This is a genomic window from Streptomyces sp. NPDC057854 (assembly GCF_042797055.1).
GTDB lineage: Bacteria > Actinomycetota > Actinomycetes > Streptomycetales > Streptomycetaceae > Streptomyces.
Genome location: NZ_JBHVMF010000008.1, coordinates 57,672 through 115,342, shown reverse-complemented (window position 1 = coordinate 115,342; position 57,671 = coordinate 57,672). Strand labels below are relative to the sequence as shown.

43 protein-coding genes and 1 pseudogene (2 of these 44 cut by a window edge) are annotated in these 57,671 nt (G+C 75.2%); 20 read left to right on the top strand and 24 right to left on the bottom strand.

Going from position 1 to position 57,671, the window contains the following annotated elements; all coding sequences use genetic code 11:
* The 6 genes from ACFVQZ_RS13960 to ACFVQZ_RS13935 form a co-directional block, all read left to right on the top strand.
* Window positions 1-1,239, top strand: the 3' portion of a protein-coding gene (locus ACFVQZ_RS13960) for a GTPase (RefSeq protein WP_383621937.1). Its footprint begins 591 nt before the window's first position; only the last 1,239 of its 1,830 coding nucleotides appear in the window; its start codon lies beyond the left edge, outside the window; its stop codon occupies window positions 1,237-1,239.
* Window positions 1,240-1,444: 205 nt separating this feature from the next.
* Complete coding sequence (locus ACFVQZ_RS13955; protein WP_036414339.1) at window positions 1,445-1,945, top strand: single-stranded DNA-binding protein; 501 nt, start codon at window positions 1,445-1,447, stop codon at window positions 1,943-1,945.
* A gap of 224 nt (window positions 1,946-2,169) precedes the next feature.
* On the top strand, window positions 2,170-3,645 hold the full coding sequence (locus tag ACFVQZ_RS13950; protein ID WP_030494011.1) for an LAETG motif-containing sortase-dependent surface protein: 1,476 nt from the start codon (window positions 2,170-2,172) through the stop codon (window positions 3,643-3,645).
* Window positions 3,646-3,838: 193 nt separating this feature from the next.
* Window positions 3,839-5,503 (top strand): energy-dependent translational throttle protein EttA, encoded by a 1,665-nt coding sequence (ettA, locus tag ACFVQZ_RS13945; RefSeq protein ID WP_030494012.1) that lies wholly within the window; start codon window positions 3,839-3,841, stop codon window positions 5,501-5,503.
* Window positions 5,504-5,510: 7 nt separating this feature from the next.
* Window positions 5,511-5,936, top strand: coding sequence for a thioesterase family protein (locus ACFVQZ_RS13940; RefSeq protein WP_362104401.1), 426 nt, complete (start codon window positions 5,511-5,513; stop codon window positions 5,934-5,936).
* Window positions 5,933-6,595, top strand: a complete 663-nt coding sequence (locus tag ACFVQZ_RS13935; RefSeq protein WP_383621932.1) for a hypothetical protein — start codon at window positions 5,933-5,935, stop codon at window positions 6,593-6,595. The genes ACFVQZ_RS13940 and ACFVQZ_RS13935 overlap by 4 nt, the downstream gene beginning before the upstream one ends.
* Before the next feature lie 19 nt (window positions 6,596-6,614).
* On the opposite strand, the gene ACFVQZ_RS13930 is transcribed toward ACFVQZ_RS13935, so the two are convergent.
* The 18 genes from ACFVQZ_RS13930 to ACFVQZ_RS13845 form a co-directional block, all read right to left on the bottom strand.
* Window positions 6,615-7,562 (bottom strand): ABC transporter ATP-binding protein, encoded by a 948-nt coding sequence (locus tag ACFVQZ_RS13930; protein ID WP_383621929.1) that lies wholly within the window; start codon window positions 7,560-7,562, stop codon window positions 6,615-6,617.
* Entirely contained in the window at window positions 7,559-10,420 is a 2,862-nt protein-coding gene (locus ACFVQZ_RS13925; protein WP_383621926.1) for an FtsX-like permease family protein, read from the bottom strand. The genes ACFVQZ_RS13930 and ACFVQZ_RS13925 overlap by 4 nt, the downstream gene beginning before the upstream one ends.
* The gene (locus ACFVQZ_RS13920) at window positions 10,420-13,182 is read right to left on the bottom strand and encodes an FtsX-like permease family protein (protein WP_383621923.1); all 2,763 of its coding nucleotides are present in this window, start codon (window positions 13,180-13,182) and stop codon (window positions 10,420-10,422) included. Before ACFVQZ_RS13920 ends, ACFVQZ_RS13925 begins: the two co-directional genes overlap by 1 nt.
* 238 nt (window positions 13,183-13,420) lie before the next feature.
* Window positions 13,421-13,828 carry a globin gene (locus ACFVQZ_RS13915; protein ID WP_030494018.1) on the bottom strand — a complete coding sequence of 136 codons (408 nt, stop codon included), beginning with the start codon at window positions 13,826-13,828 and terminating at the stop codon, window positions 13,421-13,423.
* 86 nt (window positions 13,829-13,914) lie between these two features.
* Window positions 13,915-14,682, bottom strand: coding sequence for an FHA domain-containing protein (locus tag ACFVQZ_RS13910; RefSeq protein WP_383621920.1), 768 nt, complete (start codon window positions 14,680-14,682; stop codon window positions 13,915-13,917).
* Window positions 14,683-15,981: 1,299 nt separating this feature from the next.
* The gene (locus ACFVQZ_RS13905) at window positions 15,982-17,307 is read right to left on the bottom strand and encodes a VWA domain-containing protein (RefSeq protein WP_383621917.1); all 1,326 of its coding nucleotides are present in this window, start codon (window positions 17,305-17,307) and stop codon (window positions 15,982-15,984) included.
* 50 nt (window positions 17,308-17,357) lie between these two features.
* The gene (locus tag ACFVQZ_RS13900) at window positions 17,358-18,842 is read right to left on the bottom strand and encodes a protein phosphatase 2C domain-containing protein (RefSeq protein ID WP_383621914.1); all 1,485 of its coding nucleotides are present in this window, start codon (window positions 18,840-18,842) and stop codon (window positions 17,358-17,360) included.
* 2 nt (window positions 18,843-18,844) lie between these two features.
* A complete protein-coding gene (locus ACFVQZ_RS13895; protein ID WP_383621911.1) occupies window positions 18,845-21,394 on the bottom strand; it encodes a tetratricopeptide repeat protein in 2,550 nt (849 codons plus the stop codon).
* The gene (locus ACFVQZ_RS13890) at window positions 21,391-22,668 is read right to left on the bottom strand and encodes a hypothetical protein (RefSeq protein ID WP_030494022.1); all 1,278 of its coding nucleotides are present in this window, start codon (window positions 22,666-22,668) and stop codon (window positions 21,391-21,393) included. Before ACFVQZ_RS13890 ends, ACFVQZ_RS13895 begins: the two co-directional genes overlap by 4 nt.
* 18 nt (window positions 22,669-22,686) lie before the next feature.
* On the bottom strand, window positions 22,687-23,712 hold the full coding sequence (locus tag ACFVQZ_RS13885; RefSeq protein ID WP_051787678.1) for a glutamate ABC transporter substrate-binding protein: 1,026 nt from the start codon (window positions 23,710-23,712) through the stop codon (window positions 22,687-22,689).
* 11 nt (window positions 23,713-23,723) lie between these two features.
* A complete protein-coding gene (locus ACFVQZ_RS13880) occupies window positions 23,724-25,175 on the bottom strand; it encodes a hypothetical protein (RefSeq protein WP_383621907.1) in 1,452 nt (483 codons plus the stop codon).
* 302 nt (window positions 25,176-25,477) lie between these two features.
* On the bottom strand, window positions 25,478-26,452 hold the full coding sequence (locus tag ACFVQZ_RS13875) for an N-acetylglucosamine kinase (protein ID WP_383621904.1): 975 nt from the start codon (window positions 26,450-26,452) through the stop codon (window positions 25,478-25,480).
* Window positions 26,443-27,708 carry a 6-phospho-beta-glucosidase gene (locus ACFVQZ_RS13870; RefSeq protein ID WP_383621901.1) on the bottom strand — a complete coding sequence of 422 codons (1,266 nt, stop codon included), beginning with the start codon at window positions 27,706-27,708 and terminating at the stop codon, window positions 26,443-26,445. The genes ACFVQZ_RS13875 and ACFVQZ_RS13870 overlap by 10 nt, the downstream gene beginning before the upstream one ends.
* A 7-nt stretch (window positions 27,709-27,715) precedes the next feature.
* Complete coding sequence (locus tag ACFVQZ_RS13865) at window positions 27,716-28,582, bottom strand: carbohydrate ABC transporter permease (RefSeq protein WP_383621898.1); 867 nt, start codon at window positions 28,580-28,582, stop codon at window positions 27,716-27,718.
* A gap of 3 nt (window positions 28,583-28,585) precedes the next feature.
* A complete protein-coding gene (locus ACFVQZ_RS13860; RefSeq protein ID WP_036414346.1) occupies window positions 28,586-29,584 on the bottom strand; it encodes a carbohydrate ABC transporter permease in 999 nt (332 codons plus the stop codon).
* 16 nt (window positions 29,585-29,600) lie between these two features.
* The gene (locus ACFVQZ_RS13855; protein ID WP_030494029.1) at window positions 29,601-30,947 is read right to left on the bottom strand and encodes an ABC transporter substrate-binding protein; all 1,347 of its coding nucleotides are present in this window, start codon (window positions 30,945-30,947) and stop codon (window positions 29,601-29,603) included.
* A 68-nt stretch (window positions 30,948-31,015) separates the two neighbouring features.
* A complete protein-coding gene (locus ACFVQZ_RS13850) occupies window positions 31,016-32,224 on the bottom strand; it encodes an ROK family protein (RefSeq protein WP_383621893.1) in 1,209 nt (402 codons plus the stop codon).
* A gap of 177 nt (window positions 32,225-32,401) precedes the next feature.
* Window positions 32,402-33,487 carry a mechanosensitive ion channel family protein gene (locus tag ACFVQZ_RS13845; RefSeq protein ID WP_030494031.1) on the bottom strand — a complete coding sequence of 362 codons (1,086 nt, stop codon included), beginning with the start codon at window positions 33,485-33,487 and terminating at the stop codon, window positions 32,402-32,404.
* A 240-nt stretch (window positions 33,488-33,727) separates the two neighbouring features.
* Between ACFVQZ_RS13845 and ACFVQZ_RS13840 the strand changes: the two genes are divergently transcribed.
* The gene (locus ACFVQZ_RS13840) at window positions 33,728-34,291 is read left to right on the top strand and encodes an HNH endonuclease (protein WP_319008399.1); all 564 of its coding nucleotides are present in this window, start codon (window positions 33,728-33,730) and stop codon (window positions 34,289-34,291) included.
* Between the two features lie 61 nt (window positions 34,292-34,352).
* On the opposite strand, the gene ACFVQZ_RS13835 is transcribed toward ACFVQZ_RS13840, so the two are convergent.
* Window positions 34,353-37,598, bottom strand: coding sequence for a beta-N-acetylglucosaminidase domain-containing protein (locus tag ACFVQZ_RS13835; RefSeq protein ID WP_383622241.1), 3,246 nt, complete (start codon window positions 37,596-37,598; stop codon window positions 34,353-34,355).
* A 343-nt stretch (window positions 37,599-37,941) separates the two neighbouring features.
* Here ACFVQZ_RS13835 and ACFVQZ_RS13830 point away from each other — a divergent pair, with 343 nt between their 5' ends.
* Genes ACFVQZ_RS13830 through ACFVQZ_RS13820 form a run of 3 tightly spaced genes read left to right on the top strand, consistent with a single transcriptional unit; the run spans window position 37,942 to window position 40,518 of the window.
* Window positions 37,942-38,178: a hypothetical protein gene (locus ACFVQZ_RS13830; protein ID WP_383622238.1), complete on the top strand. Its 237-nt coding sequence runs from the start codon at window positions 37,942-37,944 to the stop codon at window positions 38,176-38,178.
* A gap of 1 nt (window position 38,179) precedes the next feature.
* Complete coding sequence (gene malQ / locus ACFVQZ_RS13825) at window positions 38,180-40,267, top strand: 4-alpha-glucanotransferase (protein WP_030494035.1); 2,088 nt, start codon at window positions 38,180-38,182, stop codon at window positions 40,265-40,267.
* 20 nt (window positions 40,268-40,287) lie between these two features.
* Complete coding sequence (locus ACFVQZ_RS13820; protein WP_030494036.1) at window positions 40,288-40,518, top strand: hypothetical protein; 231 nt, start codon at window positions 40,288-40,290, stop codon at window positions 40,516-40,518.
* A gap of 144 nt (window positions 40,519-40,662) precedes the next feature.
* Here ACFVQZ_RS13820 and ACFVQZ_RS13815 read toward each other — a convergent pair whose 3' ends face one another.
* A complete protein-coding gene (locus ACFVQZ_RS13815) occupies window positions 40,663-41,205 on the bottom strand; it encodes a MarR family transcriptional regulator (RefSeq protein WP_321192640.1) in 543 nt (180 codons plus the stop codon).
* 136 nt (window positions 41,206-41,341) lie between these two features.
* On the opposite strand from ACFVQZ_RS13815, the gene ACFVQZ_RS13810 reads away from it, so the two are divergent.
* Genes ACFVQZ_RS13810 through alc form a run of 4 tightly spaced genes read left to right on the top strand, consistent with a single transcriptional unit; the run spans window position 41,342 to window position 45,413 of the window.
* Entirely contained in the window at window positions 41,342-42,319 is a 978-nt protein-coding gene (locus ACFVQZ_RS13810; protein WP_383621887.1) for an EamA family transporter, read from the top strand.
* Between the two features lie 5 nt (window positions 42,320-42,324).
* A complete protein-coding gene (locus tag ACFVQZ_RS13805) occupies window positions 42,325-43,293 on the top strand; it encodes a DMT family transporter (RefSeq protein WP_383621884.1) in 969 nt (322 codons plus the stop codon).
* Window positions 43,294-43,303: 10 nt separating this feature from the next.
* Window positions 43,304-44,230 (top strand): LysR family transcriptional regulator, encoded by a 927-nt coding sequence (locus ACFVQZ_RS13800; protein WP_383621881.1) that lies wholly within the window; start codon window positions 43,304-43,306, stop codon window positions 44,228-44,230.
* Window positions 44,231-44,288: 58 nt separating this feature from the next.
* On the top strand, window positions 44,289-45,413 hold the full coding sequence (gene alc / locus ACFVQZ_RS13795) for an allantoicase (RefSeq protein ID WP_383621878.1): 1,125 nt from the start codon (window positions 44,289-44,291) through the stop codon (window positions 45,411-45,413).
* Between the two features lie 70 nt (window positions 45,414-45,483).
* Here the strand turns inward: alc and pepN are convergent, their stop codons facing one another.
* Together pepN and ACFVQZ_RS13785 are read right to left on the bottom strand one after the other, a co-directional pair.
* The gene (pepN, locus tag ACFVQZ_RS13790) at window positions 45,484-48,063 is read right to left on the bottom strand and encodes an aminopeptidase N (protein ID WP_383621875.1); all 2,580 of its coding nucleotides are present in this window, start codon (window positions 48,061-48,063) and stop codon (window positions 45,484-45,486) included.
* A gap of 141 nt (window positions 48,064-48,204) precedes the next feature.
* The gene (locus ACFVQZ_RS13785; RefSeq protein ID WP_030494043.1) at window positions 48,205-49,221 is read right to left on the bottom strand and encodes an aspartate-semialdehyde dehydrogenase; all 1,017 of its coding nucleotides are present in this window, start codon (window positions 49,219-49,221) and stop codon (window positions 48,205-48,207) included.
* A gap of 174 nt (window positions 49,222-49,395) precedes the next feature.
* On the opposite strand from ACFVQZ_RS13785, the gene ACFVQZ_RS13780 reads away from it, so the two are divergent.
* Window positions 49,396-49,869: a sigma-70 family RNA polymerase sigma factor gene (locus tag ACFVQZ_RS13780; RefSeq protein WP_051787710.1), complete on the top strand. Its 474-nt coding sequence runs from the start codon at window positions 49,396-49,398 to the stop codon at window positions 49,867-49,869.
* A 778-nt stretch (window positions 49,870-50,647) separates the two neighbouring features.
* Here the strand turns inward: ACFVQZ_RS13780 and ACFVQZ_RS13775 are convergent.
* Both ACFVQZ_RS13775 and ACFVQZ_RS13770 read right to left on the bottom strand, forming a co-directional pair.
* Window positions 50,648-53,959, bottom strand: a pseudogene (locus tag ACFVQZ_RS13775) (S8 family serine peptidase); the annotation flags it as partial.
* A 221-nt stretch (window positions 53,960-54,180) separates the two neighbouring features.
* Window positions 54,181-54,723 carry a CGNR zinc finger domain-containing protein gene (locus ACFVQZ_RS13770; protein WP_030494047.1) on the bottom strand — a complete coding sequence of 181 codons (543 nt, stop codon included), beginning with the start codon at window positions 54,721-54,723 and terminating at the stop codon, window positions 54,181-54,183.
* 137 nt (window positions 54,724-54,860) lie between these two features.
* Between ACFVQZ_RS13770 and ACFVQZ_RS13765 the strand changes: the two genes are divergently transcribed.
* From ACFVQZ_RS13765 to ACFVQZ_RS13745, 5 genes are all read left to right on the top strand, one after another.
* Window positions 54,861-55,316, top strand: coding sequence for a VOC family protein (locus ACFVQZ_RS13765; RefSeq protein WP_030494048.1), 456 nt, complete (start codon window positions 54,861-54,863; stop codon window positions 55,314-55,316).
* A gap of 44 nt (window positions 55,317-55,360) precedes the next feature.
* Window positions 55,361-56,242, top strand: coding sequence for a pyridoxamine 5'-phosphate oxidase family protein (locus ACFVQZ_RS13760; RefSeq protein WP_030494049.1), 882 nt, complete (start codon window positions 55,361-55,363; stop codon window positions 56,240-56,242).
* 57 nt (window positions 56,243-56,299) lie between these two features.
* Window positions 56,300-56,863 (top strand): HPP family protein, encoded by a 564-nt coding sequence (locus tag ACFVQZ_RS13755; RefSeq protein WP_051787682.1) that lies wholly within the window; start codon window positions 56,300-56,302, stop codon window positions 56,861-56,863.
* Between the two features lie 38 nt (window positions 56,864-56,901).
* Window positions 56,902-57,369 carry an NUDIX hydrolase gene (locus tag ACFVQZ_RS13750; RefSeq protein WP_030494051.1) on the top strand — a complete coding sequence of 156 codons (468 nt, stop codon included), beginning with the start codon at window positions 56,902-56,904 and terminating at the stop codon, window positions 57,367-57,369.
* Between the two features lie 135 nt (window positions 57,370-57,504).
* Window positions 57,505-57,671, top strand: partial view of a serine hydrolase domain-containing protein gene (locus ACFVQZ_RS13745; RefSeq protein ID WP_383621868.1) — the 5' portion only. It continues 991 nt past the right edge of the window; the window shows 167 of its 1,158 coding nt (coding positions 1-167); its start codon is at window positions 57,505-57,507; the stop codon falls past the right edge of the window.

Genomic DNA, 57,671 nt, shown 5'->3' with positions numbered 1-57,671 from the left:
CACCGCGACCAGGTGGACCGGGCGCTCGGCCTCGTCGACGCGGTCATCTGGGTGGTCGATCCCGAGAAGTACGCCGACGCCGCCCTCCACGAGCGCTACCTGCGCCCGCTCGCCGGGCACGCCGAGGTCACCTTCGTGGTGCTGAACCAGGTCGACCGGCTCGGTGCCGAGGCCGCCGAACTCGTCCTCGACGACCTGCGCCGGCTCCTCGACGAGGACGGCATGGCCCTCGGCGAGCACGGCGAGCCCGGCGCCACCGTGCTGCCCGTCTCCGCGCTCACCGGCGAGGGCGTGCCCGAACTCCGCGAACTCCTCGCCCGGTTCGTCCAGGAACGCACCGCGCCGGAGCGCCGCATCGCCGCCGACATCGACGCCGCCGCGGCCCGGCTGCGGCCCGCGTACGTCGCCGACGGGCGGCCGGGGCTCGGGGAGCGGAGCCGGGAGGAGTTCGCGGGGCGGCTCGCCGTCGCGGTCGGCGCGCAGGCGGCGGGCGAGGCCGCCGAGCGGGTCTGGCGGCGCGGCGCCATCCGCGCCTGCGGCTCGCCCTGGCTGCGGCTGCACCGCTGGTACGGGCGCAAGCGCCGGCACGGCTCCACCGATCCGCACCTCGCCGTGCCCGCCGAGGACGAGCTGACCGCACGGCAGCGCGTCGAGCAGGCGGTGCGGATCGTGGCCGACGAGGCGTCGCGGGGGCTGCCCGCGCCCTGGGCCCTGGCCGTACGGGAGGCGGCGACGCGCGGCGCGGAGGGGCTGCCGGAGGCGCTGGACGAGCTGGCGGCCGGCCTCGGCGACCCGGCCGCCCGGCCGCCGCGCCCCGCCTGGTGGCCGGCCGCGGTGCTCGCCCAGGCGCTGATGACGCTCCTTCAGCTGTTCGGCGCGCTCTGGCTGGTCGGGCAGATCGTGGGGGTGGTGGAGCCCGGGTTGCTGCCGCCGGTCCTCATCATGCTGGGCGGGATCGTCGGCGGGCCGCTGATCGAATGGGCCTGCGCGAGCGCGGTGCAGGGGCCGGCGCGGCGGTACGGGCAGGAGGCCGAACGCAAGCTCGCGGAGGCGGCGGCGGCCTGCGGCCGGGCCCGGGTCCTGGACCCCGTCTCGGCCGAACTGCTGCGGTACCGCGAGGTGCGCGAGCAGTACGCGAAGGTGGCCGGGCCCCGGCCGTCACCGCGGATCGTCGGCACGGGCCCCCGCGGCTCCGGCGCCCGCCTCGGCGCCACCCGCTCCGGCGCGCGGCTCCGGTAGGGCCGGGCGCCCGTCACCCGCTCCGGCCCCCGGTGCCGGATGCGAGGCGCCTCCCTCAGCCCCCCGGCCCCCTCCAGGCGTTCACCCTTCCGGGTGGCCGGTTTGTCCACAGTCCGTCGGTCGTCCACAGGCGCCGGCGGACTGTTCGCGTCGCCGTCAGCATGGTGCTCACCAGGACGGACGCAGGAACGGGGAGGGGCCCGAGATGAACGACACGACGGTGACGCTGGTGGGGAACGTGGCGACGGCGGTGGAGTACCGGGACACGGTGGCCGGGTCGGTGGCCCGCTTCCGGTTCGCGGTGACCGCGCGACGGTGGGACCGCGAGCGGGCGGCCTGGACCGACGGGGCCACCAGCTTCTACACGGTCTCGGCCTGGCGGTCGCTCGGCGCCAACCTGGCCGCCTCCGTCTCCGTGGGCGAACCGCTGGTGGTGCACGGCCGGCTGAGGGTGCGTGAGGACGAGCGGGACGGGCAGCGGAAGACGTTCGTGGACGTCGACGCCGTCGCCGTCGGCCACGACCTGACCCGCGGCACCTCCGCCTTCCGGCGGACGACGCGACCCGAACCGGGGGCCGCGGCACAGGCTCCTCCGGGCGCGGGGGAGGGCGACTTGACGGATCGCGAGGTGCCGCAGGGGCTCGTCCCGGCCGACGGAACCGACCCCTGGACGACCGCCGCACACCGGTTGGTAACCGCCCCCTGACCATGTGTCGTGGGGATTTGTCGACCAACTCGCCGGCGGTATAACGATTCCGAGACGGAATGGTTATCTCGTCGTAGGACCGGGGACCGGGGTCTTCCGCCTCCCTAGGATTCCCGAATACTCGTGAGGCACGTGAGCCCATCGAGTCAGTGAGTGCGCTGGCGAGCGCTCCCCCCACGCGAATCGACCACGTTCGCGGAGCCGCTCGCCCGGAGGGGAAATCCATGTTTTCAGTTCGTCGGCCCGGCGCTGCACGCCTCGCCACGGCGACGCTGGTCGCCGGTCTCGTCGCGTCCGCCTCGATAGCCACCGCCGGTCCGGCCTTCGCCGACGGGGGTGCCACGGCGAAGCTGGGCGGCCTCACCGACGAGGTCGGCAAGATCAAGATCACCGAGAAGGACGGTGACGAGTTCACCGAGACCGGCGGTCTCTTCACGATGCAGGTCGAGGGCGGCGGAAACCTCTTCACCTACTGCATCGACCTCTACACGCTGGCGAAGACCGAGTACGACTACAAGGAAGTCGGCTGGGACGAGTCGTCGCTGCACAACAACCCGGACGCCGGCAAGATCCTCTGGATCCTGACCCACGGCTACCCGGAGCAGAAGCTGGAGGACCTCAACGCCAAGATCGGCGCCACGCTCACCAAGGGCGACGCCGCCGCCGGCACGCAGGCCGCGATCTGGACCCTCTCCGACGGCGTCCAGGCGACCCCGCTCGACGAGGACGCCAAGAAGCTGACCGAGTACCTCCTGAAGGAGGCGGTCCAGCTCGACGAGCCGACCGCGTCGCTCTCCCTGGCGCCCGCCTCGGTGAACGGCAAGCCCGGTGAGAAGCTCGGCCCGATCACCGTCACCAGCAGCAAGAAGGAGGGCACCTCGGTCGCCCTCGCCCCCGGCGCCCCCGAGGGCGTCAAGGTCGTCGACGAGGCCGGCAAGCCGGTCACCACCGCCGGCGACGGCAGCAAGCTCTTCTTCGACGTCCCCGCCGGCACCCCCGACGGCGGCGCCGAGCTGACCGCCTCCCTCACCACCGAGGTCCCCCTGGGCCGCGCCTTCGTCTCCATCGACGGCCCGTCCCAGACCCTGATCCTGGCCGGCTCCAGCGCCTCCACCGTCACCGCCAAGGCCGGCGCGAGCTGGGCCAAGACCGGTCCCGTCCCGGCCGTCACGGTCGCCAAGGACTGCGCCGCGGGCGGCCTGGAGATCGTCGCCTCCAACAGCGGCGACGAGCCGTGGACCTTCGACCTGAAGGGCACCTCGCACACGGTCGGCGCGGGCGAGACCAAGACCATCGCCCTCCCGATCGGCGAGGACGAGGCGTACAACTTCACGATCACCGGCCCGAACGGCTTCTCGGAGACCTTCGAGGGCGTCCTCGACTGCAAGACCGCCCCGAGCCCGGAGCCGTCCACCGGCACCCCGTCGGAGACCCCGTCCGGCACCCCGTCGGCCGGCACCCCGTCCGAGACCCCCTCGGCGAGCCCGTCCACCCCGGCGCCCGGCACCACCACCGACGCGGCCACCGGCACCGCCGGCTCCACCGGCACCACCGGTTCGACCGGCACCACCGGCGGTGACCTGGCCGCGACCGGCAGCTCCAACGCCACCCCGATGATCGCCGGCATCGCCGTCGCGCTCGTCCTGGCCGGCGGCGGCGCGGTGTTCTTCCTCCGCAAGAAGAAGGCCGCCCGCTCGTAAGGCAGCCGCACGCACCACGTCACCGGGCGCGCCCGCCCGGTGACGGACGGCCCCGGACGCGCCTGCGCCCGGGGCCGTCGCGCGTCCGCGGCGGCCCTCCGGGGCGGGCGGACCCCGACGGGTTTCCGCCTGGGGGCGGCCGTGCGGCAAGATGGGTGTATCTGCCCACTCACTCTTTGCCGGACGGTTTCCTTTGGCTGAGTACATCTACACGATGCGCAAGACGCGCAAGGCGCACGGCGACAAGGTCATCCTCGATGACGTGACGCTGAGCTTCCTGCCCGGTGCGAAGATCGGTGTGGTCGGCCCGAACGGTGCCGGTAAGTCCACCGTTCTCAAGATCATGGCCGGCCTCGAGCAGCCGTCCAACGGCGACGCCTTCCTCGCCCCCGGCTACTCGGTCGGCATCCTCATGCAGGAGCCGAAGCTCGACGAGAACAAGACCGTCCTGCAGAACGTCGAGGACGGCGTCGCGGAGATCAAGGGCAAGCTCGACCGGTTCAACGCCATCGCCGAGGAGATGGCCACGAACTACACGGACGCGCTCATGGAGGAGATGGGCAAGCTCCAGGAGGACCTGGACCACGCCGAGGCGTGGGACCTGGACGCCCAGCTGGAGCAGGCCATGGACGCCCTCGGCTGCCCGCCCGGCGACTGGCCGGTCAACAACCTCTCCGGTGGCGAGAAGCGCCGCGTGGCGCTCTGCAAGCTGCTCCTGGAGGCCCCCGACCTGCTGCTCCTCGACGAGCCCACCAACCACCTCGACGCCGAGTCGGTGAACTGGCTGGAGCAGCACCTCGCCAAGTACAAGGGCACCGTCGTGGCCATCACCCACGACCGGTACTTCCTCGACAACGTGGCCGAGTGGATCCTGGAGCTCGACCGCGGCCGGGCCCACCCGTACGAGGGCAACTACTCGACCTACCTCCAGAAGAAGGCCGAGCGCCTCAAGGTCGAGGGCAAGAAGGACGAGAAGCGCCAGAAGCGCCTCAAGGAAGAGCTGGAGTGGGTGCGGTCCAACGCCAAGGGGCGTCAGGCCAAGTCCAAGGCGCGTCTCGCGCGCTACGAGGAGATGGCCGCCGAGGCCGAGAAGATGCGGAAGCTGGACTTCGAGGAGATCCAGATCCCGCCGGGCCCGCGCCTGGGCTCCGTCGTCGTCGAGGTCAACAACCTCTCGAAGGCGTTCGGCGAGAAGGTCCTCATCGACGACCTCTCCTTCACCCTGCCCCGCAACGGCATCGTCGGCATCATCGGCCCGAACGGCGCCGGCAAGACCACGCTGTTCAAGATGATCCAGGGCCTGGAGAAGCCGGACTCCGGCGAGATCAAGATCGGCGAGACGGTCAAGATCTCGTACGTCGACCAGGGCCGCGCCAACATCGACCCGAAGAAGACCCTCTGGGCCGTCGTCTCGGACGAGCTGGACTACATCAACGTCGGCCAGGTCGAGATGCCGTCCCGCGCCTACGTCTCCGCGTTCGGCTTCAAGGGCCCGGACCAGCAGAAGCCGGCCGGCGTGCTCTCCGGCGGTGAGCGCAACCGCCTCAACCTCGCGCTCACCCTCAAGCAGGGCGGCAACCTGCTGCTCCTCGACGAGCCCACCAACGACCTCGACGTCGAGACCCTCTCCTCGCTGGAGAACGCGCTCCTCGACTTCCCCGGCTGCGCCGTGGTCGTCTCCCACGACCGCTGGTTCCTCGACCGGGTCGCCACGCACATCCTGGCGTACGAGGGCGACTCCAAGTGGTTCTGGTTCGAGGGCAACTTCGAGTCGTACGAGAAGAACAAGGTCGAGCGGCTCGGCCCGGACGCCACCCGTCCGCACCGCGCCACCCACAAGAAGCTCACCCGGGGCTGAGGCCGACGTGGCGAGGCACCTCTACAGCTGTCCCCTCCGCTGGTCGGACATGGACGCCTTCGGGCACGTCAACAACGTGGTCTTCCTCCGCTACCTGGAGGAGGCCCGGATCGACTTCATGTTCCGGCTGGCGCCCGGGGACGGCAGCCCGTCCTTCTCCGGCGGGTCCGTCGTGGCCCGCCACGAGATCGACTACCTGCGCCCGCTGGTCCACCGGCACGAGCCGGTGACCATCGAGTCGTGGGTCACGAAGATCGGCGCGGCCTCGCTGACGATCGCGTACGAGATCAAGGACCCGGACGTGACCTACGTCCGGGCGTCCACGGTCGTCGTGCCGTTCGACCTGGAGGCGCAGCGCCCCCGCCGCATCACCGAGGAGGAGCGCCGCTTCCTCCAGGAGTACGTCGACGACGGGATGACGTCCGCCGCATGACCGTGCTCGCCCCGCTGCACTTCGCCGACCCCAGGGAGGCGGCGGCCCTCGCCGCCTTCCTGACCCGGCTCGTGCACTACGACCGCGCCGCCGCCGTCCGCCTCCAGGGCGGAGGCGGCGCGCTCGCCGTGTTCGGACGCCCGCCGTCCTTCGAGGTCCTCGCGATCCGCACCGCCCGGCTGGAGGACGCCGTCGACCTCGACGTCACCGTCTCCGCCGGAGAACTCCTCGACGGCGTCGAGGAGGCGGCCGGCAAGGCCGTCGTCCCCGCCGCCGTCACCGGACCGCCGTGGACCGGCGTCCTGCCGCCGCGGACCGGCTGGCGGCCCGTAGAGGGCCTGCCCGGCGCCGCCGAGCTGCGCGGGGCGGTCGCCGCGGCCGTCGCCGAGTTCCGCCGCCGCGACGCGGAACTCCCCGAGGAGCGGCGCACCCGCGCCGAACGCGACCGCCTCGGCCGCGAGATCTGGTCCCGCGTCCTCGGCGCCACCGGTCTGCCGCTGCGGGCCGTGCACGCCGCCCAGTCGCTCGGCTTCCTGCCCCCGCAGGACGTCCCGGTCGCGCTGATGGCCGCCGGTCCGTGGCTGCGGCTCCGCACCCCGTACGGCTCCGTCGCCCTCCGTACGGTCCCCACCGCGCTCACGGTCACCCCGGCCGGCTGACGCCCGGCCGGGCCGGCCCTCAGCCGTTCGCGTCGTCCGGCCACACCCCGATGTGGTCCTGCTCCAGTTCCAGCGCCACGCGGTGCTCCATGCCCAGCGCCTTGGTGTAGTCGGCCGGGAGCTGGAGCCGGCCCGCGCGGTCGAGCATCGCGTACTCCCGGGCCACCAGCGACTCCCGGCCCGCCTCGTCGACCTCGGTGCGGCGCAGCACCTCGGACGAGGTGCGGCCGTCGCGGATCGCGACCGTGCGGCGCACCTCGGAGGCGACGGCCTGGTCGTGGGTGACGATGACGATGGTGGTGCCCAGCTCCTCGTTGGCGCGGCGGAAGGCCGCGAAGACCTGCTCGCCGGTGGCCGAGTCCAGTTCGCCGGTCGGTTCGTCGGCGAGGAGGACCGCCGGGTCGTTGGCGAGGGCGACGGCGATCGCGACCCGCTGCTGCTGGCCGCCGGAGAGCTGGTGGGGCCGCCGGTCCCGGCAGTGGGCGATGTCCATCATCGCGAGCAGTTCCTCGGCCCGTTCGGCCTTCTTCCGCTTGCTTCCCGCCAACTGCATGGGCAGGGCGACGTTCTGGGCGGCCGTCAGGTACGGGAGGAGGTTGCGGGCGGTCTGCTGCCAGACGAAGCCGACCACCTCGCGCCGGTAGCGCAGCCGGTCCTTGCCGGTCATCGCCAGCAGGTCGCAGCCGCCGACCCGGGCCGCCCCGGCGGTGGGCACGTCCAGGCCGGCCAGGATGTTCATCAGCGTCGACTTGCCGGACCCGGACGCCCCGACCAGGGCCATCAGCTCGCCCTCCTTGACGAGCAGGTCGAGCCCCTGGAGCGCCTGCACCTCCACCCCGTCGGTGGTGAAGATCCGTACCAGGCGGTCGCAGGCGATCAGCGCGTCGTGGCCGTACGACGGCCGGTCGCGGTGCGCGTGGGCCCGCCGCTCCAGCTCCTCCAGCGTCGCGTTCGCGGTCGTCGTCATCGTGCGTCTCCTGCCCTGAGTTCCTTCACCGAGCTCCTCCGCCCCGTCCACCACGCCTGGACGCCCGCGGCGGCCCCCGTCAGGAGGACCACGGCCAGCGCCGGCACCACCAGCGACCACGGGTCGGCCCGCAGGGCGATCCCGCCGGCCCCCACCCCGTCCGCCGCCGCGGCCAGCGCCAGCCGGTGCAGGTCGACGCCGGGCGCCAGCAGCGGCACCGTCGCCCAGCCGGCGAGCGCCCCGCCGAGCGCGGCGAACACCGCCGGCGGCACCGCCTCCAGGGCGAGCAGCCGCCGCCCCTGCCCGCGGGTCAGGCCCATCGTCCGCAGCCGGGCGAGGAGCGTCGCCCGCTCGGGGCCGCTGCGCGTCAGCGACAGCAGCACCGCGACGACCGCGTACGCGGCACCGGCTCCGATCGCCGCCGCGTAGAGGCCCTCGGCGCCGGTCTGGAGCGGCGAGTCCACGAAGGCGCCGCGCGCCTCGGCGCGGAGCGCCACCGAGAGGTCCGGGCTCTTCGCGGCGACGGCCGCGCGCAACGCGGTGCCGTCCACGGTGCCGCCGACCAGCAGGGCGGTGTGCCGCACGTTGGTGATGTCGGCGGTGTTGACCACCAGGAAGTCCTCGCCGCGGACGGCCGGCGTGGACTCCCGTACCGCGACGACCTTCACCCGGAAGGCGCCGGCCGCCGCGTTCAGCCGCATCGGCTGGTCGCCGAGGCGGGCGGCGACCTCGGGGGAGGCGAGCGCCGGCAGGATCCGGTCGGTGTCACCGACGGCCTCCCGGCCGCCCTTGCCGGTGGAGGCGAGCAGCGCGGCGGGGAAGGCGCCGTTGCCGGTCCGCTGGGCGAGCCGCGCGTAGGCGACGGGGTCGACGGCGACGAGCGGCGCGCTCATCGGCCGGTCGGTGGAGACCGGCGACGGCAGCGACACGCCGTACTCGATCTGTACGGGCTGCGCCTCGCGGACGCCCTGGACGGAGCGCACGGCGTCGGCGAGCCCGGCCGGCAGGAGCACGCCCTCGGTGCGGCCCTCGACCCGGGCGTCGGACCCGGTGGCGAGCAGCGCGGCCCGGTCGCGGGCCTCGGCCACCCCGGCGAGGACGGAGCCGCCGAACGCGGCCGTGGTGAGCGCCAGGACGAGGGCGAGCAGCGGCAGCACGCCGGTGGCGGAGGAACGGGCGGCGCGGGCCAGGGCGAGCGGCCCGACGACCCCGCGCATCCGCTGCGCGGGCCGGGCCAGCCGGCGCAGCGGCAGCGGCTGGATCCGTACGAGCACGAGGGCGGCGATCACGCCGACGAGCACCGGGGCGGCGCTGACCAGGTGGTCGCCGGCGTCGTCGGTGCCGCGCAGCCGCAGCGAGCCGATCGCGGCCGCCGCGAGGACCAGCAGGGTCAGTTCGGCGACGGTGCGGCGCCGGGAGGGCCGGGCGTCCACCAGGTCCTCGCGGGCGCCGTGCAGCCGGGGCGTCCGGTGCCGCAGCACCGCCCGGACGGGCAGCACCAGGGCGGCGATCAGCGCGACGAGGGCGGCGCCGAGGACCGACGGGAGCAGCGGCGCGGAGCCGGTGAGGGCGGGGGCACCGGGCGTGTCCGGGCCGCGCACCAGGGCCACCGCCGCCACCAGGCCGAGCGCGGCGGCCGGCAGGGCGACGGCGGAGGTCTCGCCGAGCAGCCGGAGGCCGATGCCGGGCAGGGAGGCGCCCCGGCCGCGGAGCAGGGTGAGCTCGCCGTCCCGGCGGCTGAGGAAGAGGCCGCCGGTCATGGCGACGACCACGGCCGCGACGGCGCCGATGCCGAAGACGGCGACGGCGACGACGGGCGAGATGGCGGCCTTCGTCGCCGCGTAGGAGGCGGAGATCTCGTCGAGGCCGGTGCTGACCAGCCCGGTCTCGCCGGTGACCTCGCGGATCTTCGCCGAGACGGGGCCGGTGCGCGCCGAGTCGACGGCGGCGGCGAGCGGGCCGGCGTCCCGCGCGGTCAGGTGGTCGGCGACGACGGGCAGCCGCCAGTAGACCTCGGGGGTCTCGGTGGTGGAGGCGAGGGCGGAGCCCGACTCCGGGGCGAGGAGGAGCCCGGCGCGCCAGTAGCGCTTGGGGTCCGTCGGGTCGTCGGTCAGCGCGAGCACCGGCGCGGACAGCAGCGGTTCCACCGCCCAGTACGGCCGCCGGGGGTCGCGGGGCTCCACGATGCCGGTCACGGTGACGGCGAGCGGCTCGGCGTTCGCGCCCGGCACGTGCACCACGGAACCGGGCTTGAGCCCGAGGGTCTTCGCCGTCGCGGTCGTCGCCACGGCCTCGGGGCGCTCCGCGTCACCGCCGGCCGCGCGGCCCTGCTTCAGCACCGCGTGGGAGGCGAGGCCCGACGGCGAGGCGAGCGTGAACCTGACCTGCACGTGGTCGGGTTGCGGCAGCCACGCGTCCAGTCCGGGGACCGGCTCCATGGTCCGGATCCCGTGGACGGACTCCTCCGGGTCGGTGCGCAGCGGCGCGGGCAGCAGCCGGCGCAGCGCCTCCTGGTCCTTCCGCAGGGTGTCGGGCGTCACCCGGGAGCCGCGTTCCAGGGGGTAGGTGACGACCAGTTCGGACTGGTGGGCGGGGGCGGTACGGATGCCGTGCCGCAGCCCCTCCGTCTCGTACGCGTCCACCACCCGCGGCAGCGCGGCGGCGAGCAGCGCGGTGACGAACACCAGCAGCGCCAGGCCGGCGGCGGCGCCGGGCGCGGCCCGCAGCCGGGTCCGCACCCAGGGCGCGACGGCCCGGGCGCGGGGCCGCCCGGGCTCGGCCGCCGCCGGGGCCGGGGCCTTCTCGGACTCGCCTGCGGGCTGCATCGGGCGGGACTCCTCGCGCGGGTCGTCGGACATCAGTTGTCTCCCTGGTGGCGCAGGGTCACCGCCGGGTCGTTGCGGCGCAGGGCGATCGCCGCGACGACCGCGAGCGGCAGGGCGGCGACTCCGGCGAGGAGCAGCGCCACCTCGCCGAGGGGCAGTTCGACCAGGACGGGCGGCACGGGCCGGGCGGCCTGCCCGGTGAGCACCACCAGCGGCACCACCACGCGGGCCAGCAGGGCGCCGAGGGCGACGCCCACCAGGAGCCCGACGCCGATCAGGACGCCCTGTTCGGCGGCGAGCAGCCGGGCGAGCCGGCGGCGCGGCGCGCCGAGGGCCCGCAGGATCGCGAACTCGGCGGACCGCTCCCGTACCGAACCGGCCGAGCTGACCGCGAAGCCGACCGCGGCCAGCGCCGCCGCGGCGGTGGCGACGGCCATGAGGGCGGTGTGGGGGCCGGCGCCGAGCGGGTCGCCGAGCAGGTCGTCCGCGAGTTCGTCGCGGACGACGAGTTCGCCGGCCTCGCCGGTGGCGTCCGCGCGCAGCGCCCGGACGACGTCGTCGGCCCGGCCGGGCTCGGGGGCCAGCCACCACTCGGTGGGCGCGACCGGCAGGACCCGCCCGGGGCCGTCGAGGGAGCGGTTGACGGCCGCCAGGTCGACGAGGACGCCGCCGCCGTCCTCCGGGACGCGGACGCCGGCCGCCGCGGTGCCGGCCCGGCCGCCGGTGCCGGTCGTCGGCAGGTCCGGCACGACCCGGCCGACGACGACGAAGACCCGCCGGCCGTCGACCATGACCTCCAGCCGCTCGCCGGGCTTCGCCTCGGCGGCGGCCATGAACGCCTCCGACGCGACGGCCGGCAGCGATCCGTCCGTCCGCTCCTCCCCGGCGGTGAGCGGGCCGAGGAGCCCGCCGACCGTGCCGCCGGCCAGGTCCTCGCGCAGCAGCATGGCGCCGGCCAGCCGTCCGGAGTCGACGGCCAGCACGCTCGCGGTGCGGCCGGCCAGGTCCATGGCGGTCCGGTGGACCGGGGTGACCTCCCGGACCCCGGGCACGGCGGCGAGCCGCGCCGCCCGGCCCGGGTCGCCGGGGCCGGTGCCCAGCACCCGCACCTCGGCGCCGGCCCGGAAGTCCGCCTGGTCGTGCTGCGACCGCTCCCACGAGTTGCTCTGGCCGATCGCCAGCATGCCCATCGCGACGGCGAGGACCAGCAGCAGCACCGGCCCGGCGCCGCGCAGCGGGCGGCGGCTGAACTGCCAGCCGGCCAGCGCCGCGGAGAGCCCCCGGCCGGCGGCGGCGCGCCGCTCGGCCAGCCGGGCGGCGGGCGGCAGCAGACGGAGCGTCAGCACGGTGCCGGCGAGCAGCGCGAGCGCGGGCGCGGCCACCAGCACCGGGTCGATCCCGGAGCCGTCGGCGGCGGCCTCCGGGGTCCGCTGGAGCTGCCACAGCGCGATGCCCGCGACGAGCAGCAGCGCGACGTCCGCGCCGGCCCGCACCGGCCAGGGCAGGGTGCCGCCGCGGGCCTTGCGCAGCGACACGGCGTCGCCGTCCCGGGCGCCGAGCGCGGGGGCGACGACCGCCGCCGCGCAGACGAGGGCGACGGCGACGGCGACCAGCCACACCGTCGCCGACGGCGAGGTGTCGAGCCGGACGCCGAGCGAGGAGAGCGCGGACCGCTCGGCGAAGAGCCGGGTCAGCGGGCCGGACAGCAGCGGGGCGGCGACCGCGGCGGGCAGCGCGAGCAGCAGCGCCTCGGCGGCGGCGAGACCGGCGATCCGGCGCCGGGAGCCGCCGCGGGCGCGCAGCAGCGCGGTCTCGCCGGAGCGTTCGGTGCTGAGCAGCCGGGCGACGAGCAGCAGCGCGTAGGCGGCGAGCAGCACCAGCTGGACGGCGACGATCAGGAGGGTCGACCGGGAGACCGCGAGGGCGCGTTCGGTCTGCGCGAGGACGGTCGGCAGGCCGGTGACCGCGTCGATCGTGGTGCCGAAGGCGGTGGTGTCCTCGGCCAGCCGCCGCACCTCCCGCTCCGCCGCCTCGCGCAGCGGCGCGATCCCGCCGGTGTCGAGGCCGGAGAAGTCGGCGGAGCCCAGCCACGCGGTCTCGCCGGCGGTGACGGCGCCGGAGGCGAGCACCGACGGGTCGGCGAGCAGCGGCCCGTACGTGGTGAAGGAGACGGTCCGCACGCCGCGCCCGCCGGCCGGGTCGAGCAGCCAGTACGGGTCGGTGACGTCGGCCGGCGCGTACACGCCGGTGATCCGGACCCGCAGGTCCTTCTCGGCGAGCCGGTCGGTGAGGACGAGGACCGTGCCGGGTCCGGTCCGCAGCCGCTTCGCCGCCTCCTGCGGCAGCGCCGCCTCCAGGACGCCGCCGGGGCGGCCCGCCTTCGGCCAGGCGCCGCCGACGAGGGTGAGCCGGGAGCGGTCGAGCGCCGCGAAGTGGGTGAGGTCGGGGTCGCCGGCGCGAGCCGCGGGCGGCTGGAGGGAGCGGGGCAGCGCGTACGCCCCCGAGGCCTCCAGACGCCGGACGGTGACGGGCAGTCCGGCGAAGGCGCGCCGGGCGCCGTCGGCGACGGCCCGGTCGGCGTCGTCCCGCCGGTCGGCCGGGATCTGCCCGGAGACCCGCAGGGTCGCGGCGGCGGCGGAACGGTCGCGCAGCCCGGCCTGGAGCGCGGCGTTCCCGATGGAGCCGGAGAAGCCGGCGAGCGTCGCGAGGACCGCGGTGGTCAGGACGACGGCGAGCAGCGCCGCGCCGAGGAGCAGGCGGTGCGCCCTCACGCGCAGAAATACGAACCCCGTCACCCATCCCCCTGGCCGCTCCGCGCGCGTCCGCGTGCCCCGAACGCCTGTCGAACCCTCGAAAACGTTCTGGGAATGCTTTCATCGGCCACCGGTCGCTGGAAACCGCTTGCGCGCCGACCTTGATGGGATCGTGACCGTTATCCGGTCAGACGTCCCCGGAATGTGTTCATCCGGTGGCGCGGAGTGGTCTCGACCTCTTCGAGCGGTCGTGTGTGGGGTAGGCGGGGGGGGGGCTGGTTCAGCCGGGGGTGTTGATCATCGACGCGGCGGCGTACGTCATGTACCGCCACAACTGCGCGTCGTGCTCCGGCGCCAGCTCCAGGCTGTCGAGCGCGTCGCGCATGTGCCGGAGCCACGCGTCGTGCGCGGCCCGGTCGACGGTGAACGGCGCGTGCCGCATGCGCAGCCGGGGGTGGCCGCGGCGCTCGCTGTACGTGCCGGGGCCGCCCCAGTACTGCATGAGGAAGAGCGCGAACCGCTCCTCGGCGGGACCGAGGTCCTCCTCGGGGTACATCGGGCGGAGCAGCGGGTCCCCGGCGACGCCTTCGTAGAAGCGCCGGACGAGGCGGCGGAACGTCTCCTCGCCGCCGACCTGCTCGTAGAAGGTCTGCTCCTGCACCGTGCCGTCCCCGGGAATCTCGTTCACCGTTCCATCGTCTCAGACGGGGCGGCGGAGGACCGGAGGTCTAGGACCCCCGGCCCTCCGGCCCTCCGGTCTTCCGGCCGTCCCGCTCAGCCGCGCCGGACGGTGATCGTCGTCCAGGCGCCGACGTGCACCCGGTCGCCGTCCTGGAGCTGGACGGGGACGTACGGCTGGATCGGCTCGTCGCCGCCGTTGACCGTGGTGCCGTTGGTGGAGTTCTGGTCCACCACCGCCCACGAGCCGTCCGGCTGCTGCACCAGCACCGCGTGCTGGTGCGACACGCCCGGGTCCTCCGGCGGCACCGCCAGGTCGATGTCGGGGGACTCGCCGGTGGAGTGCCGGCGGCGCCCGATGGACACCTGGTTGCCCTGCAGCGGCAGCTGCTGCGGCGGCGCGTACGCGGGCAGGTTGAGCCCCGACGCCTCCGGGCCGCTGCGGCGCATCATCGCCATGAAGTAGTCCCGGTCCGGCCCGATGTGCGCGACCCACTGCTGCGGCCGCGGCGGCTGGGGAGCCCGCGGCGGCTGCGGGGCCGGTGCCGGTGCCGGGGGCTGGGCCTGGGACGGCGGGGACAGCACCCAGTCGTCGTCGGCGGCGGCACGCGGCGGCGGCGCCTGGTGGTGCGTCGGCTCACCGCCGAGCGGCTCGGCCGGCCGGTTCACCTGCGACGGCCGCGAGTCGTGGTACCCGAACGGGTCCTGCGGCGCGGCGGGCGCGGGCGGCGCCGGCGGGGCGGGTGGCGCCGGCCGGAAGCCCTGCGGCGGTGCGGGCGGCCGGTTGGCCGGGGCGATCGGCGTGTACGAGGTCGCGGTGCCGGTCAGGAAGTTCCACCGGCACTCCTCGCAGTACGGCGCCATGTGCTCGCGCGGCGTCCGGCACTGCGGACACAGCTCCGCCTGAGCGGTGGCGTTCGGATCGCCGCCCGCGGAGAACCCCGCGGATGCGGCGGGCGGCGCACCGGGGCCGCCGTGCCCGGGGCCGGGCCCGCCGGGGAAGCCGGGCCCGCCGGGACCGCCCGGGGCGGGCGGGAAGCCGGGAGCACCGGCCGGACCGCCACCCGGGAAGCCGGGACCGCCGGAGCCCGAGGGACCGCCCGGGAAGCCGGGACCGTCGGGGGAGCCGGGACGACCGGGCCCCTCCGGGGCGCCGGGCCTGCCGGGACCGCCCGGGAAGCCGGAGCCGTCAGGGGAGCCGGGGCGGTCGGCGCCGGTCGGGGCGCCGGGGCCGCCGGGGGGCGCCGGGGGGAAGCCGGGGCGGTCGGAGCCGGGGCCGTTGGCGAAGCCGGAACCGCCCGGGCCGCCGGGGCCGCCGGGGAAGGGGGGACCGTCAGGGGAGCCGGGGCGACCGGGCCCCTCCGGGGCGCCGGGCCTGCCGGGACCGCCCGGGAAGCCGGGGCCGTCGGGCGCACCGGGGCGGTCGGAGCCGGTCGGGGCACCGGGGTGGCCGGGCGCGCCCGGTCCGTCGGGGAAGCCCGGGCGGCCGGGGCCGCCGGGGGCGTTCGGCGGGAAGCCGGGACGGTCGGCGCCACCGGGCGCACCGGGGCCGCCGGAGAAGCCGGGGCCTCCCGGCGCACCGGGGCCGGCCGGGCCGTCGCCGTACGGGGGGCGGCCGGGAGCGTTCGGGCTCGGCGGGGGGCCGGGGAAGCCGGGACCACCGGGAGCGCCCGGGCCGTTGGAGAAGCCGGGGCCGCCCGGCGTACCAGGACCGCCGCCCTGTGCGCCGGGGCCGTCGGGGAAGCCCGGGCGGCCGGGGCCGCCAGGGGCGTTCGGCGGGAAGCCGGGACGGTCGGGGCCGGGGCCGCCGGAGAAGTTCGGGTTTCCCGGCGCACCTGGGCCGCCGGGCGCGCCCGGGCCACCGGAGAAGTCGGGGCCGCCCGGCGTACGGGGGCCGCCCGGGTTGCCGGGAGCGCCAGGGCCGCCGGCAGGCGCACCGGGGCCGTTCGGGGAGTTCGGGTGGGGGTGGCCGTAGGCCGGCGGGGGGCCGGGGGGAGCCGGGGGGCCCGGGGGAGGGGGCGGGGTGGGGGCCGCAGGCGCGCCCGCCCCGGCCATGCGATGGCCGCAGACCTCGCACCAGTCGTCGGAGACCGACTGGTGTCCGTTCGGGCAGGTCGGCATGTCGGTGCTTCCCCCTCTCGTCGTCCGGCCCGGCGGACCGGGCTACCTCTTGACGCGAACGGTCTTGGTGGAGCGCGTCTCGAGTGTCATCTCGTCCGCCTCCGCGACCTTCGCCTTCAACCGCACAGTACCCGCCGCCGCGTCGACCACGTCCACCACCTTCGAAAGGAGTTTCGCGGTATCGGCGTTCCCGGAGGCCACCGCGAGCTGCACCGCGCGGCCCAGTTTCGCGGTCGCTCCGTCCTGATCGCCCGATTTGCGGGCGTCCAGACCGGCCTGGATGGCGTCCGCGAGCTCCGCCTGGCCCGTGTAGTGCGCGACCTGGGGGTGGATCGCCGTGGTCATCGCCACGTCGTGCGTCCACACGGCCCGTATCAGTCCTTGGGACGCCTGCCGGGCGTCGCCGCCGGCCGGGTCGGGGACGATCAGGGAGACCCGGGCGGCGAGCATCTCCTGCCCGACCGTGTTCGCCGGCACCCGCACGCGCACGTGGTAGTCGCGGGACTCGTCGCCCCAGGACCCGGTGGGGTAGTCCCCGGAGCGCGGGCCCGTGTCCGTGCGGCGGGCCGTGAGGTCCACCACGGCCGGGGCGACCTGCTTGACGAAGACGAGCTCCGCGCCGACCGGCGTCCACAGCCGCAGCGCCACGTCGGCGACGCCCTTGCCCATGACGTTCTCCATCATGGCGGTGAAGTCGGCGGCGAGCCCGGCGGGGTCGGCGACGATGTCGGCGGACCCGAGCAGCGCCGAGGCGATCCCGGTGACCTCCTTGACCTCCCAGTCCGTGCCGACGCCCCGCGCGTCGCACGTGAAGCGGCCCGCGCAGGCGTCGAGCGCGGCCCGCAGCGCCTCGGGGGACTCGTGCTCGTTGCGCCCGTCGGTGAGCAGGACGGCGTGCCGGATGACCAGGTCCTCGTCGCCGAGGAGCGCGTCGGCGAGCCGCAGCCAGGTGCCGATCGCGGTGCCGCCGTCGGCGGTGAGCCCGGCCAGCGCCTCCTTGGCCTCGGCGCGGGTCCGGGCGCCGGCGACGGCGAGCCGCCCGTGCTCCGGGTAGAGCGGGACGGCCCGGTGGTTGCCGGCGACGACGGCGAACGAGGTGCCGTCCCGGAGGGTGTCGATCGCGGCGGCGGTCGCGGCCCGGGCGCCCTCCATCTTGGCCGGCGGGTAGTCCATCGAACCCGAGCAGTCGACCATGATCACCACTCCGGCGGGGCCGCCGGCCGTGACGCCCCGCGCGCCGCTGGTGCCGCCGCCGGTCGCGGTGACGGTGACGATGGCGTCGACGTCCCGCCCGCCGTCCGGCAGGTACGCGTTCTGGTAGACGTCCACCGAGAACTGCGGCACGGACGGCTTGGCGAAGTTCGCCATCTGGTTTCGGCTCCTCGGCGACGAAGGGCGGTACGGGAGGTGACGGCGGGTCAGATGGAGGCTGCCCCCGCCGGCGGCGGGGCGAACGGCGTCAGCGCGACCGTGATGTTGTCGTGTCCGCCGCCGTCGAGGGCGTGGCCGACGAGGACCCGCGCCGCGTGCAGCGGGCGGGCCGCCGCGTCGGCGGGGACGGCGCCGGCCATCGACTCGGCGGCCTCCGCGTAGTTCCACAGGCCGTCCGTGCACACCACCACGACCCCGGCCCGGTCCGGCTTGAACGCGGCGGTGTGCGGCTCCAGTTCGTACGCGTCGGCGCCGAGCCAGCCGGTGATGGCGTGGGCGCGCTCGTCCGCGTACGCCTGCTCCTCGTTCATCAGGCCCGCCTTGACCATCTGCGCGGCCCACGAGTCGTCCTCGGTGAGCCGCGCGGCGGGCGCGGACCGGTCGTCGGGCACCCAGTAGGCGCGGCTGTCGCCGACCCAGCCGACGACGAGCAGGTCGTCGGTGACGACGGAGCCGACGATGGTGCAGGCCGGCGAGTTGCCGCCGTGGAGGGAGGCGGCGCTGCCGTCGTCCGCGCCCGCGGTGCGGGCCAGGGCGGTGACGGCCTCGGCGGCGGCGACGATCGCGTCGTGCATGGCCTGCTGCGGGTGGGTGCCGCGGGGCAGCGCCTCGCCGAGCACGTCGCCGGCGGCGCGGGCCGCGGCGGCGGACGCCTCGTCGGGGCGGTGCGCGGAGGACACCCCGTCGCAGACGATGGCGACGGCGGCGGGCCGGCCGCCGGGCAGCGTCGTCTCGGTGATCGCGAACGAGTCCTCGTTGCGGTGGTGGCGCAGCCCCCGGTCGCTGACCGCCGCGACCGAGCCGAGCTCCCGCTCCATGTGGTCCCGCGCGCGCGGTTGCGCGTGCCCGCAGTTCTCGCAGTACCCGTCCCCGTCGACCCGCCCGGCCCGGCAGGCCACGCAGACCCCGTCGGGCACGTCCCCGCCGGCCCCGGCGGACCCTTCCGCCCCGGCCGGCTGCCCGGACGGTCCCGTCGCCGGGTCGACCCGGACGGCGGCGCGCGGATCGGGCGCGGCCAGCTCGAAGTCGCCGCCGCCGCGCACGGTCGGCCCGCTCGGCCCGCTCGGCACCGCCCCGCTCGCCGGCACCTGCGCGTCGCCCGGCGCTGCCGCCCCGCCCGGCTCCACCGGCCCGCCGCCCGGCGCCGCCGTCGCCCCGCCCGGGTCCGGCAGGCCGTCCGTGCGGACCGGGACCGTCGGGAGGTCGCGGCCGCCCGAGTCGGTGCCCGGCAGGTCGCCGGGGTGCTGGGTCATCGTCGAGAGCGAGCCGGGCTCCCGGGGCGGCGCCTCGGGCCAGACCGGCGCGGCGATCGGCATCGTCGGCCGGTCCTCGCCGGCCGGGGGCGTCACGACGGCGGTCAGGTCGTACCCGCAGGCCCCGCAGTAGCGGTCCCTCGGGTCGACGGGCTCGGCGCACTCCGGGTTCGGGCAGGCGTCGAGTCCGTGCGCCGGCGGCTGGGGCTTCTGGGACATCCTCACACCCACGTCCTGGGGCGGTAGCGGTTGGCCCGCTCCACCAGTTCGATCCTCTCCTCGCCCCGCTGGGCGAGCCGGGCCAGCACCCGGTAGGCGCGCTCCAGGCCGAAGCGGAGCCCGTTCTCGTCCAGCGCGCTGCCGAGCAGCGGCTCCCCGCCGCCCGGCGCGGCACCGGGACTCCCGGAGAGTACCCAGTCCAGGGCCGTACCGAGCACCTCCGCCGACAACCGCTCCCGGCGCACCGGGTCGAGGCCGAAGCCGCCCAGCGCCGACACCTGCGCGGCGGCGGCCGTCAGGTCCGCGCCGAGCGGTTCGCCCGGCGGGCGCCGCCGCAGCCGGGCGCGGACCGCCGCGACCCGGGCCGCCGTGTAGTGGATGGACGCCTCCGGTACGGATTCGAGAGCGGCGACCGCCCCCGCGCGGTCCCCGGCGGCGAGCCGCACCCGGGCCAGCCCGAACGCGGCGCTGACGAAACCGGGGTCGGTCGTCCACACCAGGTGGTAGTACTCGGCCGCGTTGTCGAGCTGGCCCAGCACCTCCGCGCAGACGCCCAGCGCCAGCTTGGGCGCCGGCTCGCCGGGGAAGGCGTCGTACACCGCGTCGAAGGCGAGCGCCGCGTGCGTCAGGTCGCCGCCCACCAGCGAGGCCACGCCCCGGTGCCACACCACCCGCCAGTCGTCCGCGTCCCACTGCTCCAGCGCGTCCAGCGTCTGCCCGGCCGACACCAGGTCCCGCAGGTCGAGCTGGGCCCGCAGCGCCCGCAGCCGCAGCTCCGGGGTGTCGGCGGGCGCGGCCCGCAGCGCCGTGAGGAGTTCGGCGGGCGCGGCGGCGAGCAGGCCCGCGAGGAAACCGGCGTTGGCGTCCGCCGGGTCCACCCGCGGCACCGGCAGCGCCAGCGCGGTGGCCGCCGTGTCGAGCGGGGCGAGCAGCTCGGCGAGCGTCTGCCCGGCGGGGATGCCCGCGGCGGCCGGGGCAGCGGAGCGCCGGGCCCGGCCGGTGCGGCGGGCCCCCAGCAGCGACACGTCACCGGTCTGCTCGGCGAACAGCACGGTGTCGGTGACCCGGGTCTCCGCGGTGAAGAGCGTCGACAGCGCCGGCCGGGGCCGCCCCGACTGGAGGGCGACGACCTCCCGCAGCACGCCGGTCAGCTGCTCCGCCATCTCCTCGGCGGAGGCGAAGCGGCGCGCCGGGTCCGGGTCGGTGGCCCGCACCAGGAACCGGTAGAACGACTCGTACCGCTGGAACACCTCGATGTGCTGCGGCTCCGGCAGCGAGTCCGCGAAGACGGTGGTGTAGCCCTGGAAGTCGAAGGTCAGCACGGCGAGCGTGCGGGCCACCGTGTACAGGTCGCTGGCGACGGACGGCCCGGCCTCGGCGACCTCGGGCGCCTGGTAGCCGACCGTGCCGTAGATCGCGGACTCGGTGTCGTCCATCCGCCGGACCGCGCCCATGTCGATGAGCTTCAGCTGGTCCTCGGTCTGCAGCGCGTTGTCCACCTTGAAGTCGCAGTACAGCAGGTTGCGGCTGTGCAGGTGGCCCAGCGCCTCCAGCGCCTCGATGCCGTACGCGCACGCCTGCTCGACCGGCAGCGGGTCGCGCCGGCCCTCCGGGGTCCGCCGGTCGTTGGCGATCTCCTTGAGGGACTTGCCGCCGACGTACTCCATGACGATGTAGCCGTCGAGGGAGCCCGTGCGCGCGTCGAGGTGCTCGACGAAGTTGTAGATCCGGACGATGTTGGCGTGCTCGATCTCGGCGAGGAAGCGGCGCTCCGAGATCGCCGCCGCCATCGCGTCCTGGTCACCGGTGTCGAGGAGGCCCTTGAGCACCACCCACCGGTCGGCGACCGCCCGGTCGACGGCGAGGTAGATCCAGCCGAGGCCGCCGTGCGCGAGGCACCCCGCCACCTCGTACTGCCCGTGCACCACGTCCCCGGCCCGCAGCTTCGGCACGAAGGAGTACGGGTGCCCGCACGAGGTGCAGAAGCCCTCGGTGCGGCCCGGCCGGTCGCCGCGCGAACGGCCCACCGGCGCCCCGCAGTCCGAACGGGAGCAGAATCGCTTCCGCTCCGGCACCTCGGGGCGCGCCATCACCGCGGCGCGCGGATCGGGCCGCGGCACCTCCGGGATCGCGACCAGCCCGGCGCCCAGCCGCTTCCGCGCCGACCGGTCCGCGCCCGTCCCCGAGCTGCGCACCGACACCGAACGGCCCGTGGCCCGCCCGGACAGCGACCGCGACAGCCGCCCCGACACCGAACGGCGGGACGACGACGAGCGCGACGAGGCCCGCGACGACGCCCGCGAACCGCTGCGCGCCGACGACGGGTCGGGACCCCAGCCGGTCGCCTCCGACGGCGCGCCGAAGCCCGCGTCCGCGCCGCCGCGCCTCCCCGGCACCGCGACCCCGGTCGGATTGGCCCGGAGGTGCCCGCTGGGCGCCACCACCGGCGCGAGCCCGCAGGTGTCGCAGTACAGCTCGCCGCCGCCGACGTCCTCGTACGCGCCGTCGCACGTGGGCCGCTGGCAGCTCCCCGGCGCTCTCAGACCGCTCACCACTGTCGTCCTTCCGTCTCCCGCGGACCGGACAGCAGCTCCGCCACCGCCCGCTGGTAGCGCAGCACCGCCTGCTCCGCCGCCCGCAGGTCGCAGGGCGCGCTCCACAGCATCCGGCGCGCCGTGTCGTACCGCTCGGTCAGGAGCGGGTCGTCCGCCCCGCCCAGCCGGGCCGCCTTCGCCCGGTACGCGTCGAGCCGGCCGCGCAGTTCCGCCCGCACCGCCAGCGGCGCCGTCACCGCCGTCAGCGAGTCCCGGGCCCGCAGCAGCTCCTCCTCCGCCTCCCGCTCCAGCGCGTCGAGCAGCGGCGACAGCCGGTGCCAGCGGGCGTGCCGGCGGTGCTCGGCGGCGGCCTGCAGCCGCTCCTGGAGCGCCGTCGGCGGCCCGCTCACGGCCGGCACCTCGGAGGCGGCGATCTTCGCCAGCACCTCGCCGCGCGCCACCCGCGCCTCCGCGAGGGTCCGGTCCGCGCGGGACAGCACGTCCCGCAGCCGCAGCAGCCGCTCCTCGGAGTCCTGCCGGACCGCGAGGACCGCCTCGATCTCCCGCCGCACGTCCTCCAGGGCGAGCGCCGCCCGGTCGTACCGCGCGGTGTCGGGCCGGCCGCCGCCCGGCGCCGAACTGCCCGCCGCCGGCCGCCAGAACGCCAGCGGGTCGGTCACCACCCGGGCCCGCAGCTCGGTCAGCTCGGCGGTGATGGCCTCCAGCTCGTCCCCGGCCGGATGCTCCCCGGGCCGCACCCCGACCGAGTGCGCCAGCGACCGCGTCCGGCCCAGCTCGGCGGCGAGCAGGTCTATCCGCGCGGGCAGCGCCGACCACACCGCGTCCGCCGTCACCACCACGTCCAGGGAGGCCGCGTACAGCTCGTTCATCCGCCGTATCAGCCCGTCGAGGCTGAACCGCTCGGCGAGCAGTGCCCGTTCGCCCGCGCCGCCCGGCACGTGCACCGCGTCGCCGCGCAGCCGCTCGGTCAGCTCCGCCAGCTCCTGCGGCGTCGGCCACGCGTGCCGCGACCGCAGCTCCCGGGCCTCCCGCAGCGCCGCCGTGTACGCGTCGAAGCACGTCCACAGCACGGTGATGGTCCGCTCGGTCGCCTCCCACCGCTCCCGGGTGACGCCGGTCAGCTCCGCGCCTTCGAGGAGCCGCCGGCCGGCGTGGTCCTGGAGCGCGAGGAGCGAGTCCTCGACCGCCTTGTGCTCCGCGCCGAGGCGCGCCAGCGCACGGTCCACCTCGTCCCGGTCCATCACCGGCCCAGGGGGTCCCGTGACGCCCATCGCTCTCCTCATCTCCTTCTACCTGTACAGCGGGAGGGGCGGTTCGGCCTTCCCGAGACCCGCCTCCAGCCAGGTCCGGTACGCCTCCTGCCAGGGCCCCTTCCGGTAGTCCTCCAGCACCTTGTTGACCCGGCGGACCAGGTCGTCGTCGCCCAGCTCGGCCGCCACCCCGTAGTACTCCTCGGTGAACGGCTCGCCCTTCAGCTCCACCCCCGGGTCCTGCGCGGCCTGCCCGGCCGCGAGCGCGTTGTCCGTGACGATCGCGTCGACCTCGCCCATCTGGAGCCGGGCCAGGCAGTCCAGCTGGTTGGGGACGGTCAGCAGGTTCCGGTCGGCGGGGGTGCCGTCGCCCTCGTCCTTGAAGACCGCGCCGTACGACCGCTCCTCCAGCGCCTCGTAGGCGGTGGAGCCCTCCGCGGTGCAGACCCGCTTGCCCTTCAGCGAGGCGTCGTAACCGGTGATCGGGGAGTCCTTCGGCGCCAGCACCTGCTGCCCGGCGCGGAAGTAGGCGGTGGAGAACGCCACCTGCTGGAGCCGCTTGCAGTTGATCGTCATCGTGCGGACCACCAGGTCCACCTTGCCGCTGTCCAGGGCCGCGACCCGCTGGTTGGTCGGCACGGCCCGCAGGACCGCCGCGTCCTCGTCGCCCAGGATGTCCTTGGCGATGGCCCGGGCCAGCGCGATGTCGAAGCCCTCCAGGGTGCCGGTCTCCGGATCGCGGAAGCCCCAGCGGTAACTGGACTGGTCGACGCCCACGAGCAGCTTGCCCCGCCGCTTGATCTCGGCGACCGCGGGCCCGTCCACGGTCGAGGGCCGCAGCGACGCCTGCGGGTTCTCGCAGGTGTCCGCCTTCACCTGGACGCCCGTGCCCACGCCCGGGCCGAAGGGGCCGGCGGGCGGCTCCGCGCCGCCCGCGTCCCGGGTCAGCGGCAGCAGGGTGAGCGAGGCGGTCAGCGCGCAGGCCGCGCCCATCGCGGCCACCCCGCCCCAGCCCCGCAGCCGCCGGGCCGCCCGACGCGCCGCGGGCTCGCCGTCGCGTGCCATCACGCCCCCTCTCACCGGTACTCCGCCAGTCTTCGGTTGATGCCGAGCACCGCGGCCAGCGCGCCCAGCGCCCCGAGCGCCGCCGCGCCCGGCGGCAGCCCGCCCAGCGCGTCCACCGCCCCGCGCGCGGCGCCGGTGAACTCGTCCTGCTCGTGGGCGAGGGCCCGCTCCAGGGCCGCGTCCACCTGGTCGAAGGCCCAGCCGGCCGACTCCTTCGGCTCCGCCTCGCCCTTCGGCCCCACGATCAGGTCCAGGGCGCCGCGGTAGTCGCCGTCCTCGCCGCGCTTCCGCGCCTCGGTGTGCCGCGCCCGCCACTCCGCGACCCGGGCCGTCGCCTCGGCCAGCGGGGCCCGCCCGGCCTCGTCGTCGGCGAGCCGCGTCGCCCGGGCGAGCGCGTCGGTCAGCGCGCCCATCTCGGCCGCGTACTCCGCCTCGTACTTGTCGTCCTTGCCGTCCTCGGTGAGCACCGCGCCCCGGGCGACCTGCGTCAGGTTCTCGTTGGCGCGGGCTCTCAGGGAGCTGATCCGCGCCTCGTTGAGCAGCTGGAGCGACTGCTGTCCCTCCGCCTGCGCGGCGCCCAGACCGGACCGGGCGACGGTGTGCGCCCCCGCCAGCCACAGCAGCACCACCACGGAGGCGGCCGTCGCGGCCAGCAGTCCCCGGCTGAACACCCGGTTGGTGCGCCGGAACTCCCGCCGCTGCGCCCACCCCAGCGCGCCGAGCGCGAGCACTCCGGCACCGAGGGCCAGGTAGGGCCAGGCGCGGGCGTCGTCGTCGTCCTGGTGCAGCCGGGCGGTCTCCGCCGCGTACAGCCGCTCGGCGGCCGGCAGCAGCCGGGTGGCCATCTCCTGGTTGGCGTACCGCAGATAGGCGCCGCCGAGCGGCAGGCCCTGCCGGTTGGCGGCGCGGGCCCGCTCGACCAACCCGGTGTAGCGGGGCAGCAGTTCGCTGAGGGCGGTGATCTCGCGGGCCGACTCGCCCGAACCGTCCGTGTTCGCCGCCGCCTTCACCAGGAGCCGGGACGCCGTCGCGATGTCCCGGTCGTAGCGGGCGCGGGACTCGGCCGGTTCGAGCGTGCCGGCGAGGAAGCCGGCCGCGGCCGTCGAGTCCGCGTCGGCGAGCGAGCGGTAGATCGCGGCGGCGTCGGCGCTCAGCGGCTGGCTGCGCCCGACGACGTCCTCGGCGGAGCCGGCCCGGTCGGCCGCCTCCAGACCGGCGACCGTGCCGAGCGCGAGCACCAGCAGCGCGAGGACGGCCCCGAGGATCCGCAGCCGGCCCGGCTCGGTCGTCGCGGCCTCCCGCAGCACCTCGCGTCCGGTCGCCCACGCCCCCCGCGCGGGCGGCGGGGCGGCGCCGGCGGCGGCGGCGCGCGAGACCTGTCCCGGCACCGACGGCCGCGCGGGCGCGGACGCGGCGGATGCCGGGTGCGGCGCCGCGGCGGGCGCGCTCGGCGGTTGTGTCACGTGACCTCCCCCTCGGTCTCGACGTCGATCGACCCCGGCGAGCAGTATGGCCGCAGCCGGCCCGCCCGCACACCGGGAATGACACGATCTTGTGCCTATCGTGCCGCACGTCCCGGGGACTTGGCCGGACGAGGCCCCTCTCGCACCCTCCGCCCGCCCTCCCCGGAACCCCCGGATCCCCTCCCCGATCCTGCTCGAAATCCCCTCGAACACCACTCACTCTGAATACGCCGGAACCCCCGGATCGGTTCCGCCTCCGGGGGTCCCTCGAACAGGTGAACATGCCGCTGCGGCCGGCGGCTTCAGCCCGCGTAGTGCGCCCGCAGCCGCGCCGCCGCCTCCGGTCCCGCGCCGGTCTCGTCCAGGGCGAGCAGCCCCGCGCCCAGCACCGGCGGCGCCGTCACGAACCGCACGACCGCCTTCGGCGCCCGCTCCGCGAGGAGCCCGAGGATCCGGGACTCCAGCTGCGGGTGCCGCGCGGCCAGCACGCTGCCGCCGAGCACCACCGGCGCCTCCTCGTCCAGCAGCCGGAGCCGTCCCAGCGCCACCGCCGACAGCGCCACGACCTCCTCGGCCATCCGGTGCACCAGCGCCAGCGCCACCGGGTCGCCCTCCGCCGCCACCCGGAACAGCACCGGCGTCAGCTCGTGCCGCCGCTCGTGCGGGATCCGCCCCAGGTGCACGGCCTCGATCAGCGCGTACATCGTCTCCAGGTCGAAGTGCGCGGGCAGCGCCCGGGCCAGCTCCGTCGGCTCGCCCCGGCCGTCCTCGGCGCGGGCCGCGAACCACATGGCCTCGTCGGCGAGGCCGCCGCCCCCGCCCCAGTCGCCGGAGATCTTCCCGATCGCCGGGAAGCGGGCCGTCCGCCCGTCCGGGGTCATGCCCACGCAGTTCACCCCGGCGCCGCAGACCACCGCCACCCCGCGCGGCTCGTCGAGCCCGGCCCGCAGGATCGCGAACGTGTCGTTGTGGACCCGTACCGACGCGCTCCACCCCCGCCCCGTCAGCTCCTCCGCCAGCGCGGCCTCCTCGACCGGCAGGTCCGCGTTGGCGAGGCAGGCGGTCACGTGGGCGAAGGACAGCGGGACGCCGGCGTCCGCCGCCGCCCGCCCCACGATCTCCGCGAGCCCGTCGACCGCGGCCGCCACCCCCACCACCGGCGGCTGGAACCCCCCGCCGCGAGCCGTCCCCCGCACCGTCCCGTCCGGCGCGAGGACCGCCACGTCGGTCTTGCTGTTGCCCGCGTCGACCGCGAGCAGCCCCCCGTTCACGCCCACGCGAGGTGCTCCCGGTTGTGCGCGATCAGCCGGTCGGTCAGGCCCTCGGCGTACGCGTACTGCCCGACCAGCGGGTGCGCGAGCAGCGCCTTGAAGACCCGCTCCCGGCCGCCCCGCAGGGCCGCGTCGAGCGCCAGGTCCTCGTAGGCCGTGACGTGCGCGATGAGCCCGGCGTACAGCGGGTCCACCGGCGCGACCGGCAGCGGCACCGCCCCGCCGGGGCCGACCGCCGCCTGCGTCTCGATGACGGCGTCGTCCGGCAGGAACGGCAGCGTGCCGGCGTTGAAGGTGTTCACCACCTGGTACGGCGAGCCCGCCCCGCCCAGCAGCGAGGCCGCCAGGTCCACGGCCGCCTCCGAGTAGAAGGCGCCGCCGCGCTTGCCGAGCAGCGCCGGCTTCTCGTCGAGCGCCGGGTCCCCGTACATCTCCAGGAGTTCCTTCTCCATCGCGGCGACCTCGGCGGCCCGCGACGGCTTGGTGCGCAGCTCCTCGACGACCTCGTCGTGCGCGTAGAAGTAGCGCAGGTAGTACGAGGGGACGACGCCGAGCCGGTCCACGACCGGGCGCGGCAGGCGCAGGTCGGCGGCGATCGCGTCGCCGTGCTCGGCGAGCAGCCGGGGCAGCACGTCCTCGCCGCCGGGGCCGCCGAGCCGGACGCCGGTCTCCCAGGTGAGGTGGTTGAGGCCGACGTGGTCGAGGTGGACCTCGGACGGGGCCACGTCGAGGAGCTTCGCGAACTTCCGCTGGAAGCCGATGGCGACGTTGCACAGCCCGACGGCCTTGTGCCCGGCCTTCAGCAGGGCGCGGGTGACGATGCCGACGGGGTTGGTGAAGTCGATGATCCAGGCGTCCGGGTTGGCGCGCCGGACCCGCTCCGCGATGTCGAGGACGACGGGGACCGTGCGCAGCGCCTTGGCGAGGCCGCCGGCGCCGGTGGTCTCCTGGCCGACGCAGCCGCACTCCAGCGGCCACGTCTCGTCCTGGTTCCGGGCGGCCTGGCCGCCGACGCGGAGCTGGAGGAGGACGGCGTCGGCGCCCTGGACGGCGGCGTCGAGGTCGGTGGTGGTGGTGATCCGCCCCTCGTGCTGCTGCTTGGCGAAGATCCGCCGGGCGAGCCCGCCGACGAGGTCCAGCCGGTCGGCGGCGGGGTCGACGAGGACGAGTTCCGTGAGGGGCAGGGTGTCGCGCAGCCGCGCGAATCCGTCGATCAGTTCGGGGGTGTAGGTCGAACCGCCCCCCACGACAGCGAGCTTCATTCTCGTATCAGCCCTTCACTCCGGTCAGGGTGACTCCCTCGACGAACGCCTTCTGCGCGAAGAAGAACACGAGGATCACGGGGGCCATGACCAGGACGGTCGCGGCCATGGTCAGGTTCCAGTCGGTGTGGTGCGCGCCCTTGAAGGACTCCAGGCCGTAACTGAGCGTCCAGGCGGCCGGGTTCTCGGAGGCGTAGATCTGCGGCCCGAAGTAGTCGTTCCAGCAGTAGAAGAACTGGAAGAGGGCGACGGCGGCGATGCCGGGCTTCGCCATCGGCAGCACGATCCGCAGCAGGGTGCGCAGTTCGCCGCAGCCGTCGATGCGGGCCGCCTCGACGTACTCGTCGGGGATGGTGAGGAGGAACTGGCGCAGCAGGAAGACGGCGAAGGCGTCCCCGAAGGCCAGCGGGATGATCAGCGGCCACAGCGAACCGGAGAGGTCCATCTGCTTGGCCCAGAACAGGTACATGGGGATGATCACGACCTGCGGCGGCAGCATCATCATCGAGATGACGAGCAGCAGCGACAGGTGCCGGCCGCGGAAGCGGAACTTGGCGAGGGCGTACGCGACGGGGACCGACGACACCACGACGAGGACGGTGCCGAGTCCGGCGTACAGCAGCGAGTTCTTCCACCACGTGAGGAAGCCGGGCGTCTCGAAGACCTTGGCGTAGTTCTCGAAGTGCCAGGTGTTCGGGGTGAGGTCGCGGGTGAGCGCCTGCTGGTCGCTCATCAGCGAGGTGAGGACGACGAAGACGAACGGCAGGACGAAGAAGAGGGCCGCGGCGATCCCGAGGGAGTGCACGGCGATCCAGTGCAGCAGGGCCTTGCGGCGGGCCGTCCGGGCGGCGGGCGCGGTCAGGGACACGGTCATGGTTCAGTCCCCCGAGCCGATCAGGCCGCCGCGCCGCCGCATGAGCAGGGCGGTGAAGGCCATGGAGAAGGCGAAGAGCACGAGCGCGATGACACAGGCCGCGCCGTAGTTGAACTGGCTGAAGCCGAGGCTGTAGACGAGCTGCGGCAGGGTGAGCGTGGAGTCGTCGGGGTAGCCGGGGACGAAGGTGACGCCGGAGCCGCCCATCACGCCCGAGGCGACCTTGGAGGCCACGATCGGCTGGGTGTAGTACTGCATCGCGCCGATGACCCCGGTGACCAGGGCGAAGAGGATGATCGGCGAGATGTTCGGCAGGGTGATGTGCCGGAACCGCTGCCAGGGTCCCGCGCCGTCCAGCTCCGCGGCCTCGTACTGCTCCTTGGGCACGTCGAGCAGGGCGGCCATGAAGATGACCATGAGGTCGCCGATGCCCCACACGGCGAGGACGGTGAGGGCCGGCTTGGCCCAGTCCGCGTCGTTGAACCAGGCGGGGGCGGGCAGGCCGACCGACTCCAGGAGCGAGTTGACCGGCCCGGTGCCGGGGTTCAGCAGGAAGACGAAGGCGAGCGTCGCCGCCACCGGCGGAGCCAGGTACGGCAGGTAGAAGAGGGTACGGAAGACCCCCGCGCCCGTCTTGATCTTCGTGATCAGCAGGCCGATGCCGAGGCCGAAGACCACCCGGCAGCTCACCATGACGACGCACAGCCAGAGGGTGTTCTGGAGCGCCGGCCAGAACTGCGGGAAGGACGTGAGGACGTACGTCCAGTTGTCCAGGCCCCGCCACTCGGGCGGGTTGAGCCCGTCGTACTTCATCAGCGAGAAGTAGACGGTCGAGACGAGCGGGTAGGCGAAGAAGAAGCCGAAGCCGATCAGCCACGGCGACATGAAGGCCAGGGTGCGCAGCGCGTTGCGGCGCCGTTTGGCCCGCAGCGTGTTGCGGGCCCCGGGGGCGGAGGCGGCCGGGGCGGCCGCCTCCGTCGCGGGGAGAGTGTCCGTGCTCATGAGCGGTGTCCGGCCGTCACTTCGCCGCGGCGATGTCGCGGTCGATCTGGGCGGCGGTCTCGGCGAGGCCCTTCTTCAGGTCGGTGACCTCGCCCTTCTCGTACCGCTGGGCGAACTTCTGGAGGGTGTCCTGGTACGCGGAGCCGTTCACCGCGCCGTCCGAGGTGGTGGACTTCGGGTGCTGGGCGATCTTCAGGAAGGTCGTGAAGCGCTCGTCGACCTTGAGGTCCGGCGACTTCAGGGCCTCCAGGGTGGAGGGGACGTTGCCGATGGCGTTGGCGAAGCCCACCACGGCCTCGGTGTCCGTGGTCATGTACTTGACCAGCTCCCAGGCGGCGTTCTGCTTCTTCGACTGCGGAGCGATGCCCATGATCGTGCCGGAGAGGTAGCCCTTGCCGTACTCGGCGACCTCGTCGTCCGCGACCGGCAGCGGCGCGACGCCGACCTCGAACGGGACCTTGGCGTCCTTGAGGAAGTTCAGCCGCCACTCGCCGTCCAGCTGCATGGCGACCTGGCCGGTGTGGAAGGGGTGCTTGGCGCCCCACTCGTCGCCGAAGGTGGTGCGGTACTTGTCGAGCTTCTGGAAGCCGCCGAGCGCGTCCACCAGCGACTTCTGGTACGTCATCATCTCGGCGAACGCGGGGTCGGTGCCGACCGCCGACTTGCCGCTCGCGTCGAAGTAGCCGCCGTGGCTCCACTGCGACATGTAGTGGGAGACGACCGTCTCGTAGCCGAGGTAGTTCGGCATGAAGCCGAGCCGTTCGTACGAGTCGCCCTTGGCCTTCGTCAGCTTCTTCGCGACCTGGGTGAACTCGGACCAGGTCTTCGGCGGGGCCTCCGGGTCGAGGCCGGCGGCCTTGAAGGCGTCCTTGTTGTAGTAGAGCCCGTACGCGTCGGAGAGCAGCGGCAGCGTGCAGCGCTTGCCCTCGAACTGCGTGTAGTCCTGGAGGACCTTCGGGAAGACCTTGTCGAGGTCCAGCTTGTCCTTCTCGATGAACGGCTTCAGGTCGGCGAGGGCGCCCGTGTGGCAGAACTTGCCGACGTTGGCCGTGGTGAAGGAGGCGACGACGTCGGGGCCGTTGGAGCCGCCGGCGCGCAGCGCCTGGCCGAGCTTGTCGTCGTTGATGTTGCCGACGACCTTCACCTTGATGTTCGGGTGGGCCTTGGTGAAGCGGGCGACGTTCTCCTCGATCGCCTTCACCTCGGACGGGGCCGACCAGCCGTGCCAGAAGGTGAGGGTGGTCTCGGCCTTCGGGTCGTCGGAGGCCGCGTCGCCCGCGGAGCCGGTACAGGCGGTGGCGAACAGGGCGAGCGAGGCGGTGGCGGCGAGCGCGGCGGCGGCTCTGCGGGCGCGTACGGGCATGGCGGTGTCTCCCTTGGCGGGCTCTGAGGGGAAGGAAGGGGAGCGGACGGACGGGGCGGGGACGGGGGTCAGCGCGAGGTGTCGAAGACCTCGTCGCGGGTGGTGGCGAGGGCGCTCTCCAGCGCCCCGCGCAGCACGGGCTCGTGCGGGACGGCGGTGAGGACGAGGCGCGGCCGGGAGGCCGCGAGGTCGGCGAGCTCGGCCTGGACGCGGGCCCGCAGCGGTTCGCCGCCGGCGACGAGGACGTCTCCGGACAGCACGACGAGTTCGGGGTCGAGGACGGCGACGAGCGAGGCGAGACCGGTGGCGAGCCGTTCGGCGTACCGGTCGAGCAGTTCCGCGTACGGGCCTTCGTCCGGTGTCTCGGCGGCCCGGGCGAGCAGCCCGGTCGCCACGGGCACGTAGGGCTGCTCGGGGGTGTCGAGGCCGGCCGCGCGGGCGAGGCGGGGCACCGACTGGACGCCGGCGAGCTCCTGGAAGCCGCCGGAGTTCGCCTGGGTGACCTGGCGGACCAGCGGGGTGCCGGGGACCGGCAGGAAGCCGACCTCGCCGGCGCCGCCGGTGAAGCCGCGGTGCAGCCGGCCGCCGAGCACGAGGGCGGCGCCGAGGCCCTCCTCGTTCCACAGCAGCACGAAGTCGTCGTGGCCGCGGGCGGCGCCCAGGGCCCGTTCGGCGACGGCCACCAGGTTGACGTCGTTCTCGTACTCGAAGGGCATGGGCAGCACCGCGGCCAGCTCCTCCAGCAGCGTGGGGGAGTGCCAGCCGGGCAGGTGGGAGGCGTAGCGGAGCCGGCCGGTGGCCGGGTCGAAGGCGCCGGGGGTGCCGATGACCAGCCGGCGGACGTCGGCGCGGGTGAGCCCGGCGGCCTTGACGGCCCCGTCGAGGGCGTCGGTGACCTGGCGGACCACGCCGTCGCCGGTACGGCCTCCGGTGCGGAGCTCGTACTCGCCGGCGACGGCGCCGGTGATGTCGGCGACGGCGGCGCGGATGCGGTGCTGGTTCACGTCGAGCCCGGCGGCGTACCCGGCGGTCGGTTCGAGCGCGTACAGCTGGGCGTTCGGGCCGGGGCGGCCCTCGGTGGTGCCGGTGACGCGGACCAGGCCCGCCGCTTCGAGGCGGGCGAGGAGCTGCGAGGCGGTCGGCTTGGAGAGGCCGGTGAGCTTGCCGATCCGGGTCCGGGAGAGGGTGCCGTGCTCCAGGAGGAGGTCGAGGGCGGCGCGGTCGTTCATGGCCCGCAGCACGCGCGGGGTGCCAGGGGTGCCCTGGGTGCCTGCCATGCCGGTCGCACCTGCCTTCCACATGCCGCCCACACTGTTAGGAAAGTTTCCTATCGGGTTGGGAGGACGGTAGGACGGGCGTCGCCGGGGCGTCAATACCCGCACACGCACGACACCCCCGACGGCAACCGAAGCGTTACCGGCGGGGGTGTCGACGAGCGGGCGGTACGCCCGGGGTCAGGGCTTGTTCAGGTCCGGCCGCGGCAGCGGCGTCGCCGCCGCCGACTGCGGCGAGGTCGCGCTGGAGAACGCCGACGGGGCCGCCATGCCCGCCGTCGGGTCGGCCGGCGCCGGCTCCTCCGCCTGCGGCGGCAGCCCGCCGACGATCCGGATGCCGGCCTCGTCCAGCCCCCGCTTGATCCGCCAGCGCAGCTCGCGCTCGACGCCCAGCTTCTTGCCCGGCATCGTCTTCGCGGAGACCCGCACGGTCATCGAGTCCAGCAGCACCTCGGTCAGGCCCAGGACCTCCACCGGGCCCCACAGCCGCTCGTTCCACGGCTCGTCCTTCGCCATGGCCTCGCCCGCCTCGGAGATGACCGACCGGACCGTGTCCAGGTCCTCCGTCGGACGGACCGTCACGTCCACGGAGGCCGTCGCCCAGCCCTGGCTGAGGTTCCCTATCCGCTTGATCTCGCCGTTGCGGACGTACCAGATCTCGCCGTCGATCCCGCGCAGCTTCGTCACCCGCAGCCCCACCTCGACGACCTCGCCGCTGGCCACGCCCGCGTCGACCGAGTCGCCGACGCCGTACTGGTCCTCCAGGATCATGAAGACGCCGGAGAGGAAGTCCGTCACCAGGTTCCGCGCGCCGAAGCCGATCGCCACACCTGCCACACCGGCCGAGGCGAGCAGCGGCGCCAGGTCGATCTCGAAGGCGCCGAGGACCATCAGCCCGGCGGTGCCGAGGATCAGGAACGACGCCACCGAGCGCAGCACCGAGCCGATCGCCTCCGACCGCTGCCTGCGGCGCTCCGCGTTGACCAGCAGCCCGCCGAGCGCCGTCCCCTCCACCGCCTGGGCGGAGCGGTTCATCCGCTCGATCAGCTTCGTCAGGGCGCGGCGGACGGCCCACCGCAGCAGCAGGGCGACGACCAGGATGAGCAGGATCCGCAGCCCGGTGTTCAGCCAGGTGGACCAGTTCTCCTCCACCCAGCTCGCCGCGTTGGTGGCCTTCTCCGCCGCCTCGTCCAGAGTCACGGGGAGGGACTCGGGGTCGGTGGCGGCCGCCAGGACGGACCAGGACACGGGACAACCTCCAGGCATCGCGTACGCAGGCCATCCACCCTAACGGGGCACCCCGGGCGGAACGGTCGCCGTGTTCGAGGGAGAGACCGACCTCACCCGGGCACATACCCGGCAGACATGCCGATGTGGCCGAGAACACGGCCACCACGTCCCCGGCGATCGCGGGAACGTGGTGGCGCACCGGCCAGGCATGAGGAGAGACTGAGAGCAGTTCGTCCCGGCGCGAGCCACGCGCCGCCGGCGTCATAGGAGGCATCCGTGCCGCATGTCCTGGTCCTCAACGCGTCGTACGAGCCCCTGGGCGTCGTACCGCTCCGCCGCGCACTCGTCCTCGTACTGGAGAACAAGGCCCTCTGCATCGAGGAGTCCGGCGCCTTCCTGCACAGCGAGCATCAGGTCGTCCCCGCGCCCAGCGTGGTACGGCTGAAGCGCTTCGTGCGGGTCCCCTACCGGGGGCCCGTTCCCCTGACCCGCAGAGCCCTCTTCGCACGCGACGGCGGACGCTGCATGTACTGCGGGGGAGTGGCGACCAGCGTCGACCACGTCATCCCGCGCAGCCGGGGCGGGACGCACGCCTGGGAGAACGTGGTGGCGGCCTGCCGCCGCTGCAACCACCTCAAGGCGGACCGGCACCTGCGGGAGATCGGCTGGCGCCTGCGCCACCAGCCCGCGCCGCCGACCGGCCTGGCCTGGCGGATCATCGGCACCGGCCACCGGGACCCACGGTGGCTGCCCTACCTCACGCCGTACGGCGCCGAGGACGCGATGGCCCGGATCGACTCCGTTGCCGACACCCCCGCGGGGGTGTTGACGACCGGCTGAGATCCGGGCCTTCCGCGTCCCCGGGCCGGGGCGGGCAGGGGTACGGAGGCGGGGGCGCCGCTCAGCGGGCGGCGCCCTCCTCCGGCGCGCCTTCCTCCGGCGCGCCCTCCCGCGCGTCCCGGGCGTCGCCGCCGGGCGCGTCCGCACCGGGCGAGTCCGTCCCAGGCGCGTGCGTCCCGGCCGGGTCCGCGTCGGCCGGGTCCGCGTCGGGCACCCGCTTCGGCGGCTCCTGCCGGGCCCGCTCCTCCCGCACCGCGTACGTCTCCACCGACCAGAGCGAGTAGCCGTACGGGGTCGCCCGCTTCTCGCCCTGCACCCGCAGGAAGCGGGTGCCGTCCGCGTCCATCCGCACCGCCTCCCGGCCGCCCCGGCCGTCCGTGACGGTCGCCGCCGTACGCCAGTTCCGCCCGTCGGCGGAGACCTGCACCCGGTAGCGGGAGGCGTACGCGTCCTGCCAGTGCAGGACCACCTGGCCTATCCGGGCCGGCTCCGCCAGCTCCAGCTGGAACCAGGCGCCGTCCTCCGCCGGCGAGGACCAGCGGGTCGCCGGATCGCCGTCCACCGCGAGCGCGGCCGGGAAGTCGGGCGTCTCGTCGCCGGACGAGGACGCCGTGGCCGTACGGGCCAGATCCGGGCCGCCGGTGCGCGGATGGGCCCGCACCGTCAGCACCCGCTCCTCGCCCGCGAACGCCACCGGCACCCGGTACTCCCCGGACGGCGTGCCCGGCGCCACCGACACCTCCAGCGGCACCGTCGTCGTGCCGCCGCGCTCCACCGCGGCCTCCTTCGGCAGCCGTACGGTGACGCCCTCCGGCGCCTTCGCGGTCAGCGGGCCCCGCACCCCGGCCGCCCGGTTCCCCGTCAGCCTCAGCTCCACCCGGCCCGCCGCGCCGCCCGCCTCCAGGTCCGTCGCCGCCCGGTCCAGCTCCACGCCGGCCCGCGGCCCGTCCGCGAACCACGGCACCACCGACCGCACGTCGGGGGCGGGCCCGTCACCGTCCCAGACGATCCGCAGCGCCTCCGCGCGCAGCCCCTTCAGCTCGGTCTGCGTCCAGCCCGACGCGTCCAGCGGCCCGACCGCCCGCCAGCCCTCGCCCGCCACGAACGCCTCCACGCGCGCGTGCGGCGCACCGCCCGCGGACCCCGGCGCGGCCTTCCCGGCCAGCACCGTCACCGCCTCCACCGGCCGCGCCCGGTCCAGCTTCACCGTGTACGAACCGGTCGCCCGGTCCACCCGGCGCTCCGGGTCGCGGTCGGTGCCCGTCCAGGCCGCCGCCTCCTTCGCCGCCCGGTCCAGGAACGGGTCGAGCACCCCGTCGCCGACCGTCGCCCCGCTCGCCGCGATCCGCGGGCGCAGCGGCTCCAGCCGCAGCTGCGCCTGCCAGGCCGCCGGGCCGTCGCCGCGCGCCTGCGCGAGGAGCATGTCGACGGCCGCCTCGCCCGCCGCGCCGTACCGGGCCAGCTGCTCCAGCCACGGCCCGGACTCGGCGCGCAGCGCGCCGTCCGCCGTCCCGGCCAGCCGCTCCGGCGCCTCCCGCATCACCGTGAACGCGGCCCGCAGCTCCCGGCCCGCCTTCTCCCGGGCCGCCGCCGGACCCGCCGCCCGGGCCGACCAGAAGGCGCTCATCAGCGGCTTCAGGCCCGCCGACTCGGCGTCCGGGGCGAGGAGCGACGAGGCCGCGTTGCCGGCCAGCGCGCCGAGCGCCGCCCGGGCCGCCGGATCCGGGCCCGCGAGGTCGGCGACGGCCGCCCGCCAGGACTCGCCGGCCCGGTAACCGCGCGGGTTCCACGCGAAGTCGCCGGTGGTGAAGAGCGGGATCCGGGAGGCGGCGGGCTGCTCCATGGCGTGCGCCAGATAGGCGGCGGAACCCGCCGCGACCGCGGGCTCCCGGCCCGTCGCCGGCCCCAGGAAGAGCCGGTCCTGCGCGTAGTCGTTCACCGGGTAGTTGTCCATGGTGACGAGCGGGCGCTGGCCCAGCGCCGCCCGCACCCCGGCGAGTTCGGTGCCGGTGATGGTGCGCGGCACCACCCCGACGCCCGTCCACGCCACCCGCACGCGCGCGTCCAGCGCCCGCGCGAGCGCCGACCGGTACTCGCTGGTGCCCTCCTGGTAGTACTCCGTCGGCAGCACCGTCAGCGGATCGGCGTCCGGATGGTGCTCCGCCAGGTGGCGGGCCACCGCGTTCGCCACGCGCGCGTGGGCGCGGGCCGCGCCCGCCGCGTCCCGCCCGAAGGCGTCGGCGTCCTCGTCGCAGGTCCACTCGCCGAACCCGGCGTCCGGGAACTGGAGCTGGAAGGACCGGAAGCCGAGCTCCCGCATGGCGTCCAGCTTCCGCGTCAGCGCCGCCACGTCCGCGTCCGAGGAGAGGCACATCGACTGGGCCGGGGCCACCGCCCAGCCCAGCGTCACCTTGTTGGCGAGGGCCCGCTCGGACAGCGCCAGGAACCCGGCCCGCTGCGCCGCCGGGTAGGGCTCGCGCCACTGGGCCGTCCGGTACGGGTCGTCACCGGGCGCGTAGAGGTAGCGGTTCTGCTTGGTGCGGCCCAGGAAGTCGAGCATCGACAGGCGCTGCTCCGTCGTCCACGGCGTGCCGTAGAAGCCCTCCGCGACGCCGCGCTCGGCGGTGCCCGGCCAGTCCCGGACGACGACGCCGGGCACCTCCCCGCCGGCCCCGCCCGGGCCCTCGCCGAGGAGCCCGCGGAGCGTCTGCACCGCGTGGAACAGGCCGTCCTCGCCGGTGCCGTCCAGCACCACCGTGTCCCGCCCGCCGAACCGCCCGGTGGCCAGCCGGTAGCCGCCCGGCGGGAGGTCGCCCCGCTCGGCCACCCCGAAGGCCGCCAGCGCCTCCTGGGCCGCCGCGCCGGACGGCCCGGAGAGCCGCAGCACCGGGCCCGCGCCCGGCAGCCCCTCGTGCACGGTCCGCACCCCGGCGTCCGCGAGCAGCCGCCGCAGGGCGGCGAGCGCGGCCGGATCGGCGTCCTCGTCCGCCACCAGGGTCACCCGCTCGCCGAGCCGCACGGCAGGACCCGCGGCCGTCAGCGACTGCGGCCGGGGCCACACCGAGGGCTCCGCCGCCGCGCGGGCGGCCCGGTCGCGGGGCGCGGGGACGCCCGGGGCGGCGGGACGGGCCGCGAAGGCCGCCGGGGAGGCGGGCGCCGCGGGGACCGCCGGGAGGGCGGCCAGGTCGGGCGCGGCGGCGGGCGCCGGGGAGGCGGCGGCCGAACCGGGCACGGCACCGGCGAGGAACCCGCCGATCACGGCGGCGGCGACCGCGGTCGCCGTACGCGGTCCGCGGCCCGGACGCACGGGGGTCACGGGGTCTCCCTTCACCGGGCCCGGGACCCGCCGGGGCGTCAGGAGCGGGCCCCGCCCGGCTGGTTGGTCACGAGCGGGTTACGAGCCCACCACCCGTCGCACGGAGGTGTCAATGCGACGGGGCGAAGTGTCGCCTTTGCCCGGTGAACCTCCGGCGAGCTGTCGTCCTTTCGCCGTGTTCCCCCGGTAAAAGGGGCAAAGCGAGGCGCGGTGGGTAGGACTCCCACTCGTCGCACCCCGGCCGCGGCCACCCGCCGTCCGGCCGCCACCCGTCGAGACGAACCGGGAGACCCCCGTGACCACGACCGCCCGCCCCCTCTCCGGACGGATACGGATCCCGCGCCAGGCCGCCTCCGCCGACGCCCCGCCCGCCGGCGCGGCGCCCGCCCCGGCCGCCGCGCCGCTGACCAGCGAGCCCTCCTGGGCGGCCGCCGCGCCGCTCACCAGCGAGCCGCCCCTGGCCGGCGTCGCCCCCCTCACCAGCGAGCCGCCCCTCACCGGCGCCGCCCCCCTCATCAGCGAGCCCGCCGCGCCCGGAGCGCGGTGCGGCACGGAGCCCCCCGGAGCGTGAAGTGACCCTGGCCCGCCTCGCCGCCCGACACGGCGTCGCCACCGAGTTCAGCCCGTCCGAGGGCGTCGTCCGGCCCGTGCCCGAGGCCACCGTGATCGCGGTGCTCGGCGCCCTCGGGGTCGACGCCGCCACCCCGGAGGCGGTCGCCGCCTCCCTCGGCGCGGCGGAGCGGGCCGACCGGGAGCGGCTGCTCCCGCCCACCCTCGTCCGGCACACCGGCGACGGGCCGCCCGCCCCGCCGACCGGGCTGCCGGACGGGACCCTGCTCCGGGTCACCACCGAGTGCGGCGCCGTGCACACCGGCGCCGACTGGGCGCGGCTGCCGCTGGGCGTGCACACCGTGGACGCCGAGGCGCCCGACGGGCGCACCGGCCGCGCCACCCTGATCGTCGCCCCCGCGCGGGTCCCGGCCCCCGCCACGCGCGCGTACGGCCTGCTCGTCCAGCTCTACTCGCTGCTCTCCGAGCGCTCCTGGGGCATGGGCGACCTCGGCGACCTGCGCGAACTCGTGTCCTGGGCGGGCCGCGCGCACGGCGCCGGCTTCGTCCAGGTCAACCCGCTGCACGCGGGCGTGCCCGGCGCGCCGTCCGACCCGTCGCCGTACCGCCCCTCCTCCCGCCGCTTCCCGGACCCCGTCCACCTGCGGATCGAGCGGATCCCCGAGTACGCCCACCTGGCCCCCGGCCCGCGCGAGGAGCTGGACCGGATCCTCGCCGACGCCGCCGAACTGCGCGCGAGCGTCCTCGACAAGGGCGCCGCCGTCGACCGGGACGCCGTCTGGGCGCTCAAGCTCCGCGCCCTGGAGCGCGTCGCCGCCGTCGAGCTGGGCCCCGGCCGCCGCGCCGACTTCCACGACTTCCTCGCCGAGCGCGGGCGCGCCCTGGAGGACCACGCCACCTACCAGGCCCTCGCCGAGCGGCACGGCCCGCACTGGCGCTCCTGGCCCGAGGCGCTGCGCACCCCGGACGGCGCCCGGGCGGCGGTCCGCGCGGACGGGGGGCTGGCCGCCCGGGTCGACTTCCACTGCCGGCTCGCCTGGCTGACGGACCGGCAGCTCGGCGAGGCCGCCGACGCGGCCCGGGAGGCCGGCATGGCCGTCGGCATCGTCCACGACCTGGCCGTCGGGGTGCACCCGGAGGGCTCCGACGTCTGGGCCCGGCAGGGCGACTACGCGGCCGGCATGTCCGTCGGCGCCCCGCCCGACGCCTTCAACTCCCGCGGCCAGGACTGGGGCCTGCCGCCGTGGCGGCCCGACGCCCTCGCCGCCGCCGGGTACGCCCCGTACCGCGGGCTGCTGCGGGAACTCCTACGCCACGCGGGCGCGCTCCGCATCGACCACGTGATGGGCCTGTTCCGGCTCTGGTGGGTGCCGGAGGGCCGGGAGCCCACCGAGGGCACCTACGTCCGGTACGACGCCGACGCGATGCTCGCCGTCCTCGTCCTGGAGGCGCACCGGGCCGGCGCCCACGTCATCGGCGAGGACCTGGGCACGGTCGAGCCGGGCGTCCGGGAGGCGCTGGCCGCGCGCGGGGTCTCCGGCACGTCGGTGCTCTGGTTCGAGCGGGACTGGGAGGGCGGCGGCGCGCCGCTGCCGCCGGAGGCGTGGCGGCCCGGCTGCGTGGCCACCGCCACCACCCACGACCTGCCGTCCACCGCCGCCCGGCTCTCCGGCGACCACGTGCTGCTGCGGCACCGGCTCGGGCTGCTCCCCGGCGACCTGGGACGCGAGCGGGCCGCCGACGCGGCGGAGACCGCCGAATGGCTCGGGGTCCTCCAGCGGCTCGGGCTGCTCCCGGAGGGCCCGGGCGGCGAGGAGGCCGAGGTGCTGGCCGTCCACCGCTTCCTGACCCGCACCCCGGCCCGGATGGTCGGCGTGTGGCTGCCGGACCTGGTGGGGGACCGCCGGCCGCAGAACCTGCCGGGCACCTGGGACGAGTACCCGAACTGGCGGCTGCCGGTGGCGGACCCCGACGGGCAGCCGCTGACCCTGGAGCGGATCGCCGCCTCGCCCCGCGCGCACGCCCTGCTGCGGACCGTCGCGGAGGGGGTCGGGGCCCGTACGGCACCCCCGGGCGCGCGGGCCGTTTAGGTGTTCGCTACTTTTGCACCGTGGACAAGAAGAACGCCCTGCGCGCCGGCGCCGTCGCGGCCGGTACGACGCTGATGATGCTGCTCATGTCGTCCCCCGCGCTCGCGCTGACCCGCGACGACGGTGACGACCCGGCCCCCAAGCTGGAGGTCGTCGAGACCCTCGGCCTCTTCGTGGCGCTTCCGGTGGTGCTGTTCCTGGTCATCGCCGGTCTGGTGATGGTCCTCGACAAGTCCCGCAAGAAGGCGTAACCGCCTCCTCCGCCCGTCTCCGAGGGCGCCGCACGGCCACCGGCCGCGCGGCGCCCTCGCGCGTTCCCGCGCGCGCGACGGGGCGCCTCAGGCGGTGGCCGCGAGCAGCTTCCGCAGCCGTCCGGGAGAAGGCGGCGGGGCGCCTCAGGCGGTGGCCGCGAGCAGCTTCCGCAGCAGTCCGGCCAGCTGCTCCGCCTCCTCCTCGGTCAGGGCCGCCTCCACGGCCTCCCGCTGCCGCTCCAGGCCGGCGCCGACCGCCTGGTCCACCAGCTCCCGGCCGCGCTCGGTGAGCGTGACGCGCAGGCCGCGCCGGTCGTGCGGGTCGGGGCTGCGGGTGAGCAGCCCGGCCTTCTCCAGCTTGTCCAGCCGGCCGGTCATGCCGCCGGTGGTGATCATCAGGGTGGCGGTCAGCTCGCGCGGCGAGAGCGTGTACGGCTCGCCCGAGCGGCGCAGCGTCGCCAGCACGTCGAACTCCCCGAGCCCCATGCCGTAGGGCTTGTACGCCTGGTCCACCTGGTTCCGCACGGCGGCGGAGAGGCGGTGGATCCGCCCGTAGATCGCCATGGGAAGGGTCTCCAGGTCGGGGCGGACCACGGCCCACTGGTCGGTGATGGCGTCGACGGCGTCGGGCGCCGGGGGCTGCGCGTGCGCGGCCCCGGCCTCCTTCATGGCCCCACTGTTCTTCATGGCCCCAGTCTCCCGTCCCGGCGCACTCGATGGCAAGAAAGCCACTTGCAAGCAAGTAGCTTAGTGCTAAGTTAATTACCGCCAAGCCAGTCGTGCTCCGGACCGCCGGGGCGCACCGCGTCAGGGGGAGTCCGCCATGTCCCGCAAGGCCGCCGTCGTCGCGCTCACCGCCCTCGCCCCGATCTCCTGGGGCTCCACCTACTTCGTCACCACCGAGTTCCTGCCGCCCGACCGGCCTCTCTTCACCGGCCTCATGCGGGCCCTCCCGGCCGGCCTGCTGCTCCTCGCGCTGACCCGCACCCTCCCGCGCGGCGCCTGGTGGGGGAAGGCCGCGGTCCTCGGCGCGCTCAACATCGGCGCCTTCTTCCCGCTGCTCTTCCTCGCCGCGTACCGCCTGCCCGGCGGCGTCGCCGCCGTCGTCGGCTCCGTCGGCCCGCTCTTCGTCGTCGGCCTCGCCGCCCTCTTCCTCGGCGAGAAGCCCACCGCCCGGACCCTGCTCGCCGCCGTCGCCGCCGCCTTCGGCGTCAGCCTCGTGGTCCTCAAGGCCGGAGCCGCCTTCGACCTGATCGGCGTCGGCGCCGGACTGCTCTCCTCGCTGTCGATGTCCGCGGGCATCGTCTTCACCAAGCGCTGGGGCCGCCCCGAGGGCGTCGGCGCCCTCGCCCTCACCGGCTGGCAGCTCACCGCCGGCGGCCTGGTCATCCTGCCGGTCGCCTTCCTCGTCGAGGGCGCCCCGCCGGCCCTCACCGGCACGAACCTCGCGGGCTACGCCTACCTCGCCCTCGGCAACACCGCGATCTCGTACGTCCTCTGGTTCCGCGGGATCGAGCGGCTGAGCGCCACCTCCGCCACCCTGCTCGGCCCGCTCTCCCCGATCACCGCGGCCGTCATCGGCTGGGCGGCGCTGGGCCAGGCCCTCGGCCCGGTGCAGGTCCTCGGCATGGCGATCGCCTTCGCCGCCACCCTCGCCGGCCAGCTGACCCCCGCGAAGCGCGCCGCCCGCCCGGAAGTCCCGGGCCCTGCCCCGGAGGAGGAGCCGGAACTGTTCAGTTCTCCTGAAAAGAACGGTCAGAAGGTTTCGATGGACCTGGAGGTTCGAGCGGTGCGACGGTAGACCCCATGCCCCTCACCACACCCCGCCGCCCGACCACCGAACCCGCCCCCGGAACCCCCGCCCCCGAGACCCCCGCCTCCGAAGCCCCCGCCCCGAGACCGGCCCTCGCCCAGGGGGCCGGTCTCGGTCTGCTGCTCGCCCTGCTCGCCACCGTCATCTGGTCCGGCAGCTTCGTCGCCACCCGCGACCTCGCCGACACCGTCCCGCCCGTGCAGGCCGTCTTCTGGCGCTGGGTCATCGCCCTCCTCGCCGTCGCCCCGTTCGCCGCCCGCCCCTTCTGGCGGCAGCGCGCCGTCCTCCGCCGCCACCTCGGGTACACCACCCTCGCCGCCCTGTTCGGCGTCACCCTCTACAACACCCTCGTCCACCAGGCCGGCCTGACCACCTCCGCCACCAACATGGGCATGATCATGGCCGCCTCCCCGGTGATCATGGCCGGCTACGCCCGGCTCGGCGGCGAACGGCTCGGCGCCCGCCGTCTCCTGGGCACGGCCGTCGCCGTCCTCGGCGTCCTCCTCCTCGTCGGCAAGGGCTCCCTCACCATCGACCTCGGCCCCGGCGACCTCTGGATGTTCGCCGCCGCCCTCTCCTTCGCCACGTACAGCGCCCTGCTCAAGCGCCGGCCGCCCGAGATCGACGGACTCGCCTTCCTCTTCGGCACCTTCGTGCTCGGCGCGCTCATGCTCGCCCCCGCCTACGCCGTCTCCCTCGCCGTCCAGGGCGGCTTCCCCGCCACCCCCGGCACCGTCGGCCCGCTGCTCTACATCGGGGTCTGCTCCTCCGCCGTCGCCTTCTTCGCCTGGAACAAGGCGATCTCCCTGATCGGAGCGGCCCGCGCCGGCGTCGTCTACTACCTCCAGCCGGTCTGCGCCGCCCTCCTCGCGTACGCCCTCCTCGGCGAACAGCTCGGCCTGGCCGGCGGCGCCTGCATGGTCCTCATCCTCGGCGGAGTGGCGCTCAGCTCCGCCCGGTAGGTTGCGCCCCATGACCGAGTGGGACATCAAGAAGCTGCACATCCTGCGCACCCTGCGCGACCGGGGCACCGTCACCGCCACCGCCGAGACCCTGCTGATGACCCCCTCGGCCGTCTCCCAGCAGCTCACCAACCTCTCCCGGCAGCTCGGCGTCCCGCTCCTGGAGGCCCACGGGCGGCGCGTCCGGCTCACCGACGCCGCCCACCTCGTCCTGCGCCACGCCGAGGCCGTCTTCGCCCAGCTGGAACGGGCCGACGCCGAACTCGACGCCTATCTGCGCGGCGAGGCCGGACAGGTCCGCGTCGCCGCCTTCTCCACCTCCGTCCCCGCGCTCCTCGTCCCCGCCGTACGCCGCCTCCGCACCGCCCACCCCGGGCTCGACGTGCGCGTCCGCGAGGCCGAGGCGGGGGAGGCGTACGAACTGCTCACGGCCGGCGAGGCCGACCTCGCGCTCTCGCTCGCCGCCCACGCGCCCACCGCCCGCGACCCCCAGTTCAGCCGGGTGCCGCTGCTCGCCGACCCCCTCGACGTGGCCCTCCCCGCCGGCCACCCGCTCGCCGACGCGCCCGGCCTCCGCCTCGCCGACCTCGCCGCCGAACCCTGGATCTTCGGCGGCTCCGGCCCCTGGTCCGAGATCACCACCGCCGCCTGCGAAGCCGCCGGCTTCCAGCCCGAGCAGGCCCACAGCGCCTCCGGCTGGACCGCGATCCTCGCCATGGTCGAGGCCGGTCTCGGCATCGCGCTCGTCCCCCGGATGGCCGCCGCGGACCGCCGGAGCGGCACCGGCGTCGTCATGCGGGTCCTCTCCGCCGACCAGCCGCGCCGCCACGTCGTCGCCGCCGTGCGGCGCGGCGCCGAGGAGGGCACGGCGGTCGCCCGGGTCCTCGCCGCGCTCCGCCAGGCGGCCGTCCAGCGCGAGAACGTTCAGCGGAGCTGAAAAGACCTGTCGAAAACATTCGATGGACCCCGGGCTTCCGGCGCGGGACAGTCGGACCATGACCGCCATCGAGGACACCCAGGACCCGCACGCCAACGACGCCGCCCCCTACGCCGGAGGCGACCCGTACGCCGACTACCGCACCGGCGACTTCCCCTTCACCGAGCTGGTCGACCTCGCCGACCGGCGCCTCGGCGGCGGCGTCGTCGCCGCCAACGACGAGTTCTTCGCCGAGCGGGAGAACCTCCTCGTCCGCGAGCGGGCCGTCTTCGACCCGGAGCACTTCGGCCACAAGGGCAAGATCATGGACGGCTGGGAGACCCGCCGCCGCCGCGGCGCCGACGGCGAGCACCCCTTCCCGGCCCCCGAGGACCACGACTGGGCGATCGTCCGCCTCGGCGCCCCCGGCGTCATCCGCGGCCTGATCGTCGACACCGCCCACTTCCGCGGCAACTACCCGCAGCGGGTCAGCGTCCAGGCCACCGCCGTCGAGGGCAGCCCCAGCCCGCAGGAACTCCTCGACGCCAAGTGGGAGGAGCTCGTCCCGCCCACCCCCGTCCGCGGCCACGCCGCCAACGGCTTCGCGATCGACAGCGACCGCCGCTGGACCCACGTCCGCCTCTGCCAGCACCCGGACGGCGGCATCGCCCGCTTCCGCGTCCACGGCGAGGTGCTGCCCGACCCCGAGTGGCTGGACCTGCTCGGCACGGTCGACCTGCTCTCCGTCCTCAACGGCGGGTCGTACGAGGACGCCTCCGACAAGTTCTACTCCTCGCCGACCCAGATCATCCTGCCCGGCACCTCCCGCAAGATGGACGACGGCTGGGAGAACCGCCGCCGCCGCGTCCGCGGCACCCACGACTGGGTCCGCTTCCGCCTCCCCGCCCAGGGCGCCGTCCGCGCCGTCGAGATCGACACCGCCTACCTCAAGGGCAACTCGGCCGGCTGGATCGCCCTGCACGGCCGCAACGGCGAGTCCGGCGAGTGGTTCGAGATCGTGCCCCGCACCCGCCTCCAGCCCGACACCCTGCACCGCTTCAGGCTCCCCGCCCAGGCGGTCGTGACCCACGTCCGCCTCGACGCCTTCCCCGACGGCGGCGTCGCCCGCATGCGCCTGCACGGCTCCCTGACCGAGGAGGGCGCCGCCGACCTGCGCGCCCGCTTCGACCGCGCGAGCCGGTAGGCGCCCAGGAACCGGCGAAGGGGCGCCCCCATGGGGGAGGGCGCCCCTTCTCCGTGCCCGCCGGCGGTGGTTACCGCGCCGCCGCCGCGTCCGCCGCGCGGGCCTTCAGCGCCCGCTCGACACCGGCGCGGGACTCCGTCACCAGACGCCGCAGCGCCGGCACCGGGTCGTTGGCCGCGATCCACGCGTCCGTCGCGTCCAGCGTCTCCTGGGAGACCTGGAGCGTCGGGTAGAGACCGACCACGATCTGCTGGATCATCTCGTGGCTGCGGGTCTCCGACACGCGCTTGATCGACGCGAAGTACTTCTCCGTGTACGGGGCGAGCAGCTCGCGCTGGTCGGTCTGGACGAAGCCGCCGATCACCGCCTCCTGCACCGCGTTCGCCAGCTTGTCGTCCTCGACGACGGCCGCCCACGCCTCGGCCTTGGCCGCCTCGGTCGGCCGCGCCGCCCGGGCCGTCGCCGCGTGCCGCTCGCCGGCCGCCGTGCGGTCCCGCTCCAGCTCCGCCGCGATCTCCGGCTCGTCGAAGACGCCGGTCGCCGCGAGCCGCTGCACGAAGGCCCAGCGCAGCTCGGTGTCGACGGCCAGGCCCTCGATCGTCTCCCGGCCGTCCAGCAGCGCGGCGAGCAGGTCGAGCTGCTGCGGCGTCCGCGCGGTCGCCGCGAAGGCCCGCGCCCACGCCAGCTGGTGGTCGCTGGCCGGCTCGGCCGCCTTGAGGTGGGTGAGCGCCGCCTCGGTCCAGCGGGCCAGGCCCGCGTCGCGCCAGTCCGGCGCCGCGTACAGGTCGAGGGCCGCCTTCACCTGGCCCTGGAGCGACTGCACCACGCCGATGTCGGACTCCTTGGCGATGCCGGACAGCACCAGCTCCAGGTAGTCGCGGGTGGCCAGCTCGCCGTCCCGGGTCATGTCCCAGGCCGAGGCCCAGCACAGCGCGCGCGGCAGCGACTCGGCGAAGTCGCCGAGGTGCGCGGTCACGTTCCGCAGCGACACCTCGTCCAGGCGGACCTTCGCGTACGACAGGTCGTCGTCGTTCAGCAGGACGACCGCCGGACGGGCCTTGCCGGCCAGCGCCGGGACCTCGGTGCGCTCCGCCGCCTCGATGTCCAGCTCCAGGCGCTCGGTGCGGACCAGCCGGCCGGTCGCGTCGAGGTCGTAGAAGCCGATCGCGATCCGGTGCGGGCGCAGCACGGCCTCGCCCTTGGCGCCGGCGGGCAGCGCCGGGGCCTCCTGCCGGACCGCGAACGAGGTGATCGAGCCGTTCTCGTCGGTCTCGATCTCCGGGCGCAGGATGTTGATGCCGGCCGTCTCCAGCCACGCCTTCGACCAGGTCTTCAGGTCGCGCCCGGAGGTCTCCTCCAGGGCGCCGAGCAGGTCGCTCAGGCGGGTGTTGCCGAAGGCGTGGCGCTGGAAGTACGCCTGCACGCCCTTGAAGAACTCGTCCTGGCCGACGTAGGCGACGAGCTGCTTGAGGACCGAGGCGCCCTTGGCGTACGTGATCCCGTCGAAGTTGACGAGCACGTCCTCCAGGTCGTTGATGTCGGCCATGATCGGGTGCGTCGACGGCAGCTGGTCCTGGCGGTAGGCCCAGGTCTTCTCCGCGTTGGCGAAGGTGGTCCAGGCGTTCGGCCAGCGGGTGCCCTCGACGGCGGCCTGGCAGGCGACGGAGGTGTAGGTGGCGAACGACTCGTTCAGCCACAGGTCGTTCCACCACTCCATGGTCACGAGGTCGCCGAACCACATGTGGGCCAGCTCGTGCAGGATGGTCTCGGCGCGCCGCTCGTAGGCCGCGTCCGTCACCTTCGAGCGGAAGACGTACTGGTCGCGGATGGTGACCGCGCCCGCGTTCTCCATCGCGCCCGCGTTGAACTCCGGCACGAACAGCTGGTCGTACTTGGCGAACGGGTAGGCGTAGGCGAACTTCTCCTGGAACCAGCCGAAGCCCTGCCGGGTCACGTCGAAGATGTGGTCCGCGTCCAGGAACTCCGCGAGCGACGGACGGCAGTAGATGCCCAGCGGCACGACCTGCCCGTCCGGGCCCTTGTACGTCGAGTGCACCGAGTGGTACGGGCCGGCGATCAGGGCCGTGATGTACGTGGAGATCCGCGGCGTCGGCTCGAAGGCCCACACGCCGTCCTTCGGCTCCGGGGTCGGCGAGTTGGAGATGACGCTCCAGCCCTCCGGCGCCTTCACGGTGAACTGGAAGGTGGCCTTCAGGTCCGGCTGCTCGAAGGAGGCGAAGACCCGGCGCGCGTCCGGCACCTCGAACTGGGTGTACAGGTACGCCTGGCCGTCGACCGGGTCGACGAAGCGGTGCAGGCCCTCGCCGGTGTTGGTGTACGCGCAGTCGGCGACCACCCGCAGCTCGTTGCGCCCCTGCTTCAGGTGCGGCAGCGCGATCCGCGCGTCGCGGAAGACGGCTGCGACGTCCAGCGAGCGGCCGTTGAGCACGGCCTCGTGGACGGCGGGGGCGACGAGGTCGATGAAGGTCTCGGCGTTCGCCTCGGCGGAATCGAAGCGGACGGTGGTGACGGACCGGTAGGTGCCGCCCTCCTGCGCACCGGTGAGGTCCAGTTCGACCTCGTACGCGTCCACGGTCAGCAGCTTCGCCCGCTGCTGGGCCTCTTCACGGGTCAGGTTGGTCCCAGGCACCCGGTCAACTCCTCGGTTTCGTGACGTTTGGCCCATCCTTCCACGGGGCCGTCGGCGAGCGCATCGCGCATTTCCCAGGGCGAACACGGAAGAACGGCGGCCACCCGGAAGGGTGACCGCCGTTCTTCGCGGGGACGGGGTTCAGCCCTGGAGCTCGGCCGCCACCAGCTCCGCGATCTGCACCGCGTTCAGCGCGGCGCCCTTGCGGAGGTTGTCGTTGGAGACGAAGAGCGCCAGGCCGTTCTCGACGGTCTCGTCGACGCGGATGCGGCCCACGTACGAGGCGTCCTTGCCGGCCGCCTGGAGCGGGGTCGGGATCTCGGACAGCTCGACGCCCTCGGCGTCCTTCAGCAGCTCGTAGGCGCGCTCGACGCTGACCGGACGCTCGAAGCGGGCGTTGACCTGGAGCGAGTGCCCGGAGAAGACCGGCACGCGGACACAGGTGCCGGAGACCTTCAGCCCGGGGATCTCCAGGATCTTCCGGGACTCGTGGCGGAGCTTCTGCTCCTCGTCGGTCTCGTGCGAGCCGTCGTCGACGATGCTGCCGGCCAGCGGCAGCACGTTGAAGGCGATCGGGCGCTTGTAGACGCCGGGCTCGGGGAACACCACGGCCTCGCCGTCGTGGGCCAGCTCGGCGGCGCGCTCGGCGACGGCCTTGACCTGGCCGTCCAGCTCGGCGACACCGGCCACGCCCGAGCCGGAGACGGCCTGGTAGGTGGTGGCGACCAGCGCGGTGAGGCCGGCCTCCTGGTGGAGCGGCTTGAGGACCGGCATGGCGGCCATCGTGGTGCAGTTCGGGTTGGCGATGATCCCCTTGGGGCGGTCCTTGACCGCGTGCGGGTTGACCTCGGACACGACGAGCGGGACCTCGGGGTCGCGGCGCCAGGCGGAGGAGTTGTCGATCACGACGGCACCCTGGGAGGCGACCTTCTCGGCGAGGGCCTTCGAGGTGGCGCCGCCGGCGGAGAAGAGCACGATGTCCAGGCCGGTGTAGTCGGCGGTGGCCGCGTCCTCGATCGTGACGCCGTCGACGACCTTGCCGGCCGACCGGGCGGAGGCGAAGAGCCGCAGCTCGTCGACCGGGAAGTTCCGCTCGGCCAGGATCTTGCGCATGACTGTGCCGACCTGACCGGTGGCTCCGACGATTCCGACCTTCACGGGGACTCCTCCGTACGTGTGTGCAGGTGCTGCCGCTCCCCATCATGCGGGCCGCCTGCCGTTTCTTGTCCAATCCATTGTCCGAGGGGCGGGACGCGGTCCGACGGGTGAACGTTCCGGGACGGTCGCGCGTCGAAGGGGGGTCACCGGCAGGGAGGAGGCGGGGTGGAGCAGATGGACGCGGCGCTCGTGGACCGGGTGCGGGCGGTCCTCGCGCTGGGCGGGGTGCCGTACGCGGAGCTCCAGGACGGGGTGCAGCAGGTGGGGCTGCGGCTCCTGGAGGCGCGCGCGAAGGGGGAGCCGCCGCGTTCCCCGGCCGCCTGGTGCGCGGTCGTCGCCACCCGGGTGGCCGCCGACTGGCACCGGGCCCGGCGCCGGGACGAGCGGCTGGGCGCACGGCTCACCGCGCTGCCGGCCCCCGGCGGCGCCGGCGGCGAGGAGGCCCGGCTCCTCGCGCTGACCGTCGCGGACGGCCTGGAGGCGCTGCCGGAGAAGCAGCGGCAGGTGCTGGTGCTGCGCTTCTACGCGGACCTGCCGGTGGCCCGGATCGCCGAGGAGTTGGGCGTCCCGGAGGGGACCGTCAAGAGCAGGCTGCACGCCGCCGTCCGCGCGATGCGGCAGCGGCTCCACACGGACGAGGTGGTGTGAGGTGGACGACACGGAGCGGGACCCGCTGGCGCTGGCGCTGTCCCTGGACGACGGCGAGCCGCTGCCCCCGGGTGCCGGGGACGACCCGGAGGTCGCCCGCGCCCTGGCGGACGTGGCCCTGATCCGCGCGCGGCTGGGTGTCCTCGCGGGCGCCCTGACGGCGGAGCCCGTGCCGACGGCTCCGGTCGCGGCTCCGGTGGTACGGCCCCGGCGCCGCGGCCGGATCGCGGTCTGGGCGCTCGCCGCCTGCGCGGCCCTGGGCGTGCTCGGCACCGGCGGGGCGTGGCTGGCCGCGCGGCCGGGCGGCGGCCCCGACAGCGCCGCGGCCCACGCGAAGCTCACCCCCGGGGGGATCGTCGCCTGCGCCACGGACGTCGCCGAGGGCACCGTCGCGCGGGTCGAGCCGCTGGAGGGGGAGGGCGAGTACCGGGTGGTGCTCCGGGTGGAGCGCGCGTACAAGCCGGCCGGCGGCGGCGCCCGGGAGCTGGTCTTCCGGAGCTGGGCGGCGGAGCCGTCGTCGTACCGGCCCGGCGTCCGGATGCTCGTGGTCGTCTCCCGCTTCCCCGAGGAGGGGGTGCTCTCCTTCCGCCAGGACATGGAGCCGCCCGGCGAGCTCGGCGAGGACGTCGGCCCGGTCCGCGACGAGCTGGAGTACGGCCGCGCGTGGGTGGCGAAGGGGCTGCGGGAGGGGGTCGGCGACTGCCCCGGCCGGGGCTGAACGCGGAAGGGGCGGGCGTCCGCGCGGACGCCCCCCCCACCTCCTACCGCCGGGGTGTTTCGGGGTGACGCAGCCGATAAGGACGCTGCCGGTGCCGGCGACGGTGCCGCGGGCGTTGAGCAGCTGGACCTGGCCGAAGAACTGGCGTCCCTCGGGGGCCGGGCCGCCGACGACGACCTCGGCCGGGACCTTGGTCGAGGCGCCGTTGGCCAGCGGGAACGTCTTCGTCTCGTCGACCTTCACGGTGCCGAGCGACGGCGAGAAGTAGACGTCCTTGTAGTCGTAGGTCGTGCCGCCCTCGGCGTGGACCGCGTAGCCGTCGACGACGACGGTGTACGTGCCGGCCTTCGGCTTGACGAGGGAGACGGCCTCCTCCGAGTCGCCGTCGGCCGACTGGCCGACCTGCACGCCGTTCAGCAGCACGGTCAGGTCGAGGTCGGCGGCCTTGTCGGAGGTGTTGCCGATCGCGATGTCGAGCCGCTCCACACCCTCACCGACGGTGACGGTCTTCGTCTGCTGCTCGTGGTGCTGGATGGTCGGCGTCTCGGACTTCTGCGAGCCGAGCGGGCCGCCCTTCAGCTTGCCGTCGAGCGCGGCGAAGCCGTTGGTGACCGTCCACTCGACGCCGGCCGGGGTGCCGACCTTCGCCTCGGCGACCGTCTGGACGGCCGGGTCGAAGGCGGCGCCGAGCACGGAGACGTCGAGCTTGTACGGGTTGTCCAGGTCCGGCGAGGTGCGGCGCGCCTCGACCTCGATCTCCCAGACGCCGGCCTGCGGGTTCGCGTAGGAGCGCAGGTCGGGGCGGCAGGTGTTCGCCGGGTTGTAGTGCGGGTAGCAGCCGGTGGTCGCGGTCGGGTCGACCGGGACGCCGTACGGGTGGATGGCGATGAACCGGGTCTGGCTCTTCTCCTTCAGCCCGCCGATCCGCACCTCCAGGGAGGTCGCGCCCTTCGGCACGGTCACGAAGTAGGACTTGGTGCTGTTGCGCTGGACCGAGCCGGCGGCGGAGAAGCCGTAGCCCGGGGCGGCCAGGTCGCTCGCGACGACCGAGGTGGCGAGGATCTGCTTGTCGACGCCCTCGGTGCGCTCGTCGTCGGCCTCCAGGAGCACGCTGTGCACGCCGGCGGTCTTCGGGCGGGCCTCCAGCTTGACGGTGACCGGCTTGTTCAGCGGCAGGTCGATCTCGTCGTCGCCGAGGATCCGGAAGGTGCCGTCGTTGTACTTGAGGTCCAGCTCGTGCTCGATGGCGCGGTCCGGGCCGCTGGTGCGGGTGACGGTGACGTCGTAGACCTTCTTCTGGCCGGCCTTGAGGCCGCCCTCGCGGTCGTACACGCCGGTGCCGGTGTGCGGGGCCGGGAAGATCACGGTGTCGACCGGGGCCTCGACCTTGTAGGAGTGGGCGGTCGCCCCGTCCTTGATCGAGTCCCACGCCTCGACGACGTCGACGAGACCGGCGCCCTGCTCGTGCGCCGCGACACCCGGGATCCGCTTCGCGGTCGAGGTGAGGGCGGTGCGCAGGGTCAGCGGGGAGAGCTCCAGGCCGCGCTGCTTGGCGGCGGAGAGCAGCAGCGCGCTCGCGCCGGCGACCTGCGGGGACGACATCGAGGTGCCGTTGAGCATGCCGTAGCCGGCGGGCAGGCCGTAGCCGGCCTCGGCGACGCCGGCGCCGGCCTGCCAGGTCGGGATGGTGTTCACGGCCGAGCCCGGGCCGGTGACCAGCGGGGCGGCGCCGCCGTCCTCGCGCGGGCCGCGCGAGGAGAACGGGAACATGGCGTACTTCTTCTCGACGGCCGAGCCGTAGTTGGCGGCCCAGGTCGACTGGGAGACCGCCGCGCCGACCGAGAGGACCTTGTCGGCCAGGCCGGGGTCGCCGATCGTGTTGGTGCCCGGGCCGGAGTTGCCGGCCGAGATCACCAGCTGCACGCCGTACTCGTCGATGAGACGGGTGTAGAGGCGGGCGCGGACGTTGTCGCCGTCGTTCAGCGCGGGCAGGCCGCCGATCGACATGTTGACGATGTCGACGCCGCGGTTGACGACGAGGTCGACCATGCCCTCGGTGAGGGCGGTGTTGGTGCAGCCGCCGGTCCAGGTGCAGGCGCGCGAGGAGACGATCTTCGCGCCGGGCGCGGCGCCGTTCATCTTCCCGCCGAAGAGGCCCTTGGCGGCGGTGATGCCGGCGACGTGGGTGCCGTGCGAGGACTCGACGAGGCCGATGTTGACGAAGTCGCGCTTCTGGCCGACCCAGGAGCCGCCGTACGGGTCCATCGGGACGTCCTTGCGGATCTCCACGACGAACGGGGTGCGCTCGGCGACCTCGGTGGCCGGGTCGTCGGTGCCGAAGTAGCCGATCTGGTAGCCGTCCTTGTACGGCTTCATCGGCTCGTTGTCCGTGAAGTCGAAGTCCTGGTCGGTGTCGACCCGGACGGTGCCGGCGGCGGCGTCGTACAGCATGCCGAAGGTGTCGGTGGTGTCGCCGTCGCGGTTGATGTCGCCGGCCGGGTCGCCGCCCGCGGTGACGGACTCGCTGAAGCGGCTCCACTGGTAGGAGCCCGCGGGCGCCTTCCAGGACTGCGACGCGGCGGTGAAGACCGGGCCCGCGACCGGGGTGACCTGGGCGCGCCAGGTGCCGTCGCTCTCGGTGATCGGGTCGGTGGCGGTGACCCAGTCGACGATCTTGCGCTCGCCGGTGGTGGTCTTCTGCAGGGCCGGGTGGGCCAGGTCGACGCCCGAGTCGAGGACGCCGATGGTCACGCCGCGGCCGTCGGCGCGCGGGTGGTCCTCGACGAACTCGACGGCGCCCGTCTCGTGGGACGGGTTGTACGGGTTCTTCGCCGGGGTGCTCTTCGACGGGGCCGGGTAGGTCCGGGTCACCGTGGTGCCCTCGACGGCGCCGGTGACGCCCGCGTCGGGACGCGGGTCGTCCAGCTTGATCTCGGCCTGGAGGTCGAGCGACTGGACGGTGGAGAGCTTGGCGGCGGCCTTGATCGCGGCCTCGGCCCTGTCGGTCGGCAGGGTCGCGCGGACGTAGCCGAGTTCGTCGTTGCGGTTGCCGACCGAGCCGCCGGGGACGGCGTCGAGCTGGCCGGCGACCTGCTCGGTGGCGCCGGGCGCGGTCGCGACGAGGACGGTGACGTGCGGCTCGCCGGCGGCCTCGGCCTCGGCGAGGCGCTGGGCGTCGAGGGCGCCGAGCTTGTCGGCGGGCTCCGCGGTCTTGACCGGCGGGTTGGTCGCGGGGGCGTCGGCGGCGAGCACCGGCGCGGCACCGGCCGCGACGAGCGCGGTCACCAGGCCGGCGGCGGCGGCGATCCTGGCCGCCCGCCCGGTCCCGGCCGAGCGCCCGGGTATGGAGCTCTGCGTTTCGGGGGTGGTCATTTACATCCCTGTTGGTGAAAGAGAGGGTCCGGATTTCGGTACCGGATGACCGCTCAGCCTTTCGTAAGTGACAGGGATTTGTGGAGAGTTCCTGGAGGGTCTGTTGTGTCCATGGCGTACATCCGCCACCGCGCACCCTCCGCCATCAAGCACGAATCGCCCTCAATGAGGGCGATTCGACGGACCGTTCGGGACTCTCGGGCTCTCGGGGTCTCCCGGGCTCACTGGTCCTTCGTGCGGGCGTAGTGCCGGGACGCCTTCGCCCGGTTGCCGCAGGTGGCCATCGAGTGCCAGCGCCGGGTGCCGTTCCGTGAGGTGTCGAAGAAGTGCAGGACGCACGCCTCGTGCGCGCAGACCCTGATCCGGTCCGGGGCGGTGCGCAGCAGGTCCAGGTAGTCGCGGGCGGCGGTCCAGGCCGGCCCCCACGCCGGGTCGGCGAACTCGGGGCGCTCGCCGGGGCCGTCGGCGGTGAGCAGGGCGCGGATCCGGCCGTGTTCCAGGACGGCGTCGAGCCCCGCGACCGCGTCCGGGTCGCCGGGCCGGTCGACCAGCGCCTTCAGCGCGTCGCGGGCGGTGCGGGTGTGGCGGAGCGTGGCCTCGTCGGCGGTGAAGCGCCCGTCGAGCCCGTTGGCCGCGAGCCACACGGCCAGCCCCTCGGTGCCGGTGAGCAGGTCCCGGGGCTCGCCCTCCTGCATCCAGCGGGTGTTGAGCAGGTCCAGGGAGACCGGTTCGCCGGTGTGCGGCCGCGGATCGGTGACGGGCATGGCGGGCATCCTCCTCGATCCCCCGGGCGATCTAACCCCTCAAGCGTACGTGACGGGTTGCGGCTTCCGAGTTCTAACCTCTAAAGTCGAGTTAACCGGTTAGCCCGAAGGGGGCGACCGACGACGAGGGGACCGTCATGTCCGCGATCGGCACGCTGAACACGGCGCACATCGGCATCAACGTCACCGACCTGGACCGCTCGCTCCGCTTCTACGGCGACGTCCTGGGCTTCGAGGTGATCGGCACCGGCGACGCCGACGGACGGCGCTACGCCTTCCTCGGCCAGGGCGGCAGGCTCGCCGTCGCCCTCTGGCAGCAGGCCGGGGACGGGTACGACGCGACCCGGGCCGGCCTGCACCACCTGGCCTTCGAGGCCGAGTCCATCGAGAAGGTCCGCGAGGCCGAGGCGGCCCTCAAGGAGCGGGGCGTCACCTTCGCCTACGACGGCGTCGTCGCCCACCGCGAGGGCGCGGCCTCCGGCGGCATCTTCTTCCACGACCCCGACGGCACCCGCCTGGAGATCTCCGTCCCCAAGGGCGCCGAAGGTGCGCCCGCCCCCAGCGCCACCGCCCCGACCTGCGGCTTCTTCTGACCCACCCCGCTCACAGCGACCCGCACCTACTCAGGAGGCCCGCCATGTCGACCGCGTACCACCACGGCTCGCTCGCCGTGCAGCGGAAGGTCGGCGTCCAGCAGGCCGCCGCCCACGTCGCCCCGAGCATCCGTCCCGGCATCCGTCCGGTCGCCGCCGCGTTCCTGGAGGCCCAGCCCCTGCTGGTCCTCGGCGCGGCGGCGCCCGACGGGCGCGTCTGGGCGAGCCTGCTCACCGGCGACCCCGGCTTCGCCCGCGCCACCGGTCCGCACACCGTCTCCGTCGCGGCCGTGCCCCGCCCCGGCGACCCGCTGGCGGCGGCCCTGGCCGGCGAGACCCGCGTCGGCACCCTCGCCCTCGACCCGCGCACCCGCCGCCGGATGCGCCTCAACGGCACCGCCCGCCCCAGCGCCCGCGGCCTGCTGATCGAGGCCGAGCGGGTCTTCGCCAACTGCCCCAAGTACCTCCAGAAACGAGAGCTGTACGGCTCCGGCCCGGCCGGCCCCGGCACCCCGCCCGCCGTCGTCGGCGACGCCCTCACCGAGGCCCAGCTGGCCGCCGTCCGGGCGGCCGACACCTTCTTCGTCGCCACCGTCGGACCGGACGGCGCCGACGCCAGCCACCGCGGCGGCAACCCCGGCTTCGTCCGCGCCGACGGCCCCCGCGCGCTGGTCTGGCGGGACTACCCCGGCAACGCGATGTTCCTCACACTCGGCAACCTGGAGACCGACGACCGGGCCGGTCTCCTCTTCCTGGACTGGGAGAACGGCACGACCCTCCAGGTCAGCGGCCGGGCCGAAACGGTATACCGTTCCGGGGAGCGGTTCGTCCGCTTCCGGGTCGACAGCGTCGTCGAGACCCCGGCCGCCAGCCCCCTGCGCTGGTCCGCGCCCGAGTACTCCCCGGCGAACCCGACCACCCCCTGACGCCCGCACCCCCTGCCGCCCGCACGCGGACTCCCGATCCACGATCCCGAGGAACCCGTGACCCCCAGCACCCCGGCTCCCGAGGCCACCGTGCCCGCGCCGTCCGCGCCCGCCACTGCCCCGGCGCCCGCCGCCGCCCCCGTACGCCCCGGACCGCCGCCCCGCCCGCGCCCCGCGGTCGTCCTGCTCGCCACCGCCGTCAGCACCGCCGCGCTGCTCCTGCTCGTCGCCCTCGGCACCGTCCTGCACCACCCGCTGCTCATACCGCCGCTCGCCGCGAGCATGGCGCTGGTCGCCGCCTCCCCGGACCTGCCGCTCTCCCAGCCCCGTTCGGTCGTCGGCGGCCAGCTCCTGTCCGCGCTCGCCGGCTTCGCGGTCCTCGCGGTCGCCGGCCCGGGGCTGTGGAGCGCGGCCGTGGCCGGCGGCCTCGCCCTCGGCGTGATGATGCTCGCCCGCGCCCCGCACTCCCCGGCCGCCGCCACCGCCGTGATCGTCGCCCTCGGCGCCCCGCCGTTCTGGACCTTCACCGGCCTGCTGCTCGCCTCCTGCGTCCTGCTCGTCGCGGTCGGCCTGCTCGCCGCCCGCGTCACCCGCCGCCGCTACCCCGTCTACTGGCTCTGACCGGTCCCGCCGCCGCCCTCATCCCCTAACCTCGCCCCATGAAGCAGGAGTTGAGGGTGGCGGCCTACGCCGTGTGCGTCCGGGACGACGAGGTCCTCCTGGCCCGCTGGGTCGCCAAGGACGGCACCCGACGCTGGACCCTGCCCGGCGGCGGCATGGACCACGGCGAGGACCCCGTCGCCACCGTCGTCCGCGAGGTCGGGGAGGAGACCGGGTACGTCTGCGCACCGGTCGCCCTCCTCGGCGTCGACTCGGTCGTCCGCGACCGGCAGTCCCGGCTCGGCGCGGCCGGCTCCTGGCAGGGCCTCCGGCTCCTCTACGAGGCCCGCGTCACCGGCGGCACCCTCCGCCCCGAGACCGGCGGCTCCACCGACCTCGCCGCCTGGCACCCCCTCGACGCCGTGCCCGGCCTGCCCCGTGTCCACCTCGTCGACGTCGGCCTCGACCTCTGGCGCCACCGCCCGCCCCTCGGCCGCTCCCCGCTCGCCGACCCCCGCCGCAACTGACCGCCGCCCCCGCCGCTCACCCGCCCGCCGAGAATGGCCGGAACGCGCTCAACCGGAGCAACCCGCTCAACCCTCCCGCCCCGCCCCGGGTCCTTCCCGCCGACCGCAGCACCGGACCAGGGAGAACGGGACCACATGACCAGCACCCGCACCCGCACCGCCCGCACCGTCGTCGCCGGGGCGCTCGCCGCCGGCCTCACCGTCACCGCGCTCGCCGCCCCCGCCCTCGCCGCCGCGCCGGCCGCCCCCGCGAAGCCGGACCACGCCGCCACCCAGGCCGCGCTCCGGGCCAACGCCGACGC

Bases quoted from the DNA above. Each gene is read 5' to 3' on its own strand.
- ACFVQZ_RS13860 (WP_036414346.1), bottom strand. From the start codon at position 29,584: ATGAGCACGGACACTCTCCCCGCGACGGAGGCGGCCGCCCCGGCCGCC.
- ACFVQZ_RS13890 (WP_030494022.1), bottom strand. From the start codon at position 22,668: ATGGGCGTCACGGGACCCCCTGGGCCGGTGATGGACCGGGACGAGGTG.
- ACFVQZ_RS13950 (WP_030494011.1), top strand. From the start codon at position 2,170: ATGTTTTCAGTTCGTCGGCCCGGCGCTGCACGCCTCGCCACGGCGACG.
- ACFVQZ_RS13805 (WP_383621884.1), top strand. From the start codon at position 42,325: ATGCCCCTCACCACACCCCGCCGCCCGACCACCGAACCCGCCCCCGGA.
- ACFVQZ_RS13765 (WP_030494048.1), top strand. From the start codon at position 54,861: ATGTCCGCGATCGGCACGCTGAACACGGCGCACATCGGCATCAACGTC.
- ACFVQZ_RS13770 (WP_030494047.1), bottom strand. From the start codon at position 54,723: ATGCCCGTCACCGATCCGCGGCCGCACACCGGCGAACCGGTCTCCCTG.
- ACFVQZ_RS13910 (WP_383621920.1), bottom strand. From the start codon at position 14,682: ATGGCGCCGTACTGCGAGGAGTGCCGGTGGAACTTCCTGACCGGCACC.
- ACFVQZ_RS13855 (WP_030494029.1), bottom strand. From the start codon at position 30,947: ATGCCCGTACGCGCCCGCAGAGCCGCCGCCGCGCTCGCCGCCACCGCC.
- ACFVQZ_RS13925 (WP_383621926.1), bottom strand. From the start codon at position 10,420: ATGTCCGACGACCCGCGCGAGGAGTCCCGCCCGATGCAGCCCGCAGGC.
- ACFVQZ_RS13750 (WP_030494051.1), top strand. From the start codon at position 56,902: ATGAAGCAGGAGTTGAGGGTGGCGGCCTACGCCGTGTGCGTCCGGGAC.
- ACFVQZ_RS13930 (WP_383621929.1), bottom strand. From the start codon at position 7,562: ATGACGACGACCGCGAACGCGACGCTGGAGGAGCTGGAGCGGCGGGCC.
- ACFVQZ_RS13845 (WP_030494031.1), bottom strand. From the start codon at position 33,487: ATGCCTGGAGGTTGTCCCGTGTCCTGGTCCGTCCTGGCGGCCGCCACC.
- ACFVQZ_RS13900 (WP_383621914.1), bottom strand. From the start codon at position 18,842: ATGTCCCAGAAGCCCCAGCCGCCGGCGCACGGACTCGACGCCTGCCCG.
- ACFVQZ_RS13870 (WP_383621901.1), bottom strand. From the start codon at position 27,708: ATGAAGCTCGCTGTCGTGGGGGGCGGTTCGACCTACACCCCCGAACTG.
- ACFVQZ_RS13905 (WP_383621917.1), bottom strand. From the start codon at position 17,307: ATGGCGAACTTCGCCAAGCCGTCCGTGCCGCAGTTCTCGGTGGACGTC.
- ACFVQZ_RS13810 (WP_383621887.1), top strand. From the start codon at position 41,342: ATGTCCCGCAAGGCCGCCGTCGTCGCGCTCACCGCCCTCGCCCCGATC.
- ACFVQZ_RS13760 (WP_030494049.1), top strand. From the start codon at position 55,361: ATGTCGACCGCGTACCACCACGGCTCGCTCGCCGTGCAGCGGAAGGTC.
- ACFVQZ_RS13865 (WP_383621898.1), bottom strand. From the start codon at position 28,582: ATGACCGTGTCCCTGACCGCGCCCGCCGCCCGGACGGCCCGCCGCAAG.
- alc (WP_383621878.1), top strand. From the start codon at position 44,289: ATGACCGCCATCGAGGACACCCAGGACCCGCACGCCAACGACGCCGCC.
- ACFVQZ_RS13815 (WP_321192640.1), bottom strand. From the start codon at position 41,205: ATGAAGAACAGTGGGGCCATGAAGGAGGCCGGGGCCGCGCACGCGCAG.
- ACFVQZ_RS13955 (WP_036414339.1), top strand. From the start codon at position 1,445: ATGAACGACACGACGGTGACGCTGGTGGGGAACGTGGCGACGGCGGTG.
- ACFVQZ_RS13780 (WP_051787710.1), top strand. From the start codon at position 49,396: ATGGACGCGGCGCTCGTGGACCGGGTGCGGGCGGTCCTCGCGCTGGGC.
- ACFVQZ_RS13935 (WP_383621932.1), top strand. From the start codon at position 5,933: ATGACCGTGCTCGCCCCGCTGCACTTCGCCGACCCCAGGGAGGCGGCG.
- ACFVQZ_RS13850 (WP_383621893.1), bottom strand. From the start codon at position 32,224: ATGGCAGGCACCCAGGGCACCCCTGGCACCCCGCGCGTGCTGCGGGCC.
- ACFVQZ_RS13800 (WP_383621881.1), top strand. From the start codon at position 43,304: ATGACCGAGTGGGACATCAAGAAGCTGCACATCCTGCGCACCCTGCGC.
- ACFVQZ_RS13885 (WP_051787678.1), bottom strand. From the start codon at position 23,712: ATGGCACGCGACGGCGAGCCCGCGGCGCGTCGGGCGGCCCGGCGGCTG.